Below are 55235 nucleotides of genomic sequence, written 5' to 3'. Positions count from 1 at the left end.
TGGACGCGGTTCAGCCCGGCGGCGGTCCGCAGCAGGGTCGACTTGCCGGCGCCGTTGGCTCCGAGCAGGGCGACCACCGCCCCTTTCGGCACGGTCAGCGAGACTCCGTGCAGCACCATGGTCTCCTCGTAGCCCGCGCGCACGTCGTGCAGCGAGAGCGCCGCGGGCGCGGTCGCGCCGCCCGTGGCGTCGCCGGTCGTGCCGCCGGTCGCGGTGCCGCTCATCGCTGGGCCTCCTGAACGTTGTCGACGCTCCCGATCTCGCCCTCGCCCAGGTACGCCGAGCGCACCAGCTCCGAGGACCGGACCGCGTCCGGGTCGCCTTCGAACAGCATCTGTCCGAAGTCCAGGACATGGATGTGGGAGCACACGCGCATCACGAGGGACATGTCATGTTCGACCAGGAGGATCCCGACACCGCGTTCGCGGACGACCTTCTGGAGCACCTCGGCGAAACGGGCCGTCTCCTCCTGGTCGAGGCCGGAGGACGGCTCGTCCAGCAGCAGCACGTCGAACCGGCCCGCCAGGCAGCGCGCGAGTTCGACGAGGCGGCGCTCGCCGGTGGACAGCTCCCCGGCCTGGCGGTCGGCCAGGCGGGCGATGCCGCACAGCCGCATCGCCTCGCCGGCGGCGGCGCGGGTCCGCCGCCGCTGGGCGCGCGGCGCCGCCAGCTGCGACCACGGGCGGGCGCCGGCCAGGGCGCTCTCGTGGCCGAGCGCGACGTTGTCGGCGACGGTGAGCGAGTCGCACAGGTTCATGATCTGGAAGGTGCGGCCGATCCCGGCGCGCCCGCGGGCGGCCGGCGGCATCCGGGTGACGTCCCGGCCGTGCATGGTGATCTTCCCCGAGTCCGGTCTGATGAGGCCGGTGCCGGCGTTGAACAGGGTGGTCTTGCCCGCGCCGTTCGGGCCGATCAGGCCGGTGATCCGCCCGGTGGGCGCGTGCAGGCCGACCGCGTCGACGGCGGTGACGCCGCCGAAGCGCACCGTCAGCCCGCGGACCCGGAACCCCTCGCCCGGCCGGGCGGCGGCCGGCGCGGTCTCCCGGACGGGGGCGCCGTCGCCGGGGGCCTCGGCGGCGGTGCGACGTCTCCCGCCCAGGCGTTCCAGGGCGTCGCGAAGCCGCTCGGGGGCGGGCGGTGTGCCGCCCGCCATCGCGACCTGGACGGCGAACAGCCCGAACGCGGCGTTGAGCCAGTAGCCGGTGTCCGCGCCGGGGAAGTAGCCGGGGAGGATCGCGGTCATCCCGACGAAGATCGCGTACCACGGCCCGCCGAACGGCGCCAGCGCCAGCATCGCCAGCAGGATGATCGAGTGGAACGAGGTGTAGTGCACGTCGGTCGTCCCCGCCGAGTGCAGCGTCGCCCCGTAGAGGATGCCGGAGATCCCCGCGACGAAGGCGGAGAGGCAGAAGACGAGCAGCTTGGTGACGTTGGTGCTCAGGCCCGCCGTGGACACCGCCACCGGTGCCTCGGCCATGCCGCGCAGCATGCGGCCCAGCCGAGCGCGCTCCACGGCGACGGCGGCGGCGGCGATCACCACCACCAGCGCGAGGACGAAGTAGTAGAACGCCCGGTCGTCCTCGGCGAACGACGGCCGGGGCATCTCCCGGCCGTTGCTCAGCGGGGTGAACATCCAGTTCAGCGGGTAGAACAGCCGCTCCACCATGATCCCGAACCCCAGCGTCGCCAGCGCCAGGAACAGGCCCGACAGCCGGATCGCGGGCAGCGCGACGAGCGCCCCGACCGGGACCACGATCAGCGCGCCCAGCAGCAGTGCCACCAGCCATGGCAGGCCGTGGTCCACGGCCAACTGGGAGAAGGCGACCGCGCCGATCGCGCCGAAGGCCGCGTGGCACAGCGAGACCTGGCCCGAGGTGCGCACCAGCAGGCCGAGCGACAGGAACATCACGACCTGGGTGAGCCCGACGATGTAGAAGGTCAGCTTCGTGCCGGCGAAGAGGGGGACCGTCGCCAGCAGGGCCACCACCACGACCGCCGTGGCCAGCCGCACCCGGCCGGGCGCCTGCCACTGCGGCGGCGGGCGGTGCTCGACGATGGACGGCGGCCTGAGCCTGCGCTTGGGGGTGAGCAGCAGCACCGCGACCAGGATGAGGAAGGGCAGGCTGGAGGGGACGCCCGACAGCCAGGTCACGTCGAGCAGGTAGTTCTTGGTGATGTCACTGGCCACGCCGAGCGCGAGCCCGCCCAGCAGCGTCAGCGGGATGTTGGTGAACGCGCCGATGGCGGCGGCGCCGAACGCGGTGACCACCAGGAACGTCAGGGCGATCGGCTCCAGCCCCACCAGGGGCAGCAGCAGCACGCCCGACAGCGCGGCGAAGGTCGAGCCGATGAGCCAGGCGATCCGCCGGACCCGCACCGGGTCGATGCCCTTGACGTCCAGGAGGTCGGGGTCGTCCACCACGGCGCGCATCGCCAGCCCGGTCCGGGTGAACCGGAACAGGGCCCACAGCGCGCCGACGGCGGCCACCGCGATCGCCGCGGTGAACACGTACTTGTAGTGCACGTTGACCGACCCGAGGGCGAAGGACTCCTCGGCCTTCGGCAGGAAGCTCTCCACGCTGATGGGGTCCGGGCCGTACTTGATCGTTCCAAGGCCCTGGACCAGGAGGATCAGCCCCGCGGTGCCGACGATCTTCATGGGCACCCGCTGCGGGGCCAGCCGCCGCGCGATCAGCTCCATGACCAGCCCCATCAGGGGACCGGCCAGCAGCACGGTCACGGCCGCCGACACCTGCCAGCCGAGGCCCTGGTCGATGTGCAGCCAGTAGAAGAGGTAGGCCGCGACGGTGGCCAGCGCGCCATGGCCGAAGTTGAAGATCCCGGACGTCTTGTAGGTCACGACCAGCCCGGTGCCGATCAGGCCGTAGACGGCGCCGATCGCCAGGCCGCTGACGAGGAAGGGAATCAGTTCCTGCATCTCGGCCTCAGCCGGTCGCCGGGGCGCTCATGCAGTCGGTCTTGAGCGTGCCGCCGGTGACGCTGTTGCCGGACGTGCCCGAGAGCGAGGTGCTGGTGAACTCGCCGTTCTCCATCTTGTACATCCACAGGCAGTTGATGGCGGGCCCGTTCTCGCCCTCGGCGTAGGTCAGCCTCTGCGGCAGCAGGCCGCCGAGGTCCTCGTCCTTGAGCTTGTGCAGCCCGGCGATGATGTCCTTGCGGGTCGGCTGGTCGCCGATGCCCGCGGCGGCCTTGCGGGTCACCTCGAGAGCCGCCCAGACACTGGTGGCGGCGGGGGTCTCGAAGTCGGCGTCGGGGGCGTGCTTCTTCATGAGGTCGCGGAACTGCTTGACCGGCTGGTCCTCGGCCCACCAGGGGAAGCCCTGGATCCCGCCGGCGAGCTTGACGTTCGGCGCCTTGGTGAGCTCGGCGTTGACCGTGCCGGCCGAGGCCCCGAAGTACCCCTTGTAGCCCTGGGCGAGGCAGTCGGAGATGAGCTTGCGGCCCGCCGCGGGGGCGACCGCGATCTGGATGAAGTCGGTGCCCTGGTTCTTGAGCCGCAGGCACTCGGCCGTGTAGTTGGGGGCCGTCGTCGACACCGCCACCGACCCGGAGAGCTGCAGGCCGAACTGCTTGGCGGCCGGTCCGTGCAGCGTGGTGGCCTCCTTGCAGGCGGCGACCTCGGCGCAGTAGACGGAGGCCCACTTGGTGGCGCCGACCGCCTTGGCCGCGGCGAACTGGACGAGCACGGTGCCGGGGAACGCCTGCGGCGTGGTGGGGAAGTAGTTCGGGTACCCGGTCCAGATCTTGGTCTGGTAGCCGGTCGCGCCGATGACGGGGACGTCCTTGCCGCCGAGCGCGGCCGCCACCTGGTGCTCGGTGTTGGCGGCCTCGGTGGTGATCGACAGCACCTGCGGGTCGGCCAGGAGGTCCTTGGCGGCGGCGGTCGCGCTGGCGCCGTCGCTCTTCTCGTCCTTGACGATCACCTTGACCGGGTGCCCGGCGATGCCGTCGCCGGCGTTGATCCAGCGCTGCCAGGCCAGGGCCGCGTCGGCGCCGCTCTTGCTCGAGGAGGAGCTGGCCCCGGTCCGCGACACGATCAGCCCGATCTTGATCTCCGGCTTGGTGAGGGCCGGGTTGACGGTCTCGCTCGCCGCGCCGTCGCCGCCGTCGCCGCAGCCGGCGAGGACGAGCGCCGCGGCGCCGAGGCAGGCGGTTCCGAGCAGGCGAAATGGTCTGGTCATCAGACGTCTCCTCATAGGTGGGGCCGAGCGCGGAAGGAAGGGACGGCGGCCCCGAAGATCGCTCCAAGGCGCGTTCGGTGGTGAACCAGACGCGTGTGAGGAAGGTAACAGTACAACAAGAGCAAGTAAAGAGATTCGTTATATATTTAAGCTGTATGCGTTCATTCCACGCGTTGCGGACCCTGGGAGGCCGTCGTGAACGATTCGGATGCGGACCGGAGGCGCAGCAGGGCCGCGGCGCTGCCGCTGCGCGGGGACCGGCTGCGCGGGCGTACCGCGCTGGTGGCGGGCGGGGGTGGCGGGCCGGATCCCGACTTCCTCGGCACGGGGGCCGCCACCGCGCTCCTCTTCGCCGCCCAGGGGGCCACCGTGGGCGTGATGGACGTCTCCGCCGAGCGCGCCGAATGGACCTGCGCCCTCATCGGCCGGCAGGGCGGGCGCGCGCTACCGCTCGTCGCGGACGTGACCAGTGAAGAGGAGGTCGAGCGGGCCGCGCGGTCCCTCGTGGCCGAGGCCGGACGGCTGGACGTGCTGGTCAACAACACCGGCATCACCGGCGGCGCCGTGGACGCCCCGGACACGCGCGAGTGGGACCGCGTCGTCGAGGTCAACCTGCGCGGCACGATGCTCACGTGCCGCGCCGCGCTACCGCACCTGCGGGCGTCCGGCGGCGGCTCCATCGTCAACGTCTCCTCGGCCGCCGCCGTCCGCGCCTTCGGCAGCGGCGCCTACGGCGCCTCGAAGGCGGGAGTGATCGCGCTGACCGCGGACCTCGCCTATGCGTGGGGCCGCTTCGGGATACGGGTGAACTGCCTGGTGCCCGGTCACCTGCACACCCCGATCGGCGACCGCGGCGGGGACGAGGCGCGCGAGACGCGGCGCAAGGCGAACCTGCTGCAGGTCGAGGGCTGCGCGTGGGACATCGCCTGGGCGGCGCTCTTCCTGGCCGGCGACGAGAGCGGCTGGATCACGGCCGCGACGCTGCCGGTCGACGCGGGCTCCACGGCCGCGACGGTGCTGGGCATGCTTCCCCTGATGTGATCCGGGATCGCCGTTCCACCCGGTGCCGATGTTCTCGCGGGTGGAACGGCTTCTCGTCGCGGCGGGAGGCCCCGCCCCCGTCGCTCGGCCGCTCAGGAGGTGAGCAGGGGCAGCGCGTTGTCGCGCAGGAACTTCCTGCGGTTCTCCTCGCCGAGGTCGGTGACCTTCGCGAAGTAGTCCCGCGGGTTCGCCAGCCCCTCGGCGTGGGGCCAGTCCGAGCCCATGACCAGCGAGTCCACCGTGCCGAGCCGGTCGGCGAGAGCGATGACGTCGTCCTCGGGGTAGGGGACGACCTTGACGTGCCGGTGGAAGACGCGGCTCGGCCGTTCGGCGAGCTGGCCGCCCAGCCAGACGCCGTTGCGGCCCATGCCGCGGCTCTTGTCCATGTGCTTGAGGAAGTGCGGCACCCACTCGGCGCCGAACTCGCTGACGACGACGTTGATGTTGGGGTGGCGGCCGAAGAGGTTGTCGAAGATCAGGGCGGAGAGGGTGTCGGTGATGGGCCGCTCGCCGTAGGTGTTCTGCCACTGCCAGGCGGAGAACTGGAAGGGCGGGACCAGGCCCCAGCCCCAGTGCGAGGCGACGTTGGCCTGGTAGTGGAACTCGGAGATGTGGAAGGCGATGTTGGCCTTCGCCTCGTTCACGCGCGCCCAGAACGGGTCGAAGTAGGGGTCGCCGGGGGAGCGGCCGTAGGCGGGGCCGGCCGGGATCATGATGAACCTGGCCCCGGCGTCGAGCACGGCCTCCAGCTCGGCCACGGCGTGGTCGAGGTCGCGCAGCGAGAGCATGGCCGGCGCGTAGATGCGGTCCTTGTAGGCGAAGCCCCAGTCCTCGTTCATCCACCGGTTGAACGAGCGCAGGTTGTCGTACAGGGGCTCGACGCCGTCGAGGTAGGCCTCGGCGAGCAGGCCCCAGCCGCCGGGGTACATCAGGGCCCGCTCGATCTCCTGCTCGTCCATCGTGGCGAGGCGGGCGTCCCGGTCGAGGTACTCGTCCCTGAAGTCCTCGAAGAACCGCTCGGCGTCGGCCTCGTCCCCCTGGGAGCGCTGCCGGAGCATCTCGGCCAGGGAGCCGGGGATGTAGGCCTTGTCCAGGTTCTTGTGCTCCAGCGCGTTGATGACCCGGTGGTTGGCGAGCAGGACCTGGTCCCCGGAGGCGGTCTTCACCAGCTGCACGGCGGTGTCGAGCCTGTCCTTCGGCATGAAGCGGGTGAAGCAGTCCGTGGTCTCGTACGAGTGGGTGTCGAAGTCGATCATCTGGTAGGGGAGTGCGCCGCTCATCGGCCGTCCTCTCGCTAGCAGGGACAGGTTCCTCCAATATAGCTATATAAATAAAACTTGCTAGCGTTCAGGGCCCAAGTGGAGAGCTCGAAGGCGGAGGTGACGGCGGATGGCGTCGGTGGATGTGGCGGCCCTGCTGGTGCGGGTGGTCGTGGGCGTGACCATGGTGGCCCACGGATGCAACCATCTGTGGGGAGGGGGCGGGCTCGCCGGCACGGCCCGCTGGTTCGGATCGCTGGGGATGCGCCCTCCGCGGCTGCACGCGCTGCTGAGCGGTGCCGGCGAGATCGCGGCGGGCGCCGCCCTGGTGGCCGGGCTCCTCACCCCGCTGGCCTGCGCCTTCGTGATCGGGACGATGGTGGTCGCGGGGGTCACGGCGCACCGCGGGAACGGCTTCTTCGTGTTCAAGGACGGGTACGAGTACGTGCTCGTCCTGGCCGCGGCCAGTGCCGCACTCGCCCTGCTCGGTCCGGGGGCGGTTCTCGGCCGACCGGCTGATCGGTGTCGACGACGCCCTGGACGGCGGGCCGGGGGCGGCGATCGCGGTGGGCGCCGGGGTGCTCGGCGCGCTGGTGCTGCTCGCCGCGACATGGCGGCCGGGGAACGTCGAGGTGGGCCGGGATGCGGGCAGCTGAAAACATTTCGCTGAATCAGTTGACTGATTCGACGATTCGGGCGATGATTCCGGTGTCGTAGATCACATCAGCGACGCCCCGCGCCGCGCGACGCTCCTCAGGCCGTGACCGGTGCCGCCCCGCGGGCGCCCGGGGCCCACTCGGAGCCAGCTTCCCCGAGCCCAGAACGAGGAGGGCATATGCCGGATGACAGATATCTCGAGCCCGAGGTGGAGACGATGCCCCGGGAGGCGCTCCGGGAGGTGCAGGAACGGCGCATCCTCGAGCTGCTTCCCGTCGCCTACGAGAACTCGTCCTTCTACCGGGAGCTGTGGGACTCCCAGGGCGTGCACCCGCGGGACGTCAAGTCCCTGGAGGACTTCCAGGAGCGCGTCCCGACCTTCGACAAGGACATGGTGCGCGAGTACCGGGCGCGCACCGGAGACGCCTACGGCGGGCTGATGTGCGTGCCCCCCGCGGAGCTGACCTCGATCACCTCCAGCTCGGGCACCACCGGTGATCCGGAGTTCTTCGCGGAGATCTGGGACGGCGCCCCGCCCCTGGTCACCGCCCAGCTGCGCGACCTGTGGGAGCTGGGACTGCGGCCGGGCGACCGGGTGCTGAGCCCTCCGGGGACCTTCCGGAACCTCATGGACTACGGCTACCACGCCCTCGGCGCGGTGGTGGTCTCCGTGGACACCTGGTTCGGGCGCATGCCGGAGGTCCTGGAGGCGGTGCGGCGCTACCGGCCCGCCTACATCCAGCTCATGTACCCCCAGCTGGTCGAGCTGGAGCATCTGGCGGACAAGTACGACCTGAAGGACATCTTCTCGTCGCTGAAGGGCGCCGCGTGCGCCGGGCAGCCGATCAGCCCCCGGATGCGGCGGAAGGTCCAGGACGAGTGGGGCATCGAGCTGTACGAGTACACGAGCGCGGCCGACACCGGCACCGCCTGGGAGTGCCGTGAGCACGACGGCTTCCACCTGTGGGAGGACACGGTCTTCGCCGAGTGCCTCGACCCCGCGACCACCGAGCCGGTGGCGGACGGGGCGATGGGCGAGCTGGTCGCCACCGACCTGGACAACCGGGCCGCACCGCTCATCAGATACCGCAGCGAGGACCTGGTGCGCCTCAGCCGGGACGGCTGCGCGTGCGGGCGCACGCACGCGCGCATGTGGGTGGCCGGCCGGCGCGGTGACGAGACCCTCGTCCAGGGGAGGCCGGTGGTGCTGCGCGACGTGTGGCAGGCCGTGGAGGCCGAGCCGGAGACCGCGGCCGGGGTGTTCCAGATCGTCCGGCCCTCGCGCGAAGTGGATCGGCTGCACGTCCGGGTGGGCTACGACCCCTCGGTCACCGCGGACACCGGCGACCTCGCCGAACGCCTGCGCGCGGGCATCGGCGAGCGGACCGGTGTCGAGGCGCGGCTGGAACTGCATACCGAGGAGGACCTGATGTCGACCGTGCGGAGCGTGGCCAAGTTCCCGAGGGTGGTGAAGAAGTGATGGTGCGCAAGGACACCCTCGCCCGCGCCTGCCTGCTCGACCACCCGGCCACCGCCTACATCGTCCCCGTCAGCCGGCCGGACGGGATCACCGAGTACGAGGTCACGTGGGACGATCTCGCCCGCGACGCGGCCTGGACGCAGGAGCGGCTGCGGGCCCTGGGCCTCGAACGCGGCCACCACGCCCTCATCACCTTCTCGGGGCACGAGGGGGTCTGGTTCCAGCCGGTCATCGAGGCGCTGCGCGATCTCGGAGTGACCTACGGGACGGCGGAGGCCATGGGCTGGGACCACACCCGTACCCGGGTCTTCCAGCGCGAGCTGGAGCTGCGGGCGGTGCTGGGGCTCTCCGCCGACACCCTCGAGGCGCTGAGCGGTCAGGCCATGATCGGTGACCTCTTCCGCGGCACCCCCGTCGTCCTGGCCCGCCCCGGAGCGGCCGAGCGGCTGCGCGAGGCCGGCGTGCCGGCCGGGATCATGGCTCCGCTGGGGCCGGCGCTGGCCGTCGAGTGCGCGGAGCGTTCGGGCGCCCACGTCAACGGCGCGGCATGGGAGGTGGTGGAACGGGACGGCGCCCTCGCCGTGGCCGCCGCCTCCGAGCGGCGCGCGACCGGGCGGCAGGAGATCGCTCTCGACGTGGTGGGCCGTGTGCTCACGGATCGCTGCGCGTGCGGAAGCGACGACCCCCGCGTGATCTTCGGCTGAGCAGGACATGAACGGGCACGGCCCCGGACACGGCGCGGAGACGCCGTCCGGGGCCGCGTCGTTTCCGGTCGACGCTCTGGGACACGCCATGGGGAGCTCGCCGGGTCAGATCCCGAGCCTCTCCAGGAGGCGTTCGTGGGACGCGGACGGCCCTCCGAACAGCAGCTGTGAGGACTTGGCCCGGCGGAAGTACAGGTGGGCGGGGTGCTCCCAGGTGAAGCCGATGCCACCGTGGACCTGGATGTTCTCCGTCGCGGCGAACATGTACGCGCGGGAGCAGGTCAGATGGGCGGCGGCGGCCGCCACGGCGAACCCCTCGTCCCCCAGGTCGGCGAGCCGCGCGGCCTCCCGTGCGGCGGCCCGGGCCAGTTCGAGCTGGACCAGCATGTCGGCGCACTTGTGCTTGACCGCCTGGAAGCTGCCGATGAGGCGGCCGAACTGGACACGGGTGCCGGCGTAGGCGGTGCTGCTCTCCAGGCACCGCGCGGCGCCGCCGGTCTGCTCGGCGGCGAGTCCCAGGGCCGCGAAGTCGAGGACGCGGGCCATCAGCCGGCCTCCCGCGCCGTCGGTGCCCACCGGCGTGGCGGGGGTGCCGTCGAGCCGGAGCCTGGCCATGGCCCTGGTCGCGTCCAGCGTCTCCATCGGCTCCGCCGTCAAGCCGGGGGCCCCGCGGTCGACCGTGAAGAGGGACGGCCCGGCCGTGGTGCGCGCGATCACCAGCAGCAGGTCGGCCGACGCGCCGTCGATCACGAACGACTTCGTGCCGGTCAGTTCCCAGCCACCGGAGGGGGCCTCGCTCCGGCGGACGGCCCTGGTGGTGATCTGCACCGGGTCCCAGGCACCGGTGCGCTCGGCGACCGCCAGCGCGGCCGTCGTCGTCCCCGCGGCGATCCCGGGGAGGTGGCGGGCGCACGCGTCGGAGTCTCCCGAGGCCAGCAGCGCCCGCGCGGCCAGCACCACGGTCGCGAAGAACGGCGAGCAGACCAGGGCCCGGCCCATCTCCTCCAGCACCGCGCCCAGGGCGACCTGGCCGAACCCGTCGCCCCCGTACTCCTCGGGGATGGCGAGCCCGGGCAGGCGGAGCTGCTCGGCCATCTGCGCCCACACCTGGGGGTCGTACCGGGGTTCGCTCTCCATCGTCTTGCGGACGGCCTCCTCCGGCGACTTGGCCTCGAGGAAGGACCGGACCGCGGACCGCAGCTCGTCCAGCTCCGTCTCGGAGAGCTCCACGACGTCCGTCATGACGTGCCCTTCTCCGCTCCGGACCGGCGCAGCTCGCGGAACGGGGACCTGGTGTCGATGCCCGGCTCCTTGGGAAGGCCGAGCACCCGCTCGGCGAGGATGTTCTTCATGATCTCTTCGGTTCCTCCGAGGATGCGCAGGGCGGGCGTGGCCAGCAGCAGCTCCGACCACGCGTAGGTGCCCCACTCGCCCGAGTCGGCGATGGCGCGGGGACCGAACACGTCGGTGACCAGATGCGCGGCCCGGGTGAGGTTCTGGGCGTACATCAGCTTGGACACCGACATCTCCGGGCCGGGGGCCACGCCGGCGCGCATCGCCCGCCTCGCCCGCGCGTTGAGGTGCTCGGTGGCCATCACGTCCGCCAGCAGCTCGGCCACCCGGGCCCGGACGCCGTGGTCGTCCAGCGTCCAGGTCGCGCGCATCACCGCGGCCAGCCGCTCCGGCGACAGCGCCGCCGCGGCGGGCCCGCCGTCGTCGCCGCCGACGGTGGCGCGCTCGTTCATGAGCGTGGTGAGCGCCACCGTCCACCCGCCGTCGACCTCGCCCAGCCGGTGATCGTCCGGCACCCGCACCTCGTTGAGGAACACCTCGTTGAAGTCGGACCCGCCGGTCATCTGGCGCAGCGGGCGCACCTCGACGCCCGGAAGCGTCATGTCGACCAGGAACGCGGTGATGCCCCTGTGCTTGGGGGCGTCGGGATTCGTGCGGGCCAGCGCCAGCCCGATCCGGCTGTGGTGCGCCACCGAGGTCCACACCTTCTGGCCGCCGAGGATCCACGCGTCGCCGTCCCGGACGGCGCGGGTCTGCACGCTCGCCAGGTCGGAGCCCGCCTCGGGCTCGCTGAACAGCTGGCAGGCGATGGCGTCGCCCCGGTACATCTCGGGCAGCCAGCGGTCCTTGACGTGCGGCTGGGCGTGGGCCAGGATCGTCGGCCCGATCATCCCCAGCCCGATGACGCTGAGGACGCCGGTGTCCGGCACGCCGTACTCGGATTCGACGGCGTTGTAGACCATCTCGTGCACCGGGGTCAGCCCCCGGCCCCCGTACTCCTCGGGACCGGTGATCCAGCCGAAGCCGTTCTCGTAGCGGGTGCGCTGCCAGTCCCGCGCTTCCTGGATCTTGCGCTTCTCCACGTCGGGCGGATCCGAGCTGAAGTAGGCCATGCGGTCGTCGCCCGTACCCCAGGCGAACGCCGTGCCTTCTCCCTCGCGCCCGGCCGCGCCCGGGGCGCGGGCGTCGAGGAAGGCGCGGACCTCGGCGGTGAACGCCGGCAGGTCGCCGGCGCCGCCGCCGGTGTCGTGGGCCATCGATGTGCTCCTTGGACGTTTCGTTCGACCGCGCGGTCAGGTGGTCGGGGGCGGGCCGGGCGACGCGGGGTCGCCCGGCGCCGCCCCTCGGGTGATCAGGTGGACAGGATGGTGACGGCGGAGACTCCCGGCGCCCCGTAGAGGTGGGTGTAGCCGACGCGGGGCGCGCCGGGGACCTGCCGCGCTCCCGCGGTGCCCCGCAGCTGGTGGACGATCTCGTGGATCTGGCGGAGCCCGGACGCGCCGATGGGCTCGCCGTTGCCGATCAGGCCGCCGTCGGTGTTGACCGGGAGCCGGCCGCCGGGTTCGGTCGCGCCCTCGGCGATGAGACGCTCCTGCTCGCCGTCCTTGCAGAGCCCGGTCTCGGCCATGTGGATGATCTCGGAGCCGGCGTCGGTGTCCTGGAGCTGGGCGATCTGGACGTCCTCGGGGCCGATGCCCGCGGCCTCGTAGGCCGCCCGGGACGCGTCCACGCTGGGGCTCGGCGCGGGCTCGCCGGCGGGCATCGAGGGGCTCTGCACCTCGAAGGCCCCCAGCCTGCGGCTGCGCATGACGCTGGCCCGGACGCGCACGGGAGTGGAGGTGTACTTGTGCGCCTGGTCGGCGCGGCACAGCACCACGGCCGCCGCGCCCTCGTCCGGGCCGCAGTACATGTACTGCCGCAACGGGTGGTTGAGGACCGGAGAGGCGAGGATCTCCTCCTCGGACAGCGGGGTGCGCCGCCACGCCTTCTCGTTGCCGGAGGCGTTGCGGAAGTTCTTGGCCGCGACCCTGGCCAGGGTCCGCTCGGTGATGCCGTGGTCGTGCATGTAGCGGTTGATCTTCATGCCGAAGAAGTGGGTCGTGAGGAACATGCCGGTCTGCCCGTACCAGTCGGGGAGACCCGCCACCGAGGGGTGCGCCGCGAACGCCCCGCGGGGATGCTTGTCCATGCCGATGGCGATGGTCAGGTCGTGCTCGCCCGTCTCGATGGCCTTGGCGGCCATCGAGACGGCGATGCCGGCGGTCGCGCAGCCGTTGAACACCCCGCGGAGGGGGAGGCCGGTCGGGCCCAGGCGGCCCACGATCGCGTCGGGGTTGGCCACCTCGAGGCTGCCGATGAAACCGCCCTGGATCTGGGGCCAGGTCACGCCCGCGTCAGCGAGCGTGAGCCGGACGGCCTCGGCGCCCATGTCCATCGCCGACTTGCCCGGGAACCGCCCGAAGGGGTGCAGGCCCACACCGATGATGACCGCTTCCATCATGCCTCCTCGGCGGTGGCGCCGGCGGGCGCGAACGCGAACGTCAGGATCTGCGTGCCGTCGTCGGCGACGCTGTAGGGGACCACCACCATGCGCATCGGCTGCCCGATGGTCAGGGCCCGCGGGTCGGGTTCGGTCAGCCGGGCCTCCACCAGCACGCCGTCCGGGAGCTCTATGTAGCCGACCGTGTACGGCTGGAAGGTCTCGGCGGTGTCGTTGCCGTCGTAGGGCGGGGACGGCGGGCGGAACCCCTGGGTCGTGAACGTCCAGAGGGTTCCCCGGTTCGACAGCGTCCGGCGCGCGGCCTCGCCGCTTCCGCAGCGCGCGCAGTGGCCGGCCGCCGGAAAGGCCACCAGCCCGCACCCGGCGCACTGCGAGCCGATGAGCCTCGGCTCGTCGGAGGGCCAGGTGAAAAGCTCCTCGGCGACCGGCCTGGCCTTGGTCTTCGTCATCGACGACTCCTTCACTCCGGGCCGGGCCCGGCGATGTCATCCTGTCCGCAGGGTAGCGAAAAAGAGATAGATATGTAAATTAGTTAGCCTTTTTAGTGCCTGTGCCGGCCGGGCGGGCCGGGGGCGCGCCGGAGTGGTGTGCGTCACGGAGGCGCGCTGTTGACCGGAACGGCCGTGTCATGGGTGCCCTGCTAGGCTTGTTGTGCTAGTCAAAATCATCTGACTGTTGTTGCAGGGTGTGCGGAGGGGTGTCGGAAGTGGCTGAGGTGGCGCGATCTGTTCCGTCGGCGGAACTCCCTGCGACAACGGTGCCGGCGCGCGCGCGGGTCGGGCGCCGGGTCCGGGTGCCCAAGACGGCCGAGCTGGTCGCGGGCTCGCTGCGCCGCCAGATCATCCGGGGCGAGCTGGCGATCGGGGACGCGCTGCCGTCGGAGTCGGCCCTGATGGAGCAGTTCGGGGTGTCCCGGCCCACGTTGCGCGAGGCGTTCCGGGTGCTGGAGTCGGAATCGTTGATCACGGTGCGCCGCGGGGTGCACGGCGGGGCGCGGGTGAGCGCCCCCGACCCCGAGGTGGCCGCGCGGTACGCGGGGCTGATCCTGGAGTACCGGCAGACGTCGGTGGGCGACGTGTTCGGGGCGAGCGCGATCATCGAGCCCGCGTGCGTGCGGGTGCTGGCGCAGAAGCCGCCGGCGGGTGCCGTGGCCCAGCTGCGGGAGGCGCTGGAGGCCGAGAAGGCCGCACTGGAGGACCCCGACGCCCTGGTGGCCGCCCAGGACCGGTTCCACGGGCTGCTGGTGGAGCTGACCGGGAACCAGACCCTGATCCTGCTCGCCGGCATGCTGCGGTACATCGTCGACCGTGCGAACGCCGCGCACGTCGCCGTGGAGGGCACCAACCCCGAGCACACGGCGCAGGCGCGCAAGGGGCACCGGGCGCATGTGCGGCTGGTGAACCTGATCGAGGCGGGCAAGGCCGAGGAGGCGGCCAAGCTGTGGCACCGCCACATCACCGCCGCCGATGACGTGGTCAACGCCGCCGGCCCCAAGACCCTCCTCGAACTCCTCGACTGACACCCGCCGCGACCGGCACCCACCGCACATGCGCCGCCGTGCCCTCAGAGGTCCAGCGGGTTCTTCCGGGCGACCGCCTCGAAGTCGGGGCGGCGCTTCTCCCGGTGCGAGGCCAGGCCCTCGCGGACCTCATGCCCGCCGAACCCGAGGAACTCCAGGCCGAGGGAGGCCTCGAAGATGGGGGCGGCGGAGCGGTACCAGTGGTTGAGGGAGCGTTTGGTCCAGCTGATGGCGCTGACCGAGCCCGCGGCGAGCTTCGTGGCCACCCGCAGCGCCTCGTCCTGCACCTCGGGGTCGTCGACGCACCTGGAGACCAGCCCGATCCGCTCGGCCTCCTCGCCGGTGAGCGTCTCGCAGGTCAGCAGGTAGTACTTGGCCTTGGCCATGCCGCACAGCAGCGGCCAGCAGATGGCGGCGTGATCGCCCGCGGCGACGCCGAGCCGGGTGTGCCCGTCGACGATCTTCGCTGTACGGCCGGCGATGGAGATGTCGGCCATCATGCCGATCACCAGCCCGGCTCCGACCGCGGGCCCGTGGATGGCCGACACCACCGGCTTGGCGCAGTCCAGCACCCCGTAGACCATGTCCCGGGCTTCACGCATCACGCGGACGCGCACCGCGTAGTCCTCGGTCATCGCCTCGATGGAGTCGAAGGTGCCGCCGGCGGAGAACGCCTTGCCGGCGCCCCGGACGAGAACGGCGCGCGTCTCCTCGTCCCGGTCGATCACCGGCCACACGTCGGCCAGCTCGCGGTGCATCCGCGGATCGACGGCGTTGAGATTGGGGGCGTCGAGGACGAGGCGCAGCACGCCCGGGGCGGGACGGTCGAACTTCAGCGAGCTGAACCCGTCGTAAGGGTCGGTCATGGGATCTCCTGTTCGGACGGAGCGGATGGGCTGACGGCCTGTGGTGGGAGGACCCGTGCTCACTTCGGTGCCGGACGCGGTTCGCGCGGCAGGCCGAGGACCTTCTCGGCGAGGATGTTGCGCTGCACCTGGGAGGTTCCGGCGTAGATCGTCCCCGAGCGGGCGATCAGGTACGTGGCCGACCAGGAGCCGGAGGAGTTCGCCGCGCCGGGGTCGTCGGTGCGGTAGGTCCGCAGCGGCGGCCGGCCGGTGGGCACCTGGGCGTGCATGCCCATGATGTCCATGGCCAGGTCGGTGACCTGGAGGTGGTACTCGCTCCAGTACAGCTTGGCGATGGACGACTCGGGACCGGGCTCGGCGCCCTTGAGCCAGCCGGTCAGGATCCGGTGGCCCAGATGGCGCATGATCTCCACCTTCGACCAGCACCAGGCGATGCGCTGGCGGATCACGGGGTCGCGGTCCTTGCCGTACAGCCGGGCCAGCTCGATCAGGCGCTCGAGCTCGGCCTTGAACAGGATGGGGTTGGTGGCGGCCTCCTCGCCGCGCTCGACGCCCAGCAGGCTCTGCGCCACCGTCCAGCCGTTGTCGACGCCTCCGACGACGAGGTCGGCCCGGGTGCGGGCGCCGGTGAAGAACACCTCGTTGAAGTGCATCTGCCCGCCGGCCATCCGGAAGGGCCGCACCTCCACCCCCGGCTGGTCCAGCGGCACCAGGAGGAACGAGATGCCGCGGTGCCTGGGCGCCCGCTGGTCGGTGCGCGCCAGGACGAAGATCCAGTCGGCCTGGTGGGCCCCGGAGGTCCACACCTTCTGCCCGTCGATCACCCACTCGCCGCCGTCCAGGGAGGGGCGGCGGGCCGGGGTGAGCACCGCGCGGGTGGTCAGCGAGGCCAGGTCGGAGCCGGCGTCCGGCTCGGAGTAGCCCTGGCACCAGGTGTCCTCGCCGCTCAGGATCCGGGGCAGGAAGTGCTTCTTCTGCTCCTCGGTGCCCCAGCGCAGCAGCGTGTTCGCCAGCATCTTGACGCCGAAGGTGTCCTGCGGCAGGCCGAAGGGGACGCCCGCGCGGGCCAGTTCCTCCATGAGCACCACCTGGTGCAGTTTCGACAGGCCGCGGCCCCCGTACTCCTCCGGCCAGGCGACCGCCAGGTAGCCCCGCTCGGCGAGCAGCGCGCGCCATTTCCGGGCGAACTCCCAGGCGGGCTCCTCGTCCAGGGCTCCGATTCCGGGCCAGTCGGCCGGAAGGTGCTCGGCGAGGAAGTCCTTGACCTCCGCGCGGAACGCCTCGGCCTCGGGCGGGTAGCTGATGTCCACGGGGCCCTCTCCTTGCGGCTTAGTAGCTAAATGATTGTACTAGGATGCTGGTTTCGAGTCCGGGGTGGGCCCGTTCCCGGACCGGGTGAAGGGGCCCGGCCCCGCGCCGAAGCGCCGCTTCAGGGGCTCCTTGCGGATTTTTCCGGCCGGGGTGCGCAGCGGCTCGCCGGTGAACTCGATCGAGCGCGGGCACTTGTAGCCCGCCAGGTGCGCCCGGCAGTGCTCGAACAGCCGGGCGGCCGTGCCGCCGTCCGCCGGGCCGCCCTCCTCCAGCTGGACGACCGCCTTGACCTGCTCGCCCATCTCCGCGTCGGGCACGCCGAGGACCGCGGCGTCGGCGACGTCGGGGTGCTCGACCAGGACGTCCTCCACCTCCTGCGGGTAGATGTTGACCCCGCCGGAGATGATCATGTTGATGGCGCGGTCGGTCAGGTAGAGGTGGCCGTCGTCGTCCAGCCGGCCCATGTCGCCGACCGTCCGCCAGCCGCGCCGGTCCGTCGCCGCGGCCGTCTTGCCCGGATCGCCGCGGTACTCGAAGGGCGTGCCGCCCTCGAACCAGATCACGCCCACCTCGCCGGGCGGCAGTTCACGGCCCCGCTCGTCGAGGATGTGCGGGCGCCCCATGAGCGGCCGCCCGACCGAGCCCGGCCTGCGCAGCCACTCCTCGGAGGTGATCGCGGTGGCGCCGATGCCCTCGGTGGCCGAGTAGAACTCGTACAGGACCGGCCCCCACCACTCGATCATCCGGCGCTTGACCGGCACCGGGCAGGGGGCGCCGGCGTGCACCGCCCAGCGCAGGCTCGACAGGTCGTACCGGCGGCGGATCCTCTCGGGCAGCTTCAGCATGCGGACGAACATGGTCGGCACCCACTGGCCGTGCGTCACCCTGTGCCGCTCGATCAGCCGGAGCGCCTCCTCGGCGTCGAAGCGCTCCATGACGACGACGGTCGACCCGGTGCGGTGGCAGGCCATCGACCAGGCCAGGGGAGCGGCGTGGTAGAGCGGGGCGGGGCACAGGTAGACGTCGCCGGGCAGCATGCCCAGGGTCTCGCGGAGCCAGTGTCCGGGGACGTCCGGGTAGGTGCCCATGGGGGCCGCGCTCACCTCACGGCGGATGCCCTTGGGCCGGCCGGTCGTCCCGGACGAGTAGAGCATGATGTCGCCCTCGCACTCGTCCGGGATCGGGGTGTCCGGCAGGTCCCGGACGGCCTCCTCGTACGCCTCCCAGCCCGGGACCGTGCCGCCGATCATCAGCCGGCGCTCGATGCCCGGGAGCGCCTCGGGGGTCAGCGCCGAGGCCGTGCCGGCGAGCTCCCGCGTCATCACCACGACCTTGGCGCCGCTGTCGCCGGCGATGTAGGCCGACTCCTCGGGGGTGAGGTGGTGGTTGACCATCGTCAGCTGGAGTCCCGCGCGCTGGGCGGCCCAGGCGAGATCGAAGACCTCGGGCCGGTTGCCGCTCAGCACCGCGAGCGCGTCCCCCGGCCGCAGACCCTGGCGGCGCAGCAGGTGGGCGACGCGGTTCGACCGGGCGTCGAGGTCGCGGTAGGTGACGACCTCGCCGGAGCCGCCCATCACGACGGCCGGCAGGGCGGGGGACGATCTGGCGAACGTTCCTGGATACATGGCTCCTCCTGGCGGTGCCCGGTCGCTGCCCGCGCTTCCCGATCTCCTCCGGCGGCCCCGGCGGCACGGTGAAGGCATATTAGATCAATAAGTTAACTCTATAAGCGAGCCGACGGTGCCCCGGTCACACGCCGATCGCCGTCGCCAGGAGCTCCCTGTGGTGGGCGGAGTCGCCCAGCAGGAGCTGCGAGGTCTTCGCGCGCTTGAAGTACAGGTGCGCGGGATGCTCCCAGGTGAACCCGATGCCGCCGTGGACCTGGATGCAGTCCTGGGCGGCCTTGACGCACGCGTCCGAGCAGAACGCCTTGGCCAGGCTCGCCGCCGCGGGCAGGTTCGCGTCGCCGTTCTGCGCCGACAGCAGCGCGGCGTAGGCCGCGGCCCTGGCGGACTCGACCTCCATCAGCACGTCGGCCAGGAGGTGCTTGACGGCCTGGAACGAACCGATCGCGCGGCCGAACTGGTGCCGGACCTTCGCGTACTCCACCGCCATCTCCAGCGCCCGGGAGGCCACCCCCACCTGCTCGGCCGCCAGTGCCGCCGCGCTGTGGTGCAGAACCAGCTCGACCAGTTCCCACGCGTCGCCCCGCGTGCGCAACCGCCGCGCCCGGACGCCCCGGTATTCGAGGCGGGCTTGGCGCCGCGTGGGGTCGAGGGTGGGCAGGACGGTGCGCGTGAGCCCGTCGGCGTCGCCGTCCACCCGGAAGACGCCGATGTCGTCGGCGGTCCGGGCCACGGTCAGGACGAGGTCGGCCTGAGCGCCGTCGAGGACGAAGGTCTTGTGGCCGTCGAGCAGCCAGCCGCCCTCCTGGTCGGCGCGGGCCGTCAGCGTGACGCCCTGGCGGTCCCACCGCGCCGAGTCCTCGGTCAGGGCCAGCGTCGCGATCCGCTCGCCGGCGGCCAGGGCGGGGAGGAGGTCCGACCGGGCCCCCTCGTCGTCGCTGTGCAGCAGCGCCGTCGTGGCCTGTACCGCGGAGGCCAGGTACGGCGCGCACAGCAGGGCGCGCCCCATCTCCTCCATCACCAGCCCGACCTCGACGGGCCCGGCGCCCGCGCCGCCGTGCCGCTCCGGCACGGCGAGCCCCTGCAGGCCGAGCTCGGCTCCCATCCGGCGCCACAGCGCCGGGTCGTGGCCGGCCTCGGTCTCCATGGCGCGGCGCATCTCGGCTTCCGGCGCCGTGGCCTCCAGGAACGCGCGCACCGTCCGGCGCAGCTCCTCCTGGGCCTCGTCGAAGGCGAAGTCCATCTTCCACTCCTGATGCGGTCGGTGCCGTGAAGTGACGGCGGTTGCGGGCAGGGCTCGGGGAGGAGCGGTGATCAGTCCTTGGACAGGAGCTTCTGGACGATCGCCACGTGCTCGGCGGAGTGCATGGTCTCCCGTTCGGCGAGCAGCGCGGCCTCCTGCACGCTCGACATCGCCTGTTCGAGGTGGAGGTTCACGGCGCGCTTGGTGCCGCGCAGCGCCTGGGCGGGCAGCTCCGCCAGGCGCCGCGCGAGCTTCATCGCCTCCTCCAGCACCTCGTCCCTGGGGGCGGCCGAGTTGGCCAGGCCCAGGCGGACGGCGTCCTCGGCGCGAACCTTGCGGCCCAGGAAGAGCAGCTCCTTCGCGCGGGCCAGCCCGACGATCAGCGGCAGCACCAGCGCGCCGCCGTCGCCGGCGACCAGTCCCACCTGGACGTGCGGGTCGGCCAGGTGGGCGTCCTCCGCGATGACCACCAGGTCGCTGAGCAGGGCGAGGCTGCAGCCCAGCCCGACGGCCGGGCCGTTGACGGCCGCGACGACCGGCAGCGGGCAGCGCACCATGCCGGCGACGATCCGGCGGGCCTCGTTGACGTTCTGGTCCCGGAACGCCTCGTCGCGCTGGACCCGGGTCATCACCTCGAAGTTGCCGCCGGCGCTGAAGGCGCGCCCGCGCCCGGTGAGCACGACGGCGCGGGCCTCGGCGTCGGCGGCGACGCGGTCCCACACCTCCGCCAGCGCGGTGTGCAGGCCCTCGCTCGTCGAGTTCAGCTCGTCGGGCCGGTTCAGCTCCAGCAGCCGGACCGGCCCGTGCGCGGTCACCACGAGCTCGGGGGACAGGTCGTACATCGCACCTCCACGAGGGTTGCCCAACTAAAGGTCATCATAGTTGAATGGTCTAACTAAATATACGGAAGTGCTTCCAGTGGTGCGGTGGAGGGTGGGCGTGAGCGAACGGCCCGGGCGAGAGTACGAGACGCTGCTGGCGGACCTGACCGACCGTGTCCTCACGGTCACGCTCCACCGCCCCGACCGGCTGAACGCCTGCACGCCGCGGATGACGGCCGACCTCCTCGCCGTGCTCGACAGGGCCGACCGCGAGGACGAGGTGCGGGCCGTGATCGTCACCGGCGCGGGGCGGGCCTTCTGCGCGGGCGCCGACGTGAGCGCGGGCGGCGGCTCCTTCGACCACCGGGAGGCGGGCGCCGCCCACCGGGACGTCGGCGGCCTGGTCGCCCTGCGCCTGTACGCCTGCACCAAGCCGGTGATCGCGGCGATCAACGGGCCCGCGGTGGGGGTGGGGGCGAGCATGACCCTGCCGATGGACATCCGGCTCGCCTCGACCGAGGCGCGGTTCGGCTTCGTCTTCGCCCGCCGGGGGATCGTCCCGGAGTCGGCGTCCAGCTGGTTCCTGCCCAGGGCTGTGGGGATGCAGCGGGCGATGGAGTGGGTCGCCACCGGGCGGCTCTTCGGTGCCGGGGAGGCGCACGCCGCCGGTCTGGTGCTGTCCGTGCACGAGCCGGACGACCTGCTGCCCGCGGCCCGCGTGATCGCCGGTGAGATCGCCGCCAACACCGCCCCGGTGTCGGTCGCGCTGGCCCGGCAGATGATGTGGCGGATGCTCGGCGAGCCGCATCCGATGAAGGCGCACCGGCTCGACTCGCGGATCATGAGCCAGCTCGGCGGCGGCCCGGATCCGACCGAGGGCATCGAGTCCTTCCTGGCCAAACGTCCGCCGGACTTCCCGGGGAGGGTGAGCTCCGACATGCCGCCGATCTATCCGTGGTGGGACGAGGAGGACTTCCGCCCGCTGGACGAGGACCGGTAGCGGATCACTTCAGCTAAATAGTTATACTATTAAATCGGATATGACCATTCAGAACCCGCCCTGCGTACAGGAGTGCCTGTGACCACGATCCGTCGCATGACCTTCGGTGATGTGATCCGCGAGCATCGCCGTTCCTTCGCCGACGCCGACGCGCTCGTCGACGGCGACCTGCGCCTCACCTGGTCGGAGCTCGACACCAGGACCGACCGGCTGGCCTCCGCGCTCACCGCCGCGGGCGTGGGGGCCGGGGACCGGATCCTGTGGCTCGGCCAGAACTCGTTCAGGGTCTACGAGCTGCTGGGCGCCGCGGCCAAGATCGGCGCCATGGTCTGCCCGGGCTACTGGCGCTGGGCGGTGCCGGAGATGGTCTTCGCGATCGAGGACTTCGATCCCAAGGTGATCGTCTGGCAGCAGGAGGAGATCGGCGAGACCGTCGCCAAAGCGCGGGGCGCGGTGACAGGCGGGGAGGCGGCGGAGCGCACGACGCTCTGGCTGCGCCACGACGGCGACGGCGCGGACTCCTACGAGTCGTTCCTCGCCTCCGGCGCCGCCGGGGACCCCGGCCGGGACGTCGACCCCGACACCGCGCTCATGGTCATCTACACGGCGGCGATCAGCGGCCGCCAGTGCGGGTCGATGCTGTCGCACCGCAACCTGCTGGCGATGGGCGCCAACGCCGCGTGGATGGGCGACATCGGCCAGGAGGCGGCCTTCCTCAACGCCGGGCCGATGTTCCACATCGGCAACTACCAGATCTGGGGCATGCCGGTGTTCGTGCACGGCGGCAAGAACGTCGTGGTGCGCCGCGTCGACCCCGAGCTGCTGCTGCCGCTGCTGGTCCGCGAGCGGTGCACGCACGCCTACCTCATGCCGCCGACCATCGCCAGCCTCGTGGAGCTCAACAAGGAGGCGGGGCACGACCTCTCGTTCCTGCGGGCGAGCATCGCCCCGCAGCTGTGGCAGGGCATGGCGACGACCGACACCAGCCGCTTCACCCGCAACGGCGGCGGCGAGGGACGCGTCTACGGGCAGACCGAGGTGACCGGTCTCGCCGTCACGTCGGCGTCCGGCGGGGCGGGGATCGGGAACGCGGGCCGGCCGGGCCCGTTCGCGATGGTCCGGATCCTGGACGGCGAGGGCCGGGAGCGCCCGGTCGGGGAGGCCGGGGAGATCTGCGTGCGCGGGGATCTGGTGCACCTGGGGTACTGGAACCGTCCCGAGATCAACGCCGAGCGGTTCCGGCACGGCTGGTGGCACACCACCGACCTCGGCCGCAGGGAGGCCGACGGGACGATCAGCTTCCTGGGCACCACGACCCGGATGCTCAAGTCCGCGGCCGAGAACATCTTCCCCGCCGAGGTCGAGAACTGCCTGGAGTCGCATCCGGCGGTGCGCGAGGCGGCGGTGATCGGCGTTCCGAACGAGCGCTGGGCGCAGGACGTCAAGGCGGTCGTGGTCCTCCACGACGGTGCCGGGGCCGGTGCGGAGGAGCTGATCGAGCACTGCCGCGAGCGCATCGCCTCGTACAAGAAGCCCAAGACCGTCGAGTTCCTCGGCGCGCTGCCCCGCACGGCCGCGGGGGGCAAGGACTACGACGCGCTGGACGAGCGCTTCGGCGGCGGCGGATACCCCGGCGCCGACACCCTGGGGGCGGGCCGTTGACCGCCATGGACGCGACGCCGAGGAGGCGGCATGGCTGACCGGAAGGCCGTGATCGTCGGGATCCACGCCACCGAGCAGGGGCTGTCGCTGCCGCACCGGACCGCGATGGACCTGGCCCTGGACGCGGTCCGCGGGGCGATCTCCGACGCCGGGCTGACCCCGGCCGACATCGACGGCGCCCAGCTCGACTGGCCCGGACCCGGCGGCGTCGCGGGCGAGGGCAGCTCCTGGGCCCGCCTGTTCGGCCGGGACCTGCGCTGGACCAGTGACTCCATGCTGGACAACGCCGGTGCGCGCGGGCTGCTGAAGGCGGCCGCGGCGGTCACGGCGGGGTATGCCGACACGGTCGTGGTGGGCGGCTGCCGCCTGGTGTCCCGTGGGCCGGACAACGCGCCCGTGGGCGCCGGTGACGAGCCCCTGGAGTTCACCGACGTCTGGGGCTCCTACGTGGTCGCGCAGTTCGCCCTGGTCGCCGCGCGGCACATGCACGAGTACGGCACCACCTCCCGCCAGCTCGCCGAGGTGGCGGCCACGATCCGCAACAACGGCTCGTCCAATCCCGAGGCGATGATGTACGGCAAGGGGCCCTACACGGCCGAGGACGTGCTCGCCTCCCGCATGGTCGCCACCCCGTTCCACCTGCTCGACTGCTGCATCGTCGGGGAGGGCGGCGCCGCGTTCGTGGTGACCACGGCCGACCGCGCCCGGGACCTTCCGCACTCCCCGGTCGCGGTGCTGGGCGGGGGGATGGAGTACCACCAGGCCGCCTACGCCAACCCGGCCCTCTACCGGGAGGTCGGCCAGATCGGCCGGGACGCCTCGTCCCGCGCCTACGGGATGGCCGGCGTCGGCGCGCATGACATCGACGTCTTCTCCCTCTACGACCCCAACTCCTTCGAGATCATCCGTCAGCTGGAGGCGCTGGGGGTCTGCGCGGAGGGAGAGGGCGGGCCGCTCGCCGAGAGCGGGGCCATCGCGCTGGACGGCAAGCACCCGGTGAACCCGGACGGCGGCTGCCTCTCCTACTCCTGGAACGGAACCCAGCAGATGACGCTCAAGGTCGTGGAGGCCGTACGGCAACTGCGCGGTACGGCGGTGCACCAGATCGAGGGCGCGCGGCTCGCCGTCGTGGGCAACGCGGGCTCGGGCGCGCAGCACTACGAGATGGCCGTCCTGGGGGAGGGCCGATGAGTCGGCCGGTGCCCGTGCCGACGGAGCTGACCCGTCCCTTCTGGGAGGGGACCCGCCGGGGAGAGCTGCTGATTCCGCGCTGCGCGGACTGCGGGACGCGCTTCTTCGTCCCCGAGCCCGTCTGCCCCGGCTGCCTGTCGGCGGACTGGAGCTACGAGCCGTCGAGCGGGCGCGGGGCCGTCTACTCCGTGACCGTCGTGCACCGGGCTCCCGGTCCCGGCTTCGAGGTGCCCTTCGCCCTCGCGGTGATCGACCTCGACGACGGGGGGGACGCTGCTCTCCCACGTCGTGGACGTGGAGCCGCACTCGGTGGCGATCGGGGCGCGGGTGCGGGTGTCCTTCCGCGAGCTGGACGGCACCATCACGCTGCCGTGCTTCGTCCCGGAGGAGCATCCCGAAGCATCGAGTAGATAATTAAATTATTTAACTGTATTGTGGGCGGGTCGGTTCCGAGCACGTCCAGCCAGGAGGAGATGTGGAACTGCAGGGCAGGGTCGCGATGGTGACCGGTGCCGGGCGCGGCATCGGCGCCTCGATCGCCGACGCGCTCGCCGCCCGGGGCGCCGCCGTCGCGGTGTGCGACGTGGACGCCGGGGCCGCCGAGAAGGGCGCCGCCGCGGTGGCCGCGCGGCATGGCGTCCGCACCGTGGGCGTCGCCGCCGACATCTCCGACGGGGCCGCGGTCCGCGCCGCGGTGAGCACCGTCAAGGACGCGCTCGGACCGGTCGACGTCCTGGTCAACAACGCGGCCGTGGACGTGATCAAGAGCTTCGTGGACGGCACCGAGGAGGAGTGGGACCGGATCATCGCGGTCAACCTCCGCGGCACCATCACCGTGACCCGCGCCGTGCTCGACGACATGATCGCCCGCGGCACCGGGAAGATCGTCCACATCGCCTCCGACGCCGGCCGGGTCGGCTCCTCCGGCGAGGTGGTCTATTCGGCCACCAAGGGCGGTGTGATCGCCTTCGGCAAGGCGCTGGCCCGCGAGGTCGCCCGGCACGGCATCACGGTCAACACCGTGTGCCCGGGCCCGACCGACACCGCGCTGCTCGGCCAGGTGGCCGACTACAGCCAGAAGATGTACGACGCGACGATCCGCGCGATCCCGCTCCGGCGCCCCGCCGAGCCCGCCGAGGTCGCGGGGGTCGTGGCGTTCCTCGCGACGGACGCCGCCGCGTACATGACCGGCCAGACGCTGTCGGTCAGCGGCGGCCTGACGATGCTGTGAGGAACGCCGAGATGACCCAGGTATTGACGACCGAGGTGCGGGGCCGTGTCGCCGTCCTCACGCTGAACCGCCCCGGCAAGCTCAACGCCATCGGGACGCCCACCCTGGACCGGCTGGAGTCGGAGCTGCACCGGCTGCGCGGCGAACGCGAGGTCCGCGCGCTCGTCATCACCGGTGCGGGGCGCGCCTTCTCGGCCGGAGCGGATCTGGACGAGATCGGGGCCTGCGCGGGCCCCTACGACTTCCGGGCCTTCGTCCACCGGACCACCGACGTCTTCGGCCTGCTGGAGGCGTACCCGAAGCCGTCGGTCGCCGCCGTCCACGGGTTCGCCTTCGGCGGCGGCCTCGAACTCACCCTGGCCTGCGACCTGCGGGTCGCCGAGGCCGGCGCGCGGCTGGGCGTGCCGGAGATGAAACTGGGCGTCCTGCCCGGCGCGGCGGGGACCCAGCGCCTGCCCAGGCTCGCCCCGCCCGCGATCGCCAAGCAGATGATCCTCACGGGCGAGCCCGTCACGGCCGAGCGCGCGCACGCGGTGGGGCTGGTCAACGAGCTGGCCCCGCCCGGGGGAGCGCTCGACGCGGCGCTGGAACTCGCCGAGCGGCTGGCGGCCGGTGCGCCGCGGGCACTGGAGGCGGGCAAGCACCTGGTGGATCGCGGGCTCGGGATGGACCTGGACACCGCGATCGCCTACGAGCGGGAGACCGTGACGGCGCTGTTCACCACCCTCGACCGCGAAGAGGGATTGAAGGCGTTCCGCGAGCGCCGCGAGCCCGAGTTCCAGGGCCGGTGAACCCGCGGCCGAGACGAGGAAGATGACCATGGACTTCAGCTTCAGCGAGGAGCAGGAGGAGCTGCGCACGATCGTGCGCTCGTTCCTCGCCGCGCATTCGGCCGAGACCGACGTGCGGCGGATCTCCGAGGGCGGCGAGGGCTACGACCCGCCGGTATGGCGGCGCATGGCCGGTGAGCTCGGGCTCCAGGGGCTCGCCGTCCCCGAGGAGTACGGGGGCGCGGGCTTCGGGTACGCCGAGCTCGGGATCGTCTTCGAGGAGATGGGACGGGCGCTGCTGTGCGCCCCGTACTTCGCCTCGGTCGCCCTCGCCGCCGAGGCGCTCCTGCGCACCGATGACGAACTCGCCGCCAAGGACCTGCTCCCGGGCATCTGCGCCGGGACGACCGTGGCGACGCTCGCACTGACCGAGGAGGGCGGGCGCTGGACCGAGGACGAGGTCAGGCTCGCCGCCTCGCACGTCGGCGGCGGCTGGGCGCTGTCGGGCGTCAAGACCTACGTCCCGGACGGGCACCTCGCCGACCTGCTGCTGGTCGTGGCGCGCGGCGAGGACGGCGTCAGCCTGTTCGCGGTCGAGGCCACCGCCCCCGGCCTCACCAGGACACGGCTGCCGACCCTGGACCAGACCCGCGAGCAGGCGCGGCTGGAGTTCGTCAGCACGCCCGCGCGGCTGGTCGGGCGGGCCGGGACGGCGTGGCCGGTCGTCGAGCGCACCCTGGCCACCGCGGGGATCCTGCTCGCCGCCGAGCAGGTCGGCGGCGCGGCGGCCACGCTCGCGACGGCCGTCGAGTACGCGAAGGTCCGGGTGCAGTACGGCCGTCCGATCGGCTCGTTCCAGGGGGTCAAGCACCTGTGCGCCGACCTCCTCACCGAGCTGGAGTCGGCCCGTTCGGCCGCCTACGGCGGGCTGTGGGCCCTGGAGTCGGGCGACGAGCGGGAGATCCGCGTCGCCGCGGCCCTGGCCCAGGTCTACTGCTCGGAGGTCTTCAGCCGGGTGGCGGCCGGCAGCGTCCAGGTGCACGGCGCCATCGGCTTCACCTGGGAGCATCCGGCGCATCTGTACTTCAAGCGGGCGAAGAGCGCTGAGGCGCTGCTGGGATCGCCCGCCCACCACCGCGAGCTCCTGGCCGCCGCGCTGGGCCTGTGACCGCGCGGTTCGCGAGGAGGTAGCGATGATGGAGTTGCAGTTCGGCGCGGAGGCCGAGGAGTTCCGCGAGGAGGTGCGCACCTGGCTGGCCGAGCACCTGGTCGGCGAGTTCGCCGCGCACCGCGGGGTCGGAGGCCCGACCGACGGTGAGGCGTGGGAGGTCCGCCTCGCCTGGGACCGGGAGCTGTCGGCCGGGGGCTGGCTGGGCGTCGGCTGGCCCCGGGAGTACGGCGGCCGTGGCCTGGGCCTGCTGGAGGAGATCGTCTTCGAGTACGAGTACGCGCGGTCCGGGGCCCCCTACCGGGCCACCGGCAACGGCCTCGACCTGCTGGGCCCGATGCTGATCGCGATGGGCGGCGAGGAGCAGAAGCAACGCTTCCTCCCGCGCATCCTGGCCGTCGAGGAACTGTGGGGCCAGGGGTTCAGCGAGCCCGGTGCCGGGTCCGACCTGGCGTCCGTGCGCACCCGTGCGGAGCTCGATGGAAACGAGTGGGTCGTCAACGGCCAGAAGGTGTGGACCACCTTCGGCATGCACGCCGACTGGTTGTACGCGCTGTGCCGGACCGACCCCGATTCCAAGCGGAGCAAGGGCCTCAGCATGCTGCTGATCCCGGCCGACCAGCCCGGTGTCGAGATCCGTCCCATCCGCTCCCTGGCCGGTCAGGACGAGTTCGCCGAGGTGTTCTTCACCGACGCCCGGACGCCGGCGGACATGGTCGTCGGCGAGGTGGGCCAGGGCTGGCGGACCGCGATGGGGACGCTCGGCATCGAGCGCGGCACCACACTGCTGCCCCTGCAGCTCACCTTCGAGCGGGAGATGGACGCGCTGCTGGAACTGGCCCGCGACCGCGGCGCGCTGGACGACCCGATGCACCGCCGGTCGATCCTGGACGCCTGGATGTCGGTGCGGATCATGCGTACCACCAACCTGCGCACGGTGGCCGAGCTGCTCCAGGGCCGCACCCCCGGGCCGCAGGCGACGACGGCCAAGCTCTACGCCTCGACCAACCACCAGCGGATGGGGCACCTGGCGACGGAGATCGCGGGACCGGCCGGGCAGATCGTCGGGGACGGCTACGGCCTGGACACCCGGCAGCGCTCGTTCCTCATCTCGCTCGCCGAGACCATCTACGGCGGATCGAGCGAGGTGCAGCGCAACATCATCGGTGAGCAGGTGCTCGGCCTCCCGAGAGATCCGAGGCCGGTGTGAACGGAGGTCGGTTCGATGACCACGCCCCCATCGCCTGACAGTCCCGATCTCCTGGAACGGATCGACCGGATCGAGTCCCGTCTGGCCATCGGGCAACTGCCCATCCGCTACGCGCTCGCGGTCGACTCCAGGGACCTGGACGCGTGGGTCGCCTGCTTCCGCCCGGACGTGGACATGGGCCGTCACGGGCGCGGCCGTGAGGTCCTGCGCGCGTACATCGAGCCCCTCGTGCGCGGCTTCTACCGGTCGGTGCACCAGATCTGCGGGCACCGCATCGAGTTCACCGATCGCGACCACGCGACGGGCGCCGTCTACTGCCGGGCCGAGCACGAGGTGGGCGACCGGTGGATCGTGATGGCGATCTGCTACCTGGACGACTACGTCCGCCTCGACGGCGAGTGGTACTTCTCCCGCCGCAGCGAGAAGCACTGGTACGCCGCCGACGTGACCGAGCGCCCCCAGGCGGTGGGCTTCACCGGCTGGGAGGGGGCCTCCGAGCCTCCGCTGCCCGCCGGGTTCGCGTCCTGGGCGCCCTTCTGGGACGGCGATCCGGCGGTCGAGGGGCTCACGGGACGGCCGTGAGCCGTGCATTCACTATCTGAGGAGCCAGTGCATGTCCGAGAAACTGTGCGAGGGGCGCGTCGTCGTCATCACGGGCGCCGGGAACGGGCTCGGGAAGGCGCACGCGCTGGCGTTCGCCGCCCAGGGGGCCAGGGTCGTGGTCAACGACCTCGGTGGCGGGCGTGACGGCGGCGGCGCCTCCGGCGGCCCGGCGCAGCAGGTGGTGGACGAGATCGTCGCCGCCGGCGGCGAGGCCGTGGCCAACACCGACGACATCTCGTCCTGGGAGGGCGCGCGGCGGCTGGTCGGCCAGGCCGTGGAGGCGTTCGGCGGCCTGGACGTGCTGGTCAACAACGCCGGCATCCTGCGCGACCGGATGGTCGTGTCGATGACCGAGCGTGACTGGGACAGCGTGCTCGCGGTGCATCTCAAGGGCACCTTCGCGCCGCTGCACCACGCGGCCGCGTACTGGCGCGAGCAGGCCAAGGGCGGCCGGGCGGTGGACGCCCGGGTCATCAACACGACCTCGCCGTCGGGGCTGTTCGGGAGCGTGGGCCAGGGGAACTACGGCGCCGCGAAGGCGGGGATCGCGAGTCTGACGATCATCGCGGCCGCGGAGCTGGCCCGTTACGGCGTCACGGTCAACGCCGTGGCGCCCACGGCGCTGACCAGGCTGACCGAGGACATCGCGTTCATGCGGGACGCGGCGGCGAAGGGCGACCTGAGCCCGGAGGCGATCTCGCCGCTGGTGGTGTGGCTGGGCTCGGCCGCCTCCAGGGACGTGACGGGCCGCGTCTTCGGCGCGATGGGGAACCGGATCACGGTGCTGGAGGGCTGGGTCGCCGGCCCGTCGGCCGATTCCGCGGACCGGTGGGAGCCCGCGGCCCTCACCGGCGTCGTCCCGGGACTGGTGGCCGAGGCCGCGCCCAACGCCGACGGGCTGGGCGAGCGCGCCGCGGGCTGAGGCACGTCCCGCCGCCGGCCGCCCCTCGGCTTGCAGGCCGCCTCAATCTCATAGAATAATCTAACTAAATAAACTCTTAGTGTGATTGAGGTGGGTGCATCGTGGACTTCGCCCTGACCGACGAACAGGAGATGCTGCGCGCGACCGCGCGCCGGTTCGTCGACGACGTCTGCCCGGCCGAGCGGGCCAAGGAGTGGGACGAGCGGTCCACCGTCCCGCCCGAGCTGTTCGAGGGCATGGCGGATCTCGGCTGGTTCGCGCTCCCCTTCGCCGAGGAGGAGGGCGGCGACGGCGGCGGACCGCTGGAGCTGATCCTCATCGCCGAGGAGCTGGGCCGGGCGAGCTTCGACGTCGCGATGTGCTACATCGGCGTGCTGATCCCCGGGCTCACCGTGTTCCGGTGGGGCAACGAGGCGCAGCGGGCCTTCATCCGCGAACAGGTCATGACCGGGCGGCACCGGCTCGCCGTCGGGCTCAGCGAGCCCGACACCGGCTCGGACGCGGCGGCGCTCCGCACGCAGGCCGACGACCGGGGAGACCACTACCTGGTCAACGGCCAGAAGGCCTGGTGCACCGGCGGCGGGCTGCCCGACACCACGATCGCGACCTACGTGCGCACCGGCCCGCGCGAGCCCAAGCACGGCGGGATCAGCCTGCTCCTGGTCGACCCCGCGTCCGACGGCGTCGAGGTCAGGCGCACGCCCACGCTCGCCCGGCACATCCTGGGCACCAACGAGGTCTTCTTCAACGACGCCGTCGTGCCGAAGGAGAACCTGGTCGGACCGCAGGACGAGGGCTGGAAGGTGATGCTCTCCAACATCGAACTGGAGAAGGTCATCATCTCCGGCGGCTACCTGGGCGCGGCCCAGGCCACGCTGGACGAGATGCTGGAGTACTCCCGCGAGCGGCACGCGTTCGGCCGGCCGATCGGGACCTTCCAGTCCCTGGCCCACGCCATGGCCGACCTGCAGACCGAGATCGACTCCGCGCGCCTGCTCGCCTACCGGGCCGCCTGGCTCCTGGCGCAGGGCAGGCCGTGCACCCGGGAGGGGTCCATGGCCAAGCTGAAGGGCTCGGAGACCTACGTCAACGCGGCGCGGCTGGGCATGCAGGTGTGCGCCGGGCACGGGTTCTCCACCGAGAGCGTCATGAGCTTCCGCTACCGGGAGTCGATCGTCGCCACGATCTCGGGCGGGACCAGCCAGATCCAGCGCAACGGGATCGCCCGCAGCATGGGCCTGCGCACGTACTGAGCACGCGTATTGACACCACGGGCCGACACCACGGGCCGACCGGCCGAAGCAGCCACCCGGGAGGGGCGCACCATGAGCGATCCGATCGACCGTACGATCGTGGACCCTTCGGCCGCCGGGGTCGATCCCGGCAAGCTGGAGGCGCTGCTGAACCGGGTCAGGCCGGAGGTCGAGCACGGGCCGCTGCCGTCGGCCCAGCTGGCCGTCGCCCGCGGGGGCCGCCTGGTGGCGTTCGAGACCTGGGGCGACGCCGATCCCGGCACCCGGTACATCCTGCAGTCCGTGGGCCGGTCCGTGGTGGCGGGCGTGGTGTGGAAGCTGCTGGGGGAGGGGCTGCTGCGCCTCGACGAGCGCGTCGCCGAGATCATCCCCGAGTTCGCGCCGAACGGGAAGGAGGCGGTGACGGTCGAGCACGTCCTCACCCACACCGCCGGCTTCCCGTTCGCGCCGCTCGGCCACCCCAGGATGCGCGACCGCGACCGGCGGCTCGCCGCCTTCGGCCGCTGGCGGCTGGACTACCCGCCCGGCACCCGGTTCCAGTTCCATCTGACCTCGGCCGCGTGGCTGATCGCCGAGATCGTCGAACGGCGCACGGGCCGGCGGTTCGCGGACTACCTGCACGAGCGGGTCGCGGGGCCGCTCGGGCTGCGCAGCCTGGAGCTGGGCGTGCCGGTCGAGCGCCAGAAGGACACCGTCGCCCCGATGATCGCCACCGACCGCACCGGCGAGGACCAGGAGCCCGACCCCTGGGGCGCCTGGTACCTGTCCGACCCCGACGTCCTCGCCGCGGGCGAACCCAGCCACTCCCTCGTCGGCACGGCCGCGGACGTCGCGCTGTTCTACCAGGCCCTGGAGCACTCCGGGCTGTGGCGGCGCGAGGCGGTCGAGGAGGGCAGGCGGATGCGCTTCGCCGAGCGTCCCGCGGGCGACGAGCTCTACGGCGGCGGCAGCAAGCGCGTCGGGATGGGCCTGTTCGTGACGGTCGCCGGCCCCGACGCCGGCGGCAACCTGCCCTCGACCGGCTCGCCCGCCCTCTACGGCAACAGCGGGGCCGCCTACCAGCTGGCCTTCTTGGACCCGGAGACGGGCCTGTCGTTCGCCTGGCTGTGCAACGGCTACCCGCTGGCCGGATACGACCTCTCACCCTGGGGGACCGCTCTGCTGACCGAGGTCGCCGACCTGGCCGCGGACCTCCTCTGAGCGGTTCAGCAGCCCCTCCCGCAGCACATGCTTGCGGATCTTGCCCGAGGCGGTCAGCGGGAAGCCCTCGACGAAGTCCCACACCCGCGGGACCTTGAACGCCGCGAGCCGGGACCGGGCGAAGAACTCCAGCTCGCCGGGCCCGGCGGCGGCCCCCGGAACGAGCCGGACGAAGGCCGCCACCTTCTCGCCGAGCCGCTCGTCGGGCAGGCCGACGACCGCCGCGTCCGCGACGGCGTCATGCGCCAGCAGTGCCTCCTCCACCTCGCGCGGATAGATGTTCTCCCCGCCCCGGATGATCACTTCCCTGCTGCGGCCGTGGACGCGCAGCACACCGCCGGCGTCCATGCTGCAGATGTCGCCGGTGCGCAGCCAGCCGTCGGCGCCGAGGGTCCGCGCGGTCTCCTCGGGACGGGCGTGGTAGCCCGTCATGTTCAGCGGCGAGCGGATCAGCAGCTCGCCGTGCTCGCCGAGCTCCGCCGTCTCGCCGGAGCCGAGGCGGGCGATGCGGGCCTCGCGGTGGGCGCAGGGCCGTCCCAGCGTCTCGGCCTTGGTCACATCGTCGTCGGACAGGCCGGTGGACGTCGCGTAGGGGCTCTCGGACTGCCCGTAGGCGATGGCCAGCCGTGCGCCCAGTCCGTCCTCAAGGCGCCGGATGAGTTCGGGCGGCACGGTCGAGCCCCCGCCGCAGACCACGCGCAGGCTGCTCAGATCGCGCGTGCGGAGGTCGGGGCAGGCCAGGATGTCGGTCATCATCGTGGGGACGAGCCCGAGGATCGTGGCCCGCGACCGCTCGACCAGCCGCAGGACGGTCGCGGCGTCGAACGAGGGGGCCAGGACGTAGGTGCCGCCGACCGAGGCGGCGGTGAGCACGGCGCAGACCGAGGCGCCGACGTGGTTGAGCGGAAGCGGGCTGCAGTAGATCTCGTGGGAGCCGGGCTCGTGCAGCGCGGCCATGCCGAAACGGCCGCTGTTCACGCACGCCAGATGGCTGAGCACCGCCCCCTTGGGGGTTCCGGTGGTGCCGGAGGTGTACTGGATGAGGAACGGCGAGCCGGGCGCGGGCGAGGGCAGGGCGCCCGGCTCCGGCCGCGGAGCGGAACGCCGGGCGTCCATGCCGAGGACCGGGCACGGTGCCGGGAGCTCCGCGGCCAGCGCCGTGGCGCGTTCTCGCAGCGCCCTCCCGCGGAAGGTCTCGGCCGCCAGGAGCAGCCGGGCGCCGGAGTCGCGGAGCTGGTGGGCGGCCTCGGCATCGGTGAGCGCGGTGTTGACCGGCACCAGCGGCGTGCCGGCCAGCGCCGCCCCGTACTCCAGCACCACCCAGTCGGCCGAGTTCGCCGACCAGACGGCGACGGGATCGCCGGGGGAGACGCGTCCGAGGATGAGCCCGGCCGCGCGTTCGGCCGACTCCAGCAGCTCCCGCCAGGTCATCTCGCGGAGCTCCTCCCCCTCCGGCCACATCAGGGCGGCTCGGCCCGCGTGCAGGGCGGCCATGTCGCGGAGCAGGGCGCCGACCGTCGTCTCCCAGAGGGGCTCCTCCTCGTCCGCCGGACGGTGCGCGATCGTCAAGGGCGCCGGGTCTTCGCTCTTCGGCATGGCAGTGCCCTCCTGGAGCGGTCACAGACCCAGCGAGCGGCCGACGATCTCCTGCATGATCTCCGACGTGCCGCCGAACACGCGCTGGACGCGGTTGTCGCGCCAGATGCGGGCGATCTCGTACTCGTTGACGTAGCCGTAGCCGCCGAAGAGCTGCATGCAGCGGTCGATGACCCCCCACGCGGTCTCCGACGTCCAGTACTTGGCGGCCGCCGCGTCCTCGGCGGTCAGGTGCCCCTCCACCAGGGCCATGGTGCAGCCGTCGACGTAGACCCGGGCCGCGTCGAGCTTGGCGCGCGCGTCGGCGAGCGCGAACCTGGTGGCCTGGAAGCCGCCGATCGTCTGCCCGAAGGCGGTGCGCTCGCCCGCGTACGCCAGAGCGATCTTGAAGGCGCGCTCGGCCGCGGCGAGCGAGGAGACGGCGATGGCCAGCCGCTCGGTGGGCAGGTTGCCCATCATGTGGTAGAAGCCGCGGCCCTCCTGCCCGATCAGGTTCTCGGCCGGGACCCGCACCCCCCGGAAGAACAGCTCGGAGGTGTCCTGCGCCTTCATGCCGACCTTGTCGAGCTTGCGGCCGCGCTCGAACCCCTCGGCGCCGCGCTCCACGACGATCAGGCTGATGCCCTTGTGCCCGGCCTCGGGGTCGGTCTTGCAGGCGACCACCACCAGGTCCGCGAGGATCCCGTTGGTGATGAAGGTCTTGGAGCCGTCGATCACCCAGTCGCCGCCGTCGCGGCGCGCGGTGGTGCGGATGCCCTTCAGGTCCGACCCGGCGCCCGGCTCGGACAGCGCGAGCGCGCAGATGGTCTCGCCGCTGACGACGCCGGGCAGCCAGCGGGCCTTCTGCCCGTCGGTGGTGAGGTTCATCAGGTACGGGGGGATGACGTCGTTCTGGAGTCCCAGCCCGATGCCCACCGAACCGGTCGCGGCCATCTCCTCGGCCATGATCGCGTTGTAGCGGAAGTCGCGGACGCCCTGGCCGCCGTACTCCTCGGGGAACTCCCAGCCGATCAGCCCGGCCTTGCCGGCGGCCGTCCACGCCTCCCTGGTGACCTGGCCCGCGCGCTCCCACTCCTCGGTGCGGGGAGCGCACTCGCGCTCGAAGTAGGCGCGGGCGGTCTCGCGGAACAGGTCGTGTTCCGCGGTGAAGATCGTTCGACGCATCTGCTGCCTCCGGGACGCAGGGGAAACCGGCCTCCGCGGCCACTGGCCGCACAGGGTGACGATAGATTAGTGTATATAGCTAAATGATTCATAGACGCTTCCGGTAGCGGCTGAAGGGCCGTCGTGAAAGGACCAGACACATGTCGGTGATCAGGCTCCCGGTCGAACCCGGGCACATGCTCACGTTCGCCCGCGCCGTCGGCGACCACGATCCGGCCTACGAGGCCGAGCTGGCCGACCCGGAGGCGCACGCGGTCGCGCCGCCCACCTTCGTCATGGCCTCGGCGCACTTCGACGACGACCACCCCCTGCGGCCCAAGCCCGGCGAGGAGTGGTTCGGGTCCGGCGCGGGCCCGGGGACGGCCCGGGAGGGCGGCGGCGGCCTGCACGCCGAGCAGCACTTCGAGTACCACCGGCCGGTGCGCGCGGGCGACGTGCTGACGGCCGAGACCCGGCCGGGACGCGCCTGGGAGAAGAAGGGCCGGGCCGGCCTCCTGCGCTTCACCGAGACGATCACCGAGTACCGGGACGCCGGCGGCGACCTCGTGGTCACGGCCCGCTCGGTGGGCGTGGTGCCCGAGGGGCCGGTGTCCGGCCCCTCCGCCGGCGGCGGAAAGGGAGGGAACTGATGGCCGTCTCCAGGGATGAGATCAAGGTCGGCGAGACCCGTGAGCGCGTCGTCGCCGAGGATCTGAAGCGCACGCAGATCGTGCAGTACGCCGGGGCGTCCGGGGACTTCAACCCCCTGCACACCGACCAGGAGTTCGCGGTCGGGAGCGCCGGCTACCCCGGCGTGTTCGCGCACGGGATGCTGACGATGGGCATGACGGGACGCGTGCTCACCGAATGGTTCGGCAGGGAGAACCTGCTGCGGTTCGGCGTCCGCTTCAAGGCCCAGGTGTGGCCCGGGGACACGCTCACCGTCACCGCGACCGTCGAGGACATCACCGCCGGCGACCACGGCCCCGTGGCCGAGGTGTCGCTGCGCACCGTCAACCAGGACGGCGTCGAGGTGGTCGCGGGCACGGCGGCGGCCAGGCTCGACGGCCCGGCCTGACCACGTGGCGACGCGAAGCGGGGAGACGACGATGACCGACATCCGTTCCGAGGCGGAGGCCCGAGACGCCGGCGAGGAGCCGGTCATTCTCAGCGAGCTGACCGATGACGGCGTGCTCGTGCTGACCCTCAACCGGCCCGACCGGCACAACGCGTGGACGCTCGAGATGGAGCTGCTCTACAACGAGCTGTTCGACCGCGCCGAGTCCGACCCGGACGTGCGCGCGGTCGTGCTCACCGGCGCCGGCCGCAGCTTCTGCCCGGGCATGGACATGAGCGTGCTGGACGCCGCCTCGTCCGGGGCGAAGCCGTACCCGACCCACCGGCTTCCGCCGCGCACGCGCCCGCTCGGCTGCTCCAAGCCCGTGATCGCCGCGGTGAACGGCGGCTGCGCGGGCATCGGGTTCAACCAGGCGCTGATGTGCGATGTGCGCTTCGCCGTGCCGCGCGCCAAGTTCGCCGCGGCCTTCAGCCGCCGGGGGCTGGTCGCCGAGGACGGCGTCGCGTGGGTCCTGCCGCGCGTCGTGGGATACGGGCACGCGAGCGACCTGCTGCTGTCGTCCCGCCCGGTGACCGGCACCGAGGCCCTGGCGATGGGACTGGTCAACCGCCTCCTGGAGCCGGCGGACCTGCTGCCGGCGGCGCTGGAGTACGCGGGCGAGCTCGCCCGCCAGAGCAGCCCGTACGCCATGTCGCTGATCAAGCGGCAGTTGCGGGACGACCAGGACCGCGGGTTCTCCGAAGGCCACCGGGAGGCCCTGGCACTGCTGTTGGAGGCCAGGAAGGCGCCCGACTACCGCGAGGGGGTGCGCAGCTTCATCGAACGGCGGCCGCCTCGGTTCGCCGGCCTCGGCGAGGAAGCGCGCCCGGCCGACGGGGAGAAGGCCGGATGAGCGGCGGCACGCGGCTGGAAGGGAAGGTCGCGCTCGTCACCGGGGCGGGGCAGGGCGTGGGACGCGGTGTCGCGCTGGCCCTGGCCGAGGAGGGCGCCGCGGTGGTCGTCACCGGCCGCACGGAGAGCAAGCTCCGCGCGGTCGTGGCCGAGATCGCGGAGCGGGGGGCCAGGGCCCATGCCGTGAGCGGGGACGTGGGGCGGCGCGAGGACGTCGAACGGATGGTCGCCGAGTGCCTCGCGGCCTTCGGGAGGCTCGACGTCCTGGTCAACAACGCCCAGTCCTCGGTCCAGCGGCTGCTGGAGGACACCACCGACGAGGACATCGACCTCGCCTACCGCACCGGTCCGCTGGCGACCTTCCACGCCATGCGGGCGGCACTGCCCCATCTCCGCGAGGAGGGCGGCAGCATCGTCAACTTCGGCTCCTCCACCGCGGTGCTGGGCGATCCCGCGTTCGGCTCGTACGCGATGGCCAAGGAGGCGATCCGGGGTCTCACCCGGACGGCGGCCCGCGAGTGGGGGCGGTACGGCATCCGGGTCAACACCGTCTGCCCCGCCGCCCTGAGCCCGGCCGCCGCCGAGTACCGCGACGCCGATCCGGAACGCTTCGAGAAGGTCATCCGGCAGATCCCGCTGGGGCGCATGGGGGATCCGGAGCCGGACATCGGACGCGCCGTCGCGGCCCTGGTCAGCGATGACCTGTCCTACCTGACGGGCGCGACGCTGATGCTCGACGGCGGCCGCACGATCCTGGGCTGAGCCCGATGCGCCACCGGACCCCGGCCGCTCCCGTGGCCGGGGTCCGTCGTGTCTCTGGACGGCCGCGGGGCGATCGGTCACTCCCCGCGGTCCAGGGCCGCCTGCGCGAAGAGGTTCAGGCGGGACCGGACGCGGCGTTCGAGGAACTCTCCGAGGACGCGGTCGAAGACGGCGTTGTCGTCTCCGGCGACCATGTGGTGGGCGCCCTGGACGTTGCTGAACTCCGCGTGCGGCACCAGCTCGAGGAAGCGCCGGGAGTCGGCGACGCTGAGCACGTCGGACTCGCCGCCCCGCACCAGCAGCGTCGGCACCCGCAGCGACATCGCCGCGGCGCCGAGCCGCGCGGGGTCGATGAGCCTGTCGCGCTGGACGGCCTCGTCTTCGCTGCTCCTGAGGAACGCCGGATCCCAGTGCCAGAAGAATCGGCCGTTCTCCTCGCGGAGGTTCTTGCGCAGCCCCTCGACGTTGCGGGGACGCGGCCGGTGCGACAGGTAGGCCGACACGGCGTCGGCGGCCTCCTCCAGGGAGGCGAAGCCTTCGGACCCGCTGCGCATGAACGCGCCGATGCGGCCGGTGCCCTTGGGCTGCAGGAACGGCGACACGTCCACCAGGATCAGGCCGAGCGCCAGCTCGGGGTGGTGCCCGAGGGCCGCCAGGGAGGAGTTGCCACCCAGGGACGCTCCGACCAGGACGGGAGGGCGCCCGAGGAACTCGGCGATCCGCACGACGTCGGTCGCGAACCTGTCGAGCCCGTACCGCCCGTCCGGCGACCAGCCGCTCTCGCCGTGGCCGCGCAGGTCCACGGCGAGCGTGTACCAGCCGGACCCGGCCAGGTCCCGGGCGGTGGCGCGCCAGGAGTGCCGGGTCTGACCGCCGCCGTGCAGCAGCACGACCGGCGGATCGGCCGGGTCTCCATGCGCGTCCGCGACCAGCGTGACCTTGTCGTCGCATTCGATCCTGAGCGTCGCCGCCTGCCCTGTGCCCACCGGGCGTCTCCTTCTGCCGTGGATGTACGTCCCCGACTGCTACAGCTATCACCGTAAGAAAATGATTAAATTAGTTTACTCTATCAACGGTTGGATCGACACGAGATCGGAGCGGATGCCATGCTGCTGCAGGGCAAGGTCGCGTTCATCACCGGTGCGGCGCGCGGACAGGGGCGCAGCCATGCCGTCCGGCTGGCGCGGGAGGGCGCCGCGATCATCGCGGTGGACGTCTGCGCGCCCGTTTCGGCCGACAACGGCTACCCCGCGTCCGGCCCGGCCGATCTGGAGGAGACCGTCCGGCTCGTCGAAGCGGAGGGCGCCCCGATCGTGGCGCACGAGGCCGACGTCCGCGACTCCGCGGCGCTCGGGGCCGTGCTGAAGGAGGCCGTCGCGCGGCTGGACGGCCGGCTCGACGTGGTCGTGGCCAACGCGGGCATCTGCAACTGGGGCCGGTTCTGGGAGATCTCGGACGAGCAGTGGCGGACGATGATCGACGTCAATCTGACCGGGGTGTGGCGGACGCTGAAGGCGGCCGTGCCGCACATGATCGAGGCGGGCAACGGAGGGTCGATCATCACCGTCAGCTCGGTCGCGGGCATCAAGTCCCTGCCGGGCCAGGGGCATTACAGCGCCGCCAAGCACGGCGTCGTGGGACTGACCAAGTCCGCGGCCGCCGAACTCGGCGAGTACGGGATCCGGGTCAACTCGGTGCACCCCTGGGGCGTGCTGACCCCGATGGGAGAGGACGCGAACGTGCACGAGGTGCTCTCCCGGCATCCCTCCTACGGGGCGTCGTTCGCCAGCCTGCTGCCCGACCTCCCCATCGCCGAGCCCCGCGACATCTCCGACGGGGTGCTCTGGCTGGCGTCCGACCTGTCCCGGTCGGTCACCGGAACCCAGCTGACCCTGGACATGGGGGCCACCAAGGTCTGAGCGTCCTCCGTTGATCGCTCAGTCCGACAGGCCGAGCAGGTCGATGGCGGCGACCACCATCGCGGCGGGGTCGCCGCTCCCGTCGGAACGCACCCACTGGTTCCAGCCGACGATCGCGGCGCTGGAGACGGCCGCGGCGACCACCGCCGGGCGGATGTCACCGCCGGCCGCGCCGACGCGGCGGCCCAGTTCCGCCGGGACCGACTCGTCGAGGACCGTCTCTCCCAGATCCCTGGCCCAGAGGTCGGGCGCGGCCACCAGCACGCGGGCCACCGCGTGCACCCTGGGCCGGTCACCGGGCTCGACGCGGGACGTCTGCTCGTAGGCCGCGCGGAGCGCGGTGACGGGTCCCTCGCCCTCGGGCCGCGCCTTGAGCGCCTGGACGAGGCCCTGGCGCAGCGAGCCGCGGTAGCGCCCCAGCACCTCGTCCTTGGTCGGGAAGTAGCGGAAGAAGGTGCGCTGCGACATCCCGGCCGCTTCGGCGATCTCGTCCACGGACACCGCGTCGTAGCCGCGCTCCAGGAACAGCCGGATGGCGATCCGGGCCACCTCGTCCTGGACGAGGCGCCTGCGCCGGGTGCGGAAGTCCTCGGCGGGGCCGCCGGCATCCGGAGCCGGATCGGTGTCCAGCCCGCCGCCGGCGGGGCGATCGGGGAGCATGACGCCTCCTGGCATGCGTGGTCGTGGTGGATCAGCATGGCACGTTCCGTGCGTCGATCCCTTGACGATGTCAGTGGCCGACTCTATTGTCAGCCACTGTCACCGACAAGCCGGCCCTGGAGGGCGCTCATGACCGGATCGGCCGCCGCCGCGGCGAGCACGCCGCTGCAACTCGATGCCACCGCTCTCGCGGGCTGGCTCGGCGGGCGCCTGGGCGAACCGGGTGCGCCGCTGACCGTGACCCGGATAGGGACGGCCACCGGCATCGGGAACGCCCTGTTCGAGCTGCGCCTGGGGGAGGACTCCTACGTCCTGCGCAGACCGCCCGCGGTGCTGAACGACGCGAGCGCCTCGAACATGGTCCGCGAGTGGCGGATCCTCACCGCGCTGGAGGGCACGCCCGTCCCGCATCCGGCGCCGCGCCTGCTCTGCGAGGACCCCGAGGTGATCGGCGCGCCGTTCCTGGTGATGGACAAGATCACCGGCTTCACGCCCGGTTTCGAGATGCCGGAACCGTTCGGATCGGACCCGGCCCTCCGGCGAGGGCTGGCGGAGGCCTACGTGGACGCGCTCGTCGACCTGGCCGAGGTCGACTGGCGCGCGCGGGGACTGGAGGGGCTGGGCAAGCCGGAGGGCTTCCTGGAACGGCAGGTGCCGCGATGGCTGGCCCAGCTCGACCGGTACCGGACGCGGGACCTGCCGGAGCTGGACTTCGTCACCGGCTGGCTGGAGCGCAACCGCCCGGCCGGCAGTGCTCCCGCCCTCATCCACGGCGACTACAGCCCGTTCAACGTCATGGTCGCCCCGGCCCCTCCGCCGCGGCTCGCCGCGGTCATCGACTGGGACACCGGCACGATCGGCGACCCGCTGCTGGACATCGGCCACCTGGTGGCGCGCTGGACCGACCCGGGCGAGGAGCTGGTCCTGACCGCGCTGCCCGGCCGGCCGGACGGCGACCCCACCCGTGCCGAACTCGTCGCGCGCTACGCGCGGCGGTCGGGGCGCGACCTCTCCGCTCTGCCGTACTACGCGTGCCTGGCCCTGTTCAAACTCGGCGTGATCCTGGAGGGCACCTACGCGCGGGAGGCGCGGCGGGGCGTGCCGGAGGAGAAGAACAGCATGGCCGTGATGGTCCCGCGGCTGATGGTCGCCGCGGCGCGGTTCGCCCGTGGCGAGCGGGGGCTGTGATGGGCGGACCGGGCCGCGGGCTCTACCGGCGGACTTTCTGAGGAGGAACGGTCATGTGGGAGTTCTACACCGAGCCTGAGTTCGCTTCCCGTCTGGAGTGGATGCGCGAGTTCGTCCAGGAGGAGGTCGCACCGCTGGAGGTGCTCTGGCCGCACCACCACCACCGGGTTCCGCCGCCCTGGTTGAAGAAGGTGATCGACCCGCTCAAGGACGAGGTCCGCCGGCGCGGGCTGTGGGCCTGCCACCTCGGCCCCGAACTGGGCGGCCAGGGGTTCGGCCAGGTCAAGCTCAGCCTGATGAACGAGATCCTGGCGCCCTACCAGTGGGGGCCCACGATCTTCGGCGTCCAGGGCCCCGACACCGGCAACGCCGAGGTCCTGGCGCACTACGGGACGGCCGCGCAGAAGGAGCGGTACCTGCGGCCGCTGCTGGCCGGGGAGTTGTTCTCGGCGTTCTCGATGACCGAGCCGCACGGCGGCTCGGACCCCACCGGGTTCCGGTGCCGCGCGGTCCGCGACGGCGACGGCTGGGTCATCGACGGGGAGAAGTTCTTCACCTCCAACTCCGAGCAGGCGGCGTTCCTCATCGTCATGGCGGTGACCGACCCCGACGCCGCCCCGCACCGCCGGATGTCGATGTTCCTGGTCCCCCGCGAGACCCCCGGCATCGAGACCGTCCGCCCGACCCGGTACATGGGCGAGCCCGCCGAGGCGATCGACCACGCGCTGCTGCGCTACAACGGCGTGCGGGTGACCGCCGACGCCCTGCTCGGCGAGCCCGGCCAGGGTTTCGAGATCGCCCAGACCCGCCTGTCCGGCGGGCGCGTCCACCATGCCATGCGCGCCGTCGGGCAGGCCCGGTACGCCTTCGACATGGCCTGCGAGCGGGTCCTGAGCCGGACCACCCGGGGCCGCTCGCTGGCCGACCAGCAGCTCGTCCAGCAGGCGATCACCGACAGCTACGCCCAGATCGAGCAGTTCCGGCTGTTCGTGCTGCGCACCGCGTGGCGGATCGACCAGGGGCAGGGCTACACCCCCGAGGTCCGGCGTGACATCGCCGTGGCGAAGGTCCTCTCGGCGAGGGTCGCGCACGATGTCGTGCACCGCGCGATGCATCTGCACGGAGCCCTGGGAGTGTCCGACGAGATGCCGTTCTCGACGCTGTGGCAGCTGACCCCGGGCTACGGCATCTGGGACGGTCCGACCGAGGTGCACCTGTCGACCGCCGCGCGGCTGATCCTGCGCGAGCGGGAGCCGGCGCCGGGCGACTGGCCCACCCAGTGGCTGCCCGCCCGCGTCGCGGCGGCCCGCGAGAAGCACGCCGAGGCCCTCGCGTCCCAGGCCGCCGAGGCGCGAGAGGCCGGGGTGTGAGCGGAAGCTCGGGGGCGCTCGGTGGGCGGCGTCGGCCCGATCGGTCCAGATATCCGGCCCGCAGGTAGCCGTGGACCGTCCAGACGAGGGTCCACAGCGCCGCCTCCGCGTCGACGCCGGGCCCCAGCGCCGAGCGGATCAGCTCGCACCACCAGGGTGATGAGCTGGGAAAACGCCTCTTTGTGCGGTACAGGGCGGGGTGAACGGCCGACGGTTCCGGTGTCCGCCGGCGGGTGACGATCGCGCGGGGCCGGCCGGGGTCCCTGACGGGCCGGCGACGCCGATGGGCGATGATGGCCCGTGATGGACTCTCCTCCGCCGAGATCGCGGCGCAGCCCGTCGACGGTCCGGGCCCTGGTGCTGCGGGCCGCGCGGGACCTGTTCGCCGAGCACGGGTACGCCCGGGTCTCCACCCGGCAGATCGCGCAGCGGGCGGGCGTCACCCAGGCGCAGGTCTTCCGGCATTTCGGTTCCAAGGCCGCCCTGTTCGTGGAGGCGGCCTACCAGCCGTTCCACGACTTCGTCGCCGGCTACGTCCGCCGCTGGGCCGAGCAGGGGCACGGCGCGGACAGTTCCGCCCACGACACCGAGGTCTTCGTCGACGGCCTGTACCGGCTCCTCCTGGAGAACCGCGCGCTGCTGGGAGCGATGTCGGGGGCGGCCGCCGAGGACGCGCCGGAACTGGCCGCCGCGACGGCGTCGTTCCTGCGCGAGGTCTTCGACCGCCTGCAGAGCGAGGTCGCGCTCGAGAGCGGGGCCAAGGGCGGCACGACCATGGAGCCCGCCTACGCGGTGCGGTTCGCCTTCGCGCTGATCTTCGGCGTGTCCGTTCTCGACCAGGCGCTGTTCCCGGCCGAGGACCGGCCGGGACGCGCACGGATCGTCGAGGAGATGTCCGGCTTCATCCTGCGCGGGGCCTCGATCCCGGAAGCCTGACCCGCGACCCGGATCCGAGGTCCCGGAAGATAGCAGCGATATCTTGACGCCCCTCGCTGAGCCTGGCAGTGTGACCTATCACGCAATCATTCAGCTATTTCAATTGATTTGTCGGCAGGGATGCCATCCCTGCCGGCGCCCGGAAGGAGCTGAGGCGTATGCGGGTCACGGTGGATCGCACCCGATGCCAGGGGCACGCGCTCTGCGTGATGAACGCGCCGGACCTGTTCGATCTGGACGACGAGGGACGCGCCGGCGTCCTGGCCGATCCGGTGCCCCGGGACCTGGGCACGGCGGCGCGGGAGGCGACGGGCGGATGCCCGGAGCAGGCCATCGCGATCGAGCCCCGGACCGAGGAGACACGAGCATGAAGGACGAGCCGGCCTTCCCCATCTTCTGCGCCGCGCACGAACTCGACTCCTGGGACGAGCGGCGTCCGCAGGCGGCCTTCACCGAGCTGGCGGGGAGCGGCTGCCCGGTGCGCCGCGACGGCACGCTCGTCGTGGCCGCCCGGCAGGAGGTCGCCGACTTCCTGCGCCATCCGGCGGTCCGCGCCACCGACGGCGTGCACTTCAACCTCGGCGGCAAGCGCCCGCTGATCCCCCTGGACCTGGACGGCGACGTCCACCGCAAGTACCGCAGGCTGCTGGACCCGCTGTTCACGCCCAAGCGCGTCGCGCGGCTGGAACCGGTGATCCGGGCCCGCACCAACGAGCTGATCGACGCCTTCGCGGACGAGGGCTCCGCCGACCTGATGCCCGCCCTGTGCGGGCCGCTGCCCACCCACCTGTTCATCGACCTGCTCGGACTGCCCACGGCGGACCTTCCCGTCTTCCTGCGGTTCAAGGAGGCCGTCGTCCGGCCGCAAGGGGCGACCGAGGAGGAGCAGCAGGCCGGCATGCGCGCCGCCGGCGACCGGATGTACGCCTACCTGGAGGCCGTGCTGGCCGAACGCCGCGCGCAACCGCCCCGCGACGACCTGATCGGCGGCTTCCTGACCACCGAGCACGACGGCCGGCGGCTCACCGACCAGGAGATCATCGACGTCTGCTACCTGCTGGTGATCGCGGGACTGGACACCGTCACCTCCGCGCTGTCCTGCCTGCTGGCCTGGTTCGCCGAGCATCCGGCCGAACGCCGGCGGGTGGTCGCCGACCCCGGGCTGCTGCCCCGGGTGGTGGAGGAGCTGATGCGCTTCGAGTCGCCGGTGCCCCTGGCCCACCGGTGGGTGACCGAGGACATCGAGGTCGGCGGCCGCAGCTTCCCCGCCGGGTCGAAGGTCGAGGTGGTCTGGGCCGCGGCGAACGCCGACCCGGCCGCGTTCCCCGACCCGCTCACCGTCGACTTCGCCCGCCCGCGCAACGCGCACGTCGGCTTCGCGGCCGGCCCGCACCGGTGCCTCGGCTCGAACCTGGCCCGCCTCGAACTGCGGCTGGCGATCGAGGAGTTCCACCGGCGCGTCCCCGACTACGAGATCACCCCGGGCGACCGGGTCGTCTACACCAACCACGGCGTGCGCGGCGCGATCCGCCTGCCGATCACCTTCCCGGTCCGCTGAGCCGGGCGGAATGACGAGGAGAAGCAGTATGAGCGGACGGCTGGACGGCAAGGTCGTCCTGATCAACGGAGCCGGATCGGGCCTGGGGCGGGAGAGCGCGCTGCTGTTCGCCGCCGAGGGCGCGGCGGTGGTGGTCACCGACCTGATCCCCGAACGCGTCGACCGCGTCGTCGACGAGGTGACCGCCGCCGGCGGTCAGGCCGTGGGGGCCAAGGCGGACGTGCGCGAGCCGCAGGACAGCGTCGACGCGGTCGCACTGGCCGTGGACACCTACGGGCGGCTCGACGTGCTGATGTGCTCGGCCGGGGTGCCCGAGGAAGGGTTCGGCACGCTGGCGTTCGAGGAGATCTCCGTCGAGGGCTTCACCTCGATGCTGGCGACCAACCTGACCGGCGTCTTCCTCGCCGCCCGCGCCGCGGTCCCGGTGATGAAACGGCAGCGGCGCGGCACCATCCTCGCCGTCTCCTCCATGGCCGGCTACGTGGCCTACCCGGGCTTCCCCGGCTACGCCGCGGCCAAGCACGGCGTCAACGGGCTGGTGAAGGGCATGTCACTGTCACTCGGCGGTGACGGCATCCGGGTCAACGCGCTGTGCCCGGCGCACGGAATGAGCGCCAACTTCGCGATGCCGCCCGATGCCGAGGTGCTCGGGAAGAGCTACGAGCAGATGCAGCCGTGGGACGCCGCCGCGACCTCGATCCCGCTGAAGCTCGACCGTCCGCCGACGCTGCGCGACAACGCCAACGCCGCGCTGTTCCTGGTCTCGGACGAGTCGGCGTACATCTCCGGGGTGTGCCTGCCCGCGACCGACGGCGGCAACCTCGCCCGGACCTCGATCATCTTCCCCGGCGACCTGGGCGGCGACGCCGGCGTGCTGCCGCCCCGGCTGGCGGAGGAGATCAGCGAGGCCTGACGAGGCCACACCGGCCTGGACCTGTCGGAACGGCCTCAGGTACCGCGCTCATCAGCCCGGGTCCGAGGACGCCCCGGTGCCCAGGGGCGTCCTCGGACGGTCGGTATGGTCTACGGCCTCGCTCTGCCGATGCCGGTGAGCCAGTCGCCGAGCGCGTCGTCGCTGAGCGCCGGTTCGATGGGGCCGCGGTCGGCGCCCGGAGCCAGGCCGTTGAGGAGCAGTTCCAGGTAGCGGCGGGCCATCGGCGGGCCGAGCGTCCTGTCGGTGTGTGCGAGCCGGCTGAACATGAGGATCAGCAGCGGTACGTCGGTGGCCCGGAAGTCCGCGCGGAGGGCGCCTTCGGCCTTGGCGCGCTCGATGAGATCGGTGAGCGGCGGCTCGATGCGGGCGCGCAGCCGGTCGAAGCGGGTGCGGTCGGTGTCGACGGTGTAGAGGAATTCGTGCAGGCCGCGGTCGTCGGCCTGTTGCAGCAGGCTGCGGCGCAGGAACTCGCGGAGCCCGTCCCAGGCCGAGGGGCGCCGCCGGCACTCGTCCAGAAGCTCGGTGCCGGCATCGAGGCGCCGTTCGAAGACCGCTTCCAGGAGCGCGGTCTTGGAGTGGAATCCCCGGTAGACGGTGCCGACGCCGACCCCGGCGCTGGCCGCCACCTCCTCGAGGGTGGCGCTGAGGCCGCGCTCGGCGAACACCCGCTCGGCGGCGGTCAGCACCCGCTCCCGGTTGCGCAGCGCGTCGCGGCGCGGGGCACGCGGGGAGGAGGTCGGCATGCCGGAACTCTATCTCGCTCCGACAAAGCGGAATGAGTGCCTCCGGATAGTGTTAGCATCGGTCGACGCGTTGCTCGTCGAGGAGGCCGTATGGCACAGATCGTCGGGTCGGGCGCCCGGGTCGCCGGACGCCGGGCGGAACGGCTCGTCCTGCGGCTGCTCGGGGTCACCCGGGCCCGCCCGGACTACACGATCTCTCCGGTGCGGGTGCCGATGCGCGACGGCGTCGAGCTCGCCGCGGATCTGTACAGGCCGTCCACCGAGCCGCTGGGGACCCTCCTGGTCCGCGGCCCCTACGGGAGGTCCCTGCCGTTCTCGCTGCTCATGGCCCGGATCTTCGCCGCACGCGGGTACCGCGTGCTGTTCGTCAGCAGCCGGGGCACGTTCGGCTCCGGCGGCGAGTTCGACCCGATGCGCGACGAGGCCGCCGACGGTCAGGACGTGGTCGCCTGGATGCGCGAGCAACCCTGGTTCAGCGGTACCTTCGGCACCCTCGGCGGCTCATACCTGGGGCACACCCAGTGGGCGCTGCTGGCCGACCCGCCGCCGGAGCTGGCCGCCGCGGTGATCTCGGTCGGGCCGCATGACTTCAGCCGGCATGCCTGGGGAACCGGGGCGTTCAACCTGGACCTGCTGGAGTGGAGCGACGGGATCGCCCACCAGGAGGAGGCGCGCGGGCTGCGCGCCGCGGTGCACCGGGCGCGGAGCCGCGGCAGGCTGCGGCCCGTCCTGGACGCCCTCCCGCTGGCCGACGCGGCCGAGGCGCACTTCGCCGGCGGGGCACCGTGGTACCGCCACCGGGTCACCCGCCCCGACCTCACCGACCCCTACTGGAAGCCGATGCAGCACGCCGCGGCCTTGGAGCGTACGAGCGTGCCGGTGCTGCTGATCAGCGGCTGGCAGGACCTGTTCCTGGACCAGACCGTGGAGCAGTACACCCGGCTGCACGAACGCGGCGTCGACGTCGCACTCACCATCGGCCCGTGGACGCACATCCAGGTCATGTCCAAGGGCGCGCGGACCACCACCGCGCAGACCCTGGACTGGCTCGACGAGCACATCGCCGGCCGCGGCGGGCGCCGCCGGCCCGCGCCCGTGCGGATCCACGTCACTGGTGCCGGCCAGTGGCGTGACCTGCCCGCCTGGCCGCCGCCCGGCACCGCCCAGACCCTGCACCTGCACCACGGGGGCGACCTGCTCGCCTCCGCCCCCGCCGGGGACGCCGCCTCGACGTTCACCTTCGACCCCGCGGATCCGACGCCCACCTTCGGCGGGCCGATCCTCGCCGGCGGCGGCATGGTCGATGACGGCAGGCTCGCCGCCCGCCCCGACGTGCTCGCCTTCACCAGCGACCCGTTGGAGCACGACCTGGAGGTGCTCGGCGGCCCGGAGGTCGAGCTGGCGCATTCCACCGACAACCCGCACGCCGACCTGTTCGTCCGGCTCAGTGAGGTGGACGCCAAGGGCCGCTCGCGCAACGTCACCGAGGCCTATCAGCGGCTGGCCCCGGACCGCGAGCCCGGACCGGTGCGCTTGGCCCTGCGCCACACCGCGCACCGCTTCCGCGCGGGCCACCGGCTGCGGCTGCTGGTCGCCGGCGGGTCACACCCGCAGTTCGCCCGCAACCTGGGCACCGGCGAGAACCCCGGCACCGGCTCCACGCTCAAACCCGCGACGCACACCATCCGCCACGGCGACGGCGAACCGTCCCGGCTTGTGCTGCCCGTCGCCGGCAACTGAACAGGACCGCCCCCATGGCACTGACGCTGGAACCCGCGTTCACCCTCACCGTCGAGGTCGGCGAGCCGCGCGAGGTCGGCAGGACCCACGCCGGCTACCGCAGGGTGATACCCATCCTCGGCGGTAGCGTCGACGGCCCCGCGCTCACCGGCACCGTGCTGCCCGGCGGCGCCGACTGGAACGTCGTGCGCCCCGACGGCGCGGTGCATGTCTGGGCCCGCTACGAGATCCGTTCCGCGGACGGCGCGGTGATCTCCGTGATCAACGAGGGACTCGGATACTTCGACACCCCGGCCGGCGGCGTGTCGATGCCCACCCGTCCCGTCTTCGAGGTGCCCGAAGGCGGCCCCACCTGGCTCGCGACCGGCTTCTTCCTAGGGGAACTACGGGTGGGAAGCGAGGCGGGGCAGGTGAGCATCGAGGTGAGCCGCGTCCTCGCCATCTAGGCCCGGTTCGCGGACCTCGCCTTCGGAGATCTCTGGGGCTGCCCACGAAGGGGCCGGTAGTCGTCGCCCGCCCCGGGGCCCGGGTTGAGTACCGCGGCAGCACCATGGAAGGGTGCAGATCTCACGGGCCTCCAGGCACGCGGCGGGGACCAGGCACCGTGGTGCAGCCGAACTTTCGATGGGACGAGGACGATATGGCGCCGACGACCACCGAGGCCGCGGCCCGCGCACAGTTGCTGCGGCACTTCGTCCGGACACTCCGGGCCCTCCCGGCCGGCTCGGCGCTGGCGCGACGACATCCCGATCTTCCGAAGGCCGGCCTCCATGGTGGCATCACCTCCGCTGTCGATGCCGATGATCCTGATCACCTGGCATTCTTCGACATCGCGTACTGGGTGATCGGCGCCACCCCCCAGAACTCCGACCGGTATTTCGAGCTGGTGCTGGATGCCTGGCGAGAAAAGGGCTGGCCGACGCGAACCGATAGGGATACCAGCCCGCGCGCGGGCTATACCCGAACCACCGATGGGTTCGGAATCTCGGTCCGGCAGAGTGTGGACGGTTATCTCAGCGTGTCCGGAACGACGCCTCTTTTCGGAGCGGACTCGGACAAGGGCCGCCCCCTCCCGCCCCGTATCGATCACCCTTCCGAAGGCTGAGTTGACGGGAAGCGTCCAGCACCTCGGACTTACAGCGTTGGTGGGCCCCGACCAGCGCGGCTTTGTCAGGGGCTGCCGGGGGAGCTGCCGGGCGGAGCGGTCGTGCCTTCATGGGGTGCGGTGAAGGCTGAGGTGATCCAGGCCTGGCACGCCTCGCGCACCTGGCCCTTGCCGGCCGGAGGGGAGTCGAGGAGGCTTGCCGCCAAGCCCCGAATGAGTGCCTGCAGCAGTATCGCCCCGATCGAGGGGTCGATGTCCGTCCGGACGGAGCCGTCGCGCTGGCCCTGTTCGATCATTGCGGTCCAGCCGTCGTGGCTGCGCTGGTCGGCGTCGAGCATGCCCTTCGGTGACGCCTCCGCCGGAAAGGTGGCGCCCCACATGACGATCAGAGCGCGGTCCTCGCTGGTGGGGTTCTCGAACCGCTCCAGGTAGGTGTCGACCGTGCTTCGCAGGAGTTCGAGACCTGGGATGTCCCCGACGAGACGCCCACTTCGTGTGACGGCCGCGGTCATCGCGTCGTTGATCGTGTTCTGCGCCCGCTGTGCGAGCCGGGCCATGAGCGCGTCCTTCGACCCGAAGTGGTGGCTCGCGAGGCCGCGGCTCGCCCCGGCGCGGTCGCTGATGCCGGCCAGCGAGGCGCGTTCGATGCCGCGCTCGGCCACCAGATCGGCGGCCGCCTCGAGCAGGGCCTCCTCGGAGTCGTTCCTTCGCTCGACCTGAGTCCGACGTTGGGGTGCGGCCGGGTTCATGACGGCAGAGTACTGGGTTCGCTGTCCACGGTGCTCGGCTCCAAGTTACTTGTTCAACGCTCAACAAGTATGTTAGCTTGCGCTGCGAGTCACGCGCGATTCCAAGGAGACGGTCAGGATCACTGGAGGCGACAAGATGGCCGCGTACGACATCGTGATCAAGGGCGGCACCGTCATCGACGGTCTGCGCACCCCCCGCTACAGGGCCGACGTGGCGATCAAGGACGGCAAGATCGCCCAGATCGGCCTCGTCGACGCCTCCGAGGGAGCGGAGGTGGTCGACGCCTCCGGCAAGATCGTCGCTCCCGGCGTGGTCGACATCCATACCCACTACGACAGCCAGATCTTCTGGGATCCGTGGTGCACGATGTCGGGCTGGCACGGCGTCACCACGGTTCTGATCGGCAACTGCGGTTTCGGTTTCGCGCCCTGTCGGCCGGAGGACCAGGACCGCGCGATGCTCAGCCTGTCCCGCAACGAGGCGGTGCCGGTCAAGACGATGCGAGCCGGAATGCCTTGGGACTGGGTCTCCTACCCCGAGTTCCTCGACAGCGTCGACCGCACGCCCAAGGGCGTGAACGTGATGTCGCTGGTGCCCCTGGCACCGCTGTACGCCTATGTCGTCGGTGTGGACAAGGCCAAGGCGCACCGGGCGTCGGACGAGGAACTGGAGGTCATGTGCCGGCTTCTCGTCGAGGGGATGGAGGCCGGCGGCGCCGGCTGGAGCTCCCAGATCTCGGGTGACCTGTACAACGTCCAGCTCGACCACGACGGCACACCGATGGTCACCGACATGATGACCGAACGCGAGGTCACGGCGTTCTCCAGGGCGCTGCGCACGATCGGCCGGGGCACCACCCAGATCACCGGACAGCTCGAGACGGCGGCGCTGATCGCCCGGGAGAGCGGCCGTCCGATCATCTGGAACGCGCTGGCGCCCACCGGCTCGGTGAGCCAGCACGGCGAGTCGCAGTTCCCCCACCTCGCGACCATCGACCGCCTCGAAGAGCTGAACCGGAAGGACGGCCTGCGGGTCTTCGCCTCGGCCCAGATCGTGCGCTTCCAGTCCGAGATCGTCCTGGACAACTACAACCTCATGGACATCTTCCCCGCCTGGAAGGACGCCTGCCTCGGCACGCTCGAAGAGAAGATCGCCAAGTTCTCCGACCCCGGACGCCGCCCGGCCCTGCGCGCGGCGGTCGATGAACTCGAAGGCGGCTTCGGCGCCGCCCGCTACCCGCTCGCCGAGATCACCGTGAACTGGATCACGAGCGACGCCAAGGACGCGCCGGCGCTCAAGGAGCGCTACGAGGGGTTCACGATCGGTGAGATCGCGGCTCGGGAGGGCAAGTCCTTGGTCGACGCCATGCTCGACATCGCCGTCGCGGGCGATCTCAACGTGGGGTTCGGCACGACGATGATCGACATGGACACGCAGGCGGTCCGGGAGGTGACCTCCTGCTCCGTGGCGCTGCCCGGCATCAGCGACGGCGGCGCGCACACCAAGTTCGTGACCACGGGCCGTTTCGCCACCGAACTGCTGGGCCACTGGGTGCGCGAGCACGAGATCATGTCACTCGAAGAGGCGCACTGGCGCCTGTCCGCCTATCCGGCCATGGCCGTCGGGCTGCGCGACCGGGGTTCGATCGCCGAGGGAAAGCCGGCCGACGTCATCGTCTACGACCCCGACACGGTCGATGCCTTGCCGCAGGAGCGGCTGTTCGACTATCCGGCCGGTGAGTGGCGGCTGGTGCAGAAGGCCGTCGGCTACGACCGGATCATCGTGAACGGCAGGACGACCTTCGTCGACGGCGTCTGCACCGACGAAACCCCCGGCGAACTGCTCCGCCACGGCACTGCGTGACGACGATTGGGAGCCGACATGACCGAGTCAAGCGCAATGGTCTCCAAGCTGTTCGACGCGGACAACCACTACTGGGAGACGAGCGACGCGTTCACGCGCCACCGCGACCCGAAGTTCGCTGACCGCGGCGTCCAGCTCGCCGAGATCGACGGGGTCGTCCGCTACCTGGTGGACGGCGTGCAGACCACGTCGCTTCCCGGCCCGGCCGACGTGCATCCGCGTCCGTTGCCCGGCGCGTTCCTGGAGTACTTCCAAGGCGGTACCAGCCGGGAGGTCTTCCTGTCCGGATTCACCGAGAAGGCATCGGACCATCCCGACTGGTACGAGCGCGACGCCCGGCTGAAGGTGATGGATGCTCAGGGCCTCGAACACGCCTGGATGTTCCCCTCTCAGGGCGTGGTGATCGAGCCGCTGCTGCACACCGATATCGAGGCGGCGATCGAGTGCTACCGGGCCTTCAACCGGTGGCTCGAGGAGCAGTGGGGGTTCGCCTACAAGAACCGTATCTTCGGTGTGCCGTTCATCACCATGTGCGACCCGGAAGCGACACTGCGCGAGCTTGAGTGGTGCCTTGACCGCGGTGCCCGGGTGGTGAACATACGGCACGGTGCCGCCGTCACCCGTGACGGCAACCGGTCACCGGCCGACCCCATGTTCGACCGCTTCTGGCATCTGGCCGCGGAGGCAGGCGTGGTGGTCGCCACCCACGACGGCGCGGACGAAACGTACACGCCGGTGCACGCGTTGATGGGCGAGGTCTGGGGCGAAGCGCACATGGGCGGCATCGCGCCAGGCGACACCCAGCACCTGGGCCAGTCATCGACGTTCTCCGGGCTCACCAAGCACAGGACCGTCCACGACTTCGCCTACGTCCTCGTCGCCCACCGGCTCTTCGAGCGATTCCCGAAGCTGAAGATCGCCTTCATCGAGAACGGCTGCGCCTGGGTGCCGTCGCTGCTGCATGCCCTCGACTACCTGGGCCACGGCGAAGGCTTCAGGACCAGCCCCCGCGACCAGTTCATCGAACATTGCTGGGTCGCGCCGTTCGTCGAGGAGGACGTCCGCGATCTCGCCCGCCACATCCCCGTCGAGCGCATTCTCTTCGGTTCCGACTGGCCCCACGGCGAAGGCTATGCCGCACCGAAAGACTTCCTCGTCAACGTCGCCGATTTCACCCCTGCGGAACAACGGCGCATCATGCATGACAACGCGCGGGAACTCACCTTCCCGCGCTGAGGCGGCGCCCCCGACGCCGGACGCGTTCGCGCACGGGCGAATACTGGCCGGTCGTGACCTATGTGTCCGCGGCGAGCGGAGCGCGGGTGCTCTGGACGGCGAGGGCGACGAACTCGTCGGCGATGCGGTGGACCTCGGGGAAGCTGGTGTCATAGGACAGGGCCGCGTTCGTCAGGGAATGGAGGATGGCCCAGAGCATGGCGGCGGTGTCGTCCGGGTCTGCGACGCCGAGGGCGCGGAAGTCGTTCGCGAAGAGGCGTCTGGCATGGGAGAAGATCGCCCTCATGACGCCCTGGACCGCGGGGTCCAGGGCGGAGTACAGCAGGGAGTTGAGGCGAAAGAAGCGCGGGCGTGCCTCGAAGGCGTCCACGGCGGCGCGGATGCGTGATCGTATCCGTTCCGCGGGGGAGAGGTCGTCGAAGGGCAGCAGGAAGCGGCTGGTCAAGAACCATTCGTGGATGACGATCGCGTAGAGGTACTCCTTGGAGGCGAAGTACCGGTAGAGCGTGCCGAGCGCGATGCCGGCCCGCTGTGCGATCTCGGAGATGTGGACGTGCTCGTACGGCTGCTCTTCGAGTGCCTCCCGGGCGGTGCGCAGGATCCGGTCGTGCCGTTGGCGTTTGGATCCGGACAGCGGTTCACCGGCGATCGCGGCCGGTTCGGCGAGGGGGGCGGTTTCAGGGACGGGGCGGCCTTCCCCCGATGGCTCGTACAGGTCTATGAAGCGTGCGACTCGGTTATGGACCGTCGAGAACGGCGCGCCGTGGAAGACGGCGTTCGTGAGTGCCGAACGCGCGATCGCCTGGAGCATGGCCGCGGCGTCGTGCGGAGAGGCGACCCCGTGGGCGGCGAAGTCCGCGGCGTACAGCTGGTGGGTGCGCGCCGCCAGGGCCGACAGCTGGGCCCTGACCTCCGCGTCCTCGCTGGAGAAGAGCTGGACGTCGAGTCTGAAGAACTGCGGGTGCCGTTCGTACGCGGCGATCGTGGCCTCGGCCCGGCCGCGGACGCGGGCCGCACCGGGTTCTGACGGGG

General features: G+C 71.9%; 53 protein-coding genes (2 of these 53 running past the window's edge). 33 read left to right on the top strand and 20 right to left on the bottom strand.

What is annotated here, in order from left to right; all coding sequences use genetic code 11:
* The 3 genes in view from ACZ466_RS55385 to ACZ466_RS55375 are tightly spaced (at most 7 nt apart) and all read right to left on the bottom strand, a layout consistent with a single transcriptional unit that may run on beyond the window.
* On the bottom strand, positions 1–224 hold the 5' end (the start) of the coding sequence (locus tag ACZ466_RS55385; protein ID WP_378283526.1) for an ABC transporter ATP-binding protein. It extends 529 nt beyond the left edge of the window; only the first 224 of its 753 coding nucleotides appear in the window; the start codon lies at positions 222–224; the stop codon falls past the left edge of the window.
* The gene (locus tag ACZ466_RS55380; protein ID WP_464042546.1) at positions 221–2938 is read right to left on the bottom strand and encodes an ABC transporter permease subunit; all 2718 of its coding nucleotides are present in this window, start codon (positions 2936–2938) and stop codon (positions 221–223) included. The genes ACZ466_RS55385 and ACZ466_RS55380 overlap by 4 nt, the downstream gene beginning before the upstream one ends.
* Positions 2939–2945: 7 nt before the next feature.
* Positions 2946–4202, bottom strand: coding sequence for an ABC transporter substrate-binding protein (locus ACZ466_RS55375; protein WP_378283528.1), 1257 nt, complete (start codon positions 4200–4202; stop codon positions 2946–2948).
* Between the two features lie 195 nt (positions 4203–4397).
* Here ACZ466_RS55375 and ACZ466_RS55370 point away from each other — a divergent pair, with 195 nt between their 5' ends.
* Entirely contained in the window at positions 4398–5243 is an 846-nt protein-coding gene (locus ACZ466_RS55370; RefSeq protein ID WP_378283529.1) for an SDR family NAD(P)-dependent oxidoreductase, read from the top strand.
* A gap of 92 nt (positions 5244–5335) precedes the next feature.
* On the opposite strand, the gene ACZ466_RS55365 is transcribed toward ACZ466_RS55370, so the two are convergent.
* Positions 5336–6523 carry an amidohydrolase family protein gene (locus tag ACZ466_RS55365; RefSeq protein WP_378283530.1) on the bottom strand — a complete coding sequence of 396 codons (1188 nt, stop codon included), beginning with the start codon at positions 6521–6523 and terminating at the stop codon, positions 5336–5338.
* A 109-nt stretch (positions 6524–6632) separates the two neighbouring features.
* Here ACZ466_RS55365 and ACZ466_RS55360 point away from each other — a divergent pair, with 109 nt between their 5' ends.
* The 3 genes from ACZ466_RS55360 to ACZ466_RS55350 all read left to right on the top strand — a co-directional run bounded on the left by ACZ466_RS55360 (position 6633) and on the right by ACZ466_RS55350 (position 9343).
* On the top strand, positions 6633–7172 hold the full coding sequence (locus tag ACZ466_RS55360; RefSeq protein WP_464042544.1) for a DoxX family protein: 540 nt from the start codon (positions 6633–6635) through the stop codon (positions 7170–7172).
* Between the two features lie 165 nt (positions 7173–7337).
* Positions 7338–8639, top strand: coding sequence for a phenylacetate--CoA ligase family protein (locus ACZ466_RS55355; protein ID WP_378283532.1), 1302 nt, complete (start codon positions 7338–7340; stop codon positions 8637–8639).
* Positions 8639–9343, top strand: coding sequence for a hypothetical protein (locus tag ACZ466_RS55350; RefSeq protein WP_378283533.1), 705 nt, complete (start codon positions 8639–8641; stop codon positions 9341–9343). Before ACZ466_RS55355 ends, ACZ466_RS55350 begins: the two co-directional genes overlap by 1 nt.
* 105 nt (positions 9344–9448) lie before the next feature.
* On the opposite strand, the gene ACZ466_RS55345 is transcribed toward ACZ466_RS55350, so the two are convergent.
* From ACZ466_RS55345 to ACZ466_RS55330, 4 genes are all read right to left on the bottom strand, one after another.
* Positions 9449–10585 carry an acyl-CoA dehydrogenase family protein gene (locus ACZ466_RS55345; protein ID WP_378283534.1) on the bottom strand — a complete coding sequence of 379 codons (1137 nt, stop codon included), beginning with the start codon at positions 10583–10585 and terminating at the stop codon, positions 9449–9451.
* Complete coding sequence (locus tag ACZ466_RS55340) at positions 10582–11892, bottom strand: acyl-CoA dehydrogenase family protein (protein WP_378283535.1); 1311 nt, start codon at positions 11890–11892, stop codon at positions 10582–10584. The genes ACZ466_RS55345 and ACZ466_RS55340 overlap by 4 nt, the downstream gene beginning before the upstream one ends.
* 95 nt (positions 11893–11987) lie before the next feature.
* Entirely contained in the window at positions 11988–13136 is a 1149-nt protein-coding gene (locus ACZ466_RS55335; protein ID WP_378283536.1) for a thiolase family protein, read from the bottom strand.
* Positions 13133–13585 (bottom strand): Zn-ribbon domain-containing OB-fold protein, encoded by a 453-nt coding sequence (locus tag ACZ466_RS55330; protein ID WP_378283537.1) that lies wholly within the window; start codon positions 13583–13585, stop codon positions 13133–13135. The genes ACZ466_RS55335 and ACZ466_RS55330 overlap by 4 nt, the downstream gene beginning before the upstream one ends.
* A gap of 308 nt (positions 13586–13893) precedes the next feature.
* Between ACZ466_RS55330 and ACZ466_RS55325 the strand changes: the two genes are divergently transcribed.
* Positions 13894–14655, top strand: coding sequence for a FadR/GntR family transcriptional regulator (locus ACZ466_RS55325; RefSeq protein ID WP_378283538.1), 762 nt, complete (start codon positions 13894–13896; stop codon positions 14653–14655).
* 44 nt (positions 14656–14699) lie between these two features.
* Here ACZ466_RS55325 and ACZ466_RS55320 read toward each other — a convergent pair whose 3' ends face one another.
* The 5 genes from ACZ466_RS55320 to ACZ466_RS55300 all read right to left on the bottom strand — a co-directional run bounded on the left by ACZ466_RS55320 (position 14700) and on the right by ACZ466_RS55300 (position 20542).
* The gene (locus tag ACZ466_RS55320) at positions 14700–15521 is read right to left on the bottom strand and encodes an enoyl-CoA hydratase/isomerase family protein (RefSeq protein ID WP_378283539.1); all 822 of its coding nucleotides are present in this window, start codon (positions 15519–15521) and stop codon (positions 14700–14702) included.
* 59 nt (positions 15522–15580) lie between these two features.
* Positions 15581–16831, bottom strand: coding sequence for an acyl-CoA dehydrogenase family protein (locus tag ACZ466_RS55315; RefSeq protein ID WP_378283540.1), 1251 nt, complete (start codon positions 16829–16831; stop codon positions 15581–15583).
* Between the two features lie 39 nt (positions 16832–16870).
* Positions 16871–18457, bottom strand: a complete 1587-nt coding sequence (locus ACZ466_RS55310) for an acyl-CoA synthetase (protein ID WP_378283541.1) — start codon at positions 18455–18457, stop codon at positions 16871–16873.
* Between the two features lie 124 nt (positions 18458–18581).
* Complete coding sequence (locus ACZ466_RS55305; protein WP_378283542.1) at positions 18582–19700, bottom strand: acyl-CoA dehydrogenase family protein; 1119 nt, start codon at positions 19698–19700, stop codon at positions 18582–18584.
* 71 nt (positions 19701–19771) lie between these two features.
* A complete protein-coding gene (locus tag ACZ466_RS55300) occupies positions 19772–20542 on the bottom strand; it encodes an enoyl-CoA hydratase/isomerase family protein (RefSeq protein ID WP_378283543.1) in 771 nt (256 codons plus the stop codon).
* 97 nt (positions 20543–20639) lie between these two features.
* On the opposite strand from ACZ466_RS55300, the gene ACZ466_RS55295 reads away from it, so the two are divergent.
* From ACZ466_RS55295 to ACZ466_RS55240, 12 genes are all read left to right on the top strand, one after another.
* On the top strand, positions 20640–21521 hold the full coding sequence (locus ACZ466_RS55295) for a crotonase/enoyl-CoA hydratase family protein (RefSeq protein ID WP_378283544.1): 882 nt from the start codon (positions 20640–20642) through the stop codon (positions 21519–21521).
* Between the two features lie 96 nt (positions 21522–21617).
* A complete protein-coding gene (locus tag ACZ466_RS55290; protein WP_378283545.1) occupies positions 21618–23183 on the top strand; it encodes an AMP-binding protein in 1566 nt (521 codons plus the stop codon).
* A gap of 30 nt (positions 23184–23213) precedes the next feature.
* Positions 23214–24374: a thiolase family protein gene (locus tag ACZ466_RS55285; RefSeq protein WP_378283546.1), complete on the top strand. Its 1161-nt coding sequence runs from the start codon at positions 23214–23216 to the stop codon at positions 24372–24374.
* The gene (locus tag ACZ466_RS55280) at positions 24371–24784 is read left to right on the top strand and encodes a Zn-ribbon domain-containing OB-fold protein (RefSeq protein WP_464042540.1); all 414 of its coding nucleotides are present in this window, start codon (positions 24371–24373) and stop codon (positions 24782–24784) included. The genes ACZ466_RS55285 and ACZ466_RS55280 overlap by 4 nt, the downstream gene beginning before the upstream one ends.
* 65 nt (positions 24785–24849) lie before the next feature.
* Complete coding sequence (locus tag ACZ466_RS55275) at positions 24850–25605, top strand: SDR family oxidoreductase (RefSeq protein WP_378283548.1); 756 nt, start codon at positions 24850–24852, stop codon at positions 25603–25605.
* A gap of 11 nt (positions 25606–25616) precedes the next feature.
* Positions 25617–26396 (top strand): enoyl-CoA hydratase/isomerase family protein, encoded by a 780-nt coding sequence (locus ACZ466_RS55270; RefSeq protein ID WP_378283549.1) that lies wholly within the window; start codon positions 25617–25619, stop codon positions 26394–26396.
* A gap of 28 nt (positions 26397–26424) precedes the next feature.
* Positions 26425–27543 carry an acyl-CoA dehydrogenase family protein gene (locus ACZ466_RS55265; RefSeq protein WP_378283550.1) on the top strand — a complete coding sequence of 373 codons (1119 nt, stop codon included), beginning with the start codon at positions 26425–26427 and terminating at the stop codon, positions 27541–27543.
* Positions 27544–27568: 25 nt separating this feature from the next.
* On the top strand, positions 27569–28753 hold the full coding sequence (locus tag ACZ466_RS55260) for an acyl-CoA dehydrogenase family protein (protein ID WP_378283551.1): 1185 nt from the start codon (positions 27569–27571) through the stop codon (positions 28751–28753).
* A gap of 15 nt (positions 28754–28768) precedes the next feature.
* Positions 28769–29335, top strand: a complete 567-nt coding sequence (locus ACZ466_RS55255) for a nuclear transport factor 2 family protein (RefSeq protein WP_378283552.1) — start codon at positions 28769–28771, stop codon at positions 29333–29335.
* A gap of 31 nt (positions 29336–29366) precedes the next feature.
* Complete coding sequence (locus ACZ466_RS55250) at positions 29367–30278, top strand: SDR family oxidoreductase (protein WP_378283553.1); 912 nt, start codon at positions 29367–29369, stop codon at positions 30276–30278.
* 101 nt (positions 30279–30379) lie between these two features.
* The gene (locus ACZ466_RS55245) at positions 30380–31531 is read left to right on the top strand and encodes an acyl-CoA dehydrogenase family protein (RefSeq protein ID WP_378283554.1); all 1152 of its coding nucleotides are present in this window, start codon (positions 30380–30382) and stop codon (positions 31529–31531) included.
* Between the two features lie 72 nt (positions 31532–31603).
* On the top strand, positions 31604–32731 hold the full coding sequence (locus ACZ466_RS55240; protein WP_378283555.1) for a serine hydrolase domain-containing protein: 1128 nt from the start codon (positions 31604–31606) through the stop codon (positions 32729–32731).
* On the opposite strand, the gene ACZ466_RS55235 is transcribed toward ACZ466_RS55240, so the two are convergent.
* Positions 32672–34327, bottom strand: coding sequence for a class I adenylate-forming enzyme family protein (locus ACZ466_RS55235; protein ID WP_378283556.1), 1656 nt, complete (start codon positions 34325–34327; stop codon positions 32672–32674). The genes ACZ466_RS55240 and ACZ466_RS55235 overlap by 60 nt on opposite strands.
* Before the next feature lie 21 nt (positions 34328–34348).
* The gene (locus tag ACZ466_RS55230) at positions 34349–35491 is read right to left on the bottom strand and encodes an acyl-CoA dehydrogenase family protein (protein WP_378283557.1); all 1143 of its coding nucleotides are present in this window, start codon (positions 35489–35491) and stop codon (positions 34349–34351) included.
* Between the two features lie 140 nt (positions 35492–35631).
* On the opposite strand from ACZ466_RS55230, the gene ACZ466_RS55225 reads away from it, so the two are divergent.
* The 4 genes from ACZ466_RS55225 to ACZ466_RS55210 are packed head-to-tail and all read left to right on the top strand — an operon-like array spanning position 35632 to position 38201.
* Positions 35632–36120: an FAS1-like dehydratase domain-containing protein gene (locus ACZ466_RS55225; protein ID WP_378283558.1), complete on the top strand. Its 489-nt coding sequence runs from the start codon at positions 35632–35634 to the stop codon at positions 36118–36120.
* Positions 36120–36548: a MaoC family dehydratase gene (locus tag ACZ466_RS55220; RefSeq protein ID WP_378283559.1), complete on the top strand. Its 429-nt coding sequence runs from the start codon at positions 36120–36122 to the stop codon at positions 36546–36548. The genes ACZ466_RS55225 and ACZ466_RS55220 overlap by 1 nt, the downstream gene beginning before the upstream one ends.
* 31 nt (positions 36549–36579) lie before the next feature.
* Positions 36580–37440: an enoyl-CoA hydratase-related protein gene (locus ACZ466_RS55215; RefSeq protein WP_378283560.1), complete on the top strand. Its 861-nt coding sequence runs from the start codon at positions 36580–36582 to the stop codon at positions 37438–37440.
* Positions 37437–38201 (top strand): SDR family NAD(P)-dependent oxidoreductase, encoded by a 765-nt coding sequence (locus ACZ466_RS55210; RefSeq protein WP_378283561.1) that lies wholly within the window; start codon positions 37437–37439, stop codon positions 38199–38201. Before ACZ466_RS55215 ends, ACZ466_RS55210 begins: the two co-directional genes overlap by 4 nt.
* A 77-nt stretch (positions 38202–38278) precedes the next feature.
* Here the strand turns inward: ACZ466_RS55210 and ACZ466_RS55205 are convergent, their stop codons facing one another.
* Positions 38279–39187, bottom strand: a complete 909-nt coding sequence (locus tag ACZ466_RS55205; RefSeq protein WP_378283562.1) for an alpha/beta fold hydrolase — start codon at positions 39185–39187, stop codon at positions 38279–38281.
* Positions 39188–39277: 90 nt separating this feature from the next.
* Here ACZ466_RS55205 and ACZ466_RS55200 point away from each other — a divergent pair, with 90 nt between their 5' ends.
* Entirely contained in the window at positions 39278–40120 is an 843-nt protein-coding gene (locus tag ACZ466_RS55200; protein WP_378283563.1) for a mycofactocin-coupled SDR family oxidoreductase, read from the top strand.
* 18 nt (positions 40121–40138) lie between these two features.
* On the opposite strand, the gene ACZ466_RS55195 is transcribed toward ACZ466_RS55200, so the two are convergent.
* The gene (locus ACZ466_RS55195) at positions 40139–40780 is read right to left on the bottom strand and encodes a TetR family transcriptional regulator (protein WP_378283564.1); all 642 of its coding nucleotides are present in this window, start codon (positions 40778–40780) and stop codon (positions 40139–40141) included.
* Between the two features lie 129 nt (positions 40781–40909).
* Here ACZ466_RS55195 and ACZ466_RS55190 point away from each other — a divergent pair, with 129 nt between their 5' ends.
* The 6 genes from ACZ466_RS55190 to ACZ466_RS55165 all read left to right on the top strand — a co-directional run bounded on the left by ACZ466_RS55190 (position 40910) and on the right by ACZ466_RS55165 (position 46745).
* Positions 40910–41968, top strand: coding sequence for a phosphotransferase family protein (locus ACZ466_RS55190; RefSeq protein WP_378283565.1), 1059 nt, complete (start codon positions 40910–40912; stop codon positions 41966–41968).
* A 53-nt stretch (positions 41969–42021) separates the two neighbouring features.
* Entirely contained in the window at positions 42022–43338 is a 1317-nt protein-coding gene (locus ACZ466_RS55185) for an acyl-CoA dehydrogenase family protein (protein ID WP_378283566.1), read from the top strand.
* Between the two features lie 303 nt (positions 43339–43641).
* Entirely contained in the window at positions 43642–44274 is a 633-nt protein-coding gene (locus ACZ466_RS55180; RefSeq protein WP_378283567.1) for a TetR/AcrR family transcriptional regulator, read from the top strand.
* A 158-nt stretch (positions 44275–44432) separates the two neighbouring features.
* A complete protein-coding gene (locus ACZ466_RS55175; RefSeq protein ID WP_378283568.1) occupies positions 44433–44645 on the top strand; it encodes a ferredoxin in 213 nt (70 codons plus the stop codon).
* Positions 44642–45832: a cytochrome P450 gene (locus tag ACZ466_RS55170; protein ID WP_378283570.1), complete on the top strand. Its 1191-nt coding sequence runs from the start codon at positions 44642–44644 to the stop codon at positions 45830–45832. The genes ACZ466_RS55175 and ACZ466_RS55170 overlap by 4 nt, the downstream gene beginning before the upstream one ends.
* 28 nt (positions 45833–45860) lie before the next feature.
* The gene (locus ACZ466_RS55165) at positions 45861–46745 is read left to right on the top strand and encodes an SDR family NAD(P)-dependent oxidoreductase (RefSeq protein ID WP_378283571.1); all 885 of its coding nucleotides are present in this window, start codon (positions 45861–45863) and stop codon (positions 46743–46745) included.
* Between the two features lie 110 nt (positions 46746–46855).
* Here the strand turns inward: ACZ466_RS55165 and ACZ466_RS55160 are convergent, their stop codons facing one another.
* Positions 46856–47509, bottom strand: coding sequence for a TetR/AcrR family transcriptional regulator (locus ACZ466_RS55160; RefSeq protein ID WP_378283572.1), 654 nt, complete (start codon positions 47507–47509; stop codon positions 46856–46858).
* Between the two features lie 90 nt (positions 47510–47599).
* On the opposite strand from ACZ466_RS55160, the gene ACZ466_RS55155 reads away from it, so the two are divergent.
* From ACZ466_RS55155 to ACZ466_RS55145, 3 genes are all read left to right on the top strand, one after another.
* Positions 47600–49249, top strand: coding sequence for a CocE/NonD family hydrolase (locus tag ACZ466_RS55155; protein ID WP_378283573.1), 1650 nt, complete (start codon positions 47600–47602; stop codon positions 49247–49249).
* A 14-nt stretch (positions 49250–49263) separates the two neighbouring features.
* Complete coding sequence (locus tag ACZ466_RS55150; RefSeq protein WP_378283574.1) at positions 49264–49695, top strand: DUF3237 family protein; 432 nt, start codon at positions 49264–49266, stop codon at positions 49693–49695.
* A gap of 158 nt (positions 49696–49853) precedes the next feature.
* A complete protein-coding gene (locus tag ACZ466_RS55145; protein ID WP_378283575.1) occupies positions 49854–50354 on the top strand; it encodes a hypothetical protein in 501 nt (166 codons plus the stop codon).
* A gap of 65 nt (positions 50355–50419) precedes the next feature.
* Here ACZ466_RS55145 and ACZ466_RS55140 read toward each other — a convergent pair whose 3' ends face one another.
* The gene (locus ACZ466_RS55140) at positions 50420–51103 is read right to left on the bottom strand and encodes a TetR/AcrR family transcriptional regulator (protein ID WP_378283576.1); all 684 of its coding nucleotides are present in this window, start codon (positions 51101–51103) and stop codon (positions 50420–50422) included.
* 136 nt (positions 51104–51239) lie between these two features.
* Here ACZ466_RS55140 and ACZ466_RS55135 point away from each other — a divergent pair, with 136 nt between their 5' ends.
* The gene (locus ACZ466_RS55135) at positions 51240–52967 is read left to right on the top strand and encodes an N-acyl-D-amino-acid deacylase family protein (protein WP_378283577.1); all 1728 of its coding nucleotides are present in this window, start codon (positions 51240–51242) and stop codon (positions 52965–52967) included.
* 18 nt (positions 52968–52985) lie between these two features.
* The gene (locus ACZ466_RS55130) at positions 52986–54203 is read left to right on the top strand and encodes an amidohydrolase family protein (protein ID WP_378283578.1); all 1218 of its coding nucleotides are present in this window, start codon (positions 52986–52988) and stop codon (positions 54201–54203) included.
* Positions 54204–54261: 58 nt separating this feature from the next.
* Here the strand turns inward: ACZ466_RS55130 and ACZ466_RS55125 are convergent, their stop codons facing one another.
* A protein-coding gene (locus ACZ466_RS55125; protein ID WP_378283579.1) for a TetR/AcrR family transcriptional regulator crosses the window boundary here: on the bottom strand, positions 54262–55235 show its 3' portion. 259 nt of this gene lie beyond the right edge of the window; 974 of the gene's 1233 nt are visible here — the last part of the coding sequence; its start codon lies beyond the right edge, outside the window; it ends in the stop codon at positions 54262–54264.

It is taken from the genome of Actinomadura rugatobispora (genome assembly GCF_055379765.1).
This window is presented reverse-complemented; position numbering and strand designations above follow the sequence as displayed.

What these genes read in the sequence shown, in the direction of transcription:
- ACZ466_RS55380 (WP_464042546.1), bottom strand. Translation starts at nt 2,938, where the DNA reads ATGCAGGAACTGATTCCCTTCCTCGTCAGCGGCCTGGCGATCGGCGCC.
- ACZ466_RS55375 (WP_378283528.1), bottom strand. Translation starts at nt 4,202, where the DNA reads ATGACCAGACCATTTCGCCTGCTCGGAACCGCCTGCCTCGGCGCCGCG.
- ACZ466_RS55365 (WP_378283530.1), bottom strand. Translation starts at nt 6,523, where the DNA reads ATGAGCGGCGCACTCCCCTACCAGATGATCGACTTCGACACCCACTCG.
- ACZ466_RS55360 (WP_464042544.1), top strand. Translation starts at nt 6,633, where the DNA reads ATGGCGTCGGTGGATGTGGCGGCCCTGCTGGTGCGGGTGGTCGTGGGC.
- ACZ466_RS55355 (WP_378283532.1), top strand. Translation starts at nt 7,338, where the DNA reads ATGCCGGATGACAGATATCTCGAGCCCGAGGTGGAGACGATGCCCCGG.
- ACZ466_RS55350 (WP_378283533.1), top strand. Translation starts at nt 8,639, where the DNA reads ATGGTGCGCAAGGACACCCTCGCCCGCGCCTGCCTGCTCGACCACCCG.
- ACZ466_RS55345 (WP_378283534.1), bottom strand. Translation starts at nt 10,585, where the DNA reads ATGACGGACGTCGTGGAGCTCTCCGAGACGGAGCTGGACGAGCTGCGG.
- ACZ466_RS55340 (WP_378283535.1), bottom strand. Translation starts at nt 11,892, where the DNA reads ATGGCCCACGACACCGGCGGCGGCGCCGGCGACCTGCCGGCGTTCACC.
- ACZ466_RS55335 (WP_378283536.1), bottom strand. Translation starts at nt 13,136, where the DNA reads ATGATGGAAGCGGTCATCATCGGTGTGGGCCTGCACCCCTTCGGGCGG.
- ACZ466_RS55330 (WP_378283537.1), bottom strand. Translation starts at nt 13,585, where the DNA reads ATGACGAAGACCAAGGCCAGGCCGGTCGCCGAGGAGCTTTTCACCTGG.
- ACZ466_RS55320 (WP_378283539.1), bottom strand. Translation starts at nt 15,521, where the DNA reads ATGACCGACCCTTACGACGGGTTCAGCTCGCTGAAGTTCGACCGTCCC.
- ACZ466_RS55310 (WP_378283541.1), bottom strand. Translation starts at nt 18,457, where the DNA reads ATGTATCCAGGAACGTTCGCCAGATCGTCCCCCGCCCTGCCGGCCGTC.
- ACZ466_RS55305 (WP_378283542.1), bottom strand. Translation starts at nt 19,700, where the DNA reads ATGGACTTCGCCTTCGACGAGGCCCAGGAGGAGCTGCGCCGGACGGTG.
- ACZ466_RS55300 (WP_378283543.1), bottom strand. Translation starts at nt 20,542, where the DNA reads ATGTACGACCTGTCCCCCGAGCTCGTGGTGACCGCGCACGGGCCGGTC.
- ACZ466_RS55290 (WP_378283545.1), top strand. Translation starts at nt 21,618, where the DNA reads ATGACCTTCGGTGATGTGATCCGCGAGCATCGCCGTTCCTTCGCCGAC.
- ACZ466_RS55285 (WP_378283546.1), top strand. Translation starts at nt 23,214, where the DNA reads ATGGCTGACCGGAAGGCCGTGATCGTCGGGATCCACGCCACCGAGCAG.
- ACZ466_RS55280 (WP_464042540.1), top strand. Translation starts at nt 24,371, where the DNA reads ATGAGTCGGCCGGTGCCCGTGCCGACGGAGCTGACCCGTCCCTTCTGG.
- ACZ466_RS55270 (WP_378283549.1), top strand. Translation starts at nt 25,617, where the DNA reads ATGACCCAGGTATTGACGACCGAGGTGCGGGGCCGTGTCGCCGTCCTC.
- ACZ466_RS55265 (WP_378283550.1), top strand. Translation starts at nt 26,425, where the DNA reads ATGGACTTCAGCTTCAGCGAGGAGCAGGAGGAGCTGCGCACGATCGTG.
- ACZ466_RS55260 (WP_378283551.1), top strand. Translation starts at nt 27,569, where the DNA reads ATGATGGAGTTGCAGTTCGGCGCGGAGGCCGAGGAGTTCCGCGAGGAG.
- ACZ466_RS55255 (WP_378283552.1), top strand. Translation starts at nt 28,769, where the DNA reads ATGACCACGCCCCCATCGCCTGACAGTCCCGATCTCCTGGAACGGATC.
- ACZ466_RS55250 (WP_378283553.1), top strand. Translation starts at nt 29,367, where the DNA reads ATGTCCGAGAAACTGTGCGAGGGGCGCGTCGTCGTCATCACGGGCGCC.
- ACZ466_RS55240 (WP_378283555.1), top strand. Translation starts at nt 31,604, where the DNA reads ATGAGCGATCCGATCGACCGTACGATCGTGGACCCTTCGGCCGCCGGG.
- ACZ466_RS55235 (WP_378283556.1), bottom strand. Translation starts at nt 34,327, where the DNA reads ATGCCGAAGAGCGAAGACCCGGCGCCCTTGACGATCGCGCACCGTCCG.
- ACZ466_RS55230 (WP_378283557.1), bottom strand. Translation starts at nt 35,491, where the DNA reads ATGCGTCGAACGATCTTCACCGCGGAACACGACCTGTTCCGCGAGACC.
- ACZ466_RS55225 (WP_378283558.1), top strand. Translation starts at nt 35,632, where the DNA reads ATGTCGGTGATCAGGCTCCCGGTCGAACCCGGGCACATGCTCACGTTC.
- ACZ466_RS55220 (WP_378283559.1), top strand. Translation starts at nt 36,120, where the DNA reads ATGGCCGTCTCCAGGGATGAGATCAAGGTCGGCGAGACCCGTGAGCGC.
- ACZ466_RS55215 (WP_378283560.1), top strand. Translation starts at nt 36,580, where the DNA reads ATGACCGACATCCGTTCCGAGGCGGAGGCCCGAGACGCCGGCGAGGAG.
- ACZ466_RS55210 (WP_378283561.1), top strand. Translation starts at nt 37,437, where the DNA reads ATGAGCGGCGGCACGCGGCTGGAAGGGAAGGTCGCGCTCGTCACCGGG.
- ACZ466_RS55195 (WP_378283564.1), bottom strand. Translation starts at nt 40,780, where the DNA reads ATGCTCCCCGATCGCCCCGCCGGCGGCGGGCTGGACACCGATCCGGCT.
- ACZ466_RS55190 (WP_378283565.1), top strand. Translation starts at nt 40,910, where the DNA reads ATGACCGGATCGGCCGCCGCCGCGGCGAGCACGCCGCTGCAACTCGAT.
- ACZ466_RS55185 (WP_378283566.1), top strand. Translation starts at nt 42,022, where the DNA reads ATGTGGGAGTTCTACACCGAGCCTGAGTTCGCTTCCCGTCTGGAGTGG.
- ACZ466_RS55180 (WP_378283567.1), top strand. Translation starts at nt 43,642, where the DNA reads ATGGACTCTCCTCCGCCGAGATCGCGGCGCAGCCCGTCGACGGTCCGG.
- ACZ466_RS55175 (WP_378283568.1), top strand. Translation starts at nt 44,433, where the DNA reads ATGCGGGTCACGGTGGATCGCACCCGATGCCAGGGGCACGCGCTCTGC.
- ACZ466_RS55170 (WP_378283570.1), top strand. Translation starts at nt 44,642, where the DNA reads ATGAAGGACGAGCCGGCCTTCCCCATCTTCTGCGCCGCGCACGAACTC.
- ACZ466_RS55165 (WP_378283571.1), top strand. Translation starts at nt 45,861, where the DNA reads ATGAGCGGACGGCTGGACGGCAAGGTCGTCCTGATCAACGGAGCCGGA.
- ACZ466_RS55160 (WP_378283572.1), bottom strand. Translation starts at nt 47,509, where the DNA reads ATGCCGACCTCCTCCCCGCGTGCCCCGCGCCGCGACGCGCTGCGCAAC.
- ACZ466_RS55155 (WP_378283573.1), top strand. Translation starts at nt 47,600, where the DNA reads ATGGCACAGATCGTCGGGTCGGGCGCCCGGGTCGCCGGACGCCGGGCG.
- ACZ466_RS55150 (WP_378283574.1), top strand. Translation starts at nt 49,264, where the DNA reads ATGGCACTGACGCTGGAACCCGCGTTCACCCTCACCGTCGAGGTCGGC.
- ACZ466_RS55140 (WP_378283576.1), bottom strand. Translation starts at nt 51,103, where the DNA reads ATGAACCCGGCCGCACCCCAACGTCGGACTCAGGTCGAGCGAAGGAAC.
- ACZ466_RS55135 (WP_378283577.1), top strand. Translation starts at nt 51,240, where the DNA reads ATGGCCGCGTACGACATCGTGATCAAGGGCGGCACCGTCATCGACGGT.
- ACZ466_RS55130 (WP_378283578.1), top strand. Translation starts at nt 52,986, where the DNA reads ATGACCGAGTCAAGCGCAATGGTCTCCAAGCTGTTCGACGCGGACAAC.